The 57,671-nt window shown below is 55.2% G+C and carries 47 protein-coding genes (2 of these 47 cut by a window edge); 20 read left to right on the plus strand and 27 right to left on the minus strand.

Annotated features, from left to right (window positions below; translation table 11 throughout):
* Positions 1-580 carry the 3' portion of a DUF938 domain-containing protein gene (locus PHACT_RS03075; protein WP_070115862.1) on the plus strand. 119 nt of this gene lie to the left of the window's left edge, so the window shows 580 of its 699 coding nt (coding positions 120-699); its start codon lies off the left edge, out of view; its stop codon occupies positions 578-580.
* Positions 573-1,805 carry an Nramp family divalent metal transporter gene (locus tag PHACT_RS03080; RefSeq protein ID WP_070115863.1) on the plus strand — a complete coding sequence of 411 codons (1,233 nt, stop codon included), beginning with the start codon at positions 573-575 and terminating at the stop codon, positions 1,803-1,805. Before PHACT_RS03075 ends, PHACT_RS03080 begins: the two co-directional genes overlap by 8 nt.
* A 36-nt stretch (positions 1,806-1,841) precedes the next feature.
* Here PHACT_RS03080 and PHACT_RS03085 read toward each other — a convergent pair whose 3' ends face one another.
* Complete coding sequence (locus PHACT_RS03085) at positions 1,842-4,424, minus strand: M1 family metallopeptidase (protein WP_070115864.1); 2,583 nt, start codon at positions 4,422-4,424, stop codon at positions 1,842-1,844.
* A 178-nt stretch (positions 4,425-4,602) separates the two neighbouring features.
* Complete coding sequence (locus tag PHACT_RS03090; protein ID WP_070115865.1) at positions 4,603-7,047, minus strand: DUF305 domain-containing protein; 2,445 nt, start codon at positions 7,045-7,047, stop codon at positions 4,603-4,605.
* Between the two features lie 366 nt (positions 7,048-7,413).
* Here PHACT_RS03090 and PHACT_RS16585 point away from each other — a divergent pair, with 366 nt between their 5' ends.
* Together PHACT_RS16585 and leuB are read left to right on the plus strand one after the other, a co-directional pair.
* A complete protein-coding gene (locus PHACT_RS16585; protein WP_281201710.1) occupies positions 7,414-7,539 on the plus strand; it encodes a hypothetical protein in 126 nt (41 codons plus the stop codon).
* 237 nt (positions 7,540-7,776) lie between these two features.
* On the plus strand, positions 7,777-8,889 hold the full coding sequence (gene leuB, locus PHACT_RS03095) for a 3-isopropylmalate dehydrogenase (protein WP_070115866.1): 1,113 nt from the start codon (positions 7,777-7,779) through the stop codon (positions 8,887-8,889).
* A gap of 39 nt (positions 8,890-8,928) precedes the next feature.
* Here the strand turns inward: leuB and PHACT_RS03100 are convergent, their stop codons facing one another.
* Both PHACT_RS03100 and PHACT_RS03105 read right to left on the minus strand, forming a co-directional pair.
* Complete coding sequence (locus PHACT_RS03100) at positions 8,929-9,450, minus strand: RDD family protein (protein ID WP_070115867.1); 522 nt, start codon at positions 9,448-9,450, stop codon at positions 8,929-8,931.
* Between the two features lie 66 nt (positions 9,451-9,516).
* A complete protein-coding gene (locus PHACT_RS03105; protein WP_139141421.1) occupies positions 9,517-10,008 on the minus strand; it encodes a hypothetical protein in 492 nt (163 codons plus the stop codon).
* A gap of 115 nt (positions 10,009-10,123) precedes the next feature.
* Between PHACT_RS03105 and PHACT_RS03110 the strand changes: the two genes are divergently transcribed.
* On the plus strand, positions 10,124-11,665 hold the full coding sequence (locus PHACT_RS03110) for an alpha-isopropylmalate synthase regulatory domain-containing protein (RefSeq protein WP_070115869.1): 1,542 nt from the start codon (positions 10,124-10,126) through the stop codon (positions 11,663-11,665).
* A gap of 9 nt (positions 11,666-11,674) precedes the next feature.
* On the opposite strand, the gene lptG is transcribed toward PHACT_RS03110, so the two are convergent.
* Genes lptG through PHACT_RS03125 form a run of 3 tightly spaced genes read right to left on the minus strand, consistent with a single transcriptional unit; the run spans position 11,675 to position 14,306 of the window.
* A complete protein-coding gene (lptG, locus tag PHACT_RS03115; protein WP_070115870.1) occupies positions 11,675-12,748 on the minus strand; it encodes an LPS export ABC transporter permease LptG in 1,074 nt (357 codons plus the stop codon).
* Between the two features lies 1 nt (position 12,749).
* Positions 12,750-13,856 (minus strand): LPS export ABC transporter permease LptF, encoded by a 1,107-nt coding sequence (gene lptF / locus PHACT_RS03120; protein WP_070115871.1) that lies wholly within the window; start codon positions 13,854-13,856, stop codon positions 12,750-12,752.
* A 15-nt stretch (positions 13,857-13,871) separates the two neighbouring features.
* Positions 13,872-14,306, minus strand: coding sequence for an acyl-CoA thioesterase (locus PHACT_RS03125; protein ID WP_070115872.1), 435 nt, complete (start codon positions 14,304-14,306; stop codon positions 13,872-13,874).
* A 237-nt stretch (positions 14,307-14,543) separates the two neighbouring features.
* On the opposite strand from PHACT_RS03125, the gene PHACT_RS03130 reads away from it, so the two are divergent.
* The 8 genes from PHACT_RS03130 to PHACT_RS16300 all read left to right on the plus strand — a co-directional run bounded on the left by PHACT_RS03130 (position 14,544) and on the right by PHACT_RS16300 (position 24,800).
* Positions 14,544-16,034 carry a leucyl aminopeptidase gene (locus PHACT_RS03130; protein ID WP_070115873.1) on the plus strand — a complete coding sequence of 497 codons (1,491 nt, stop codon included), beginning with the start codon at positions 14,544-14,546 and terminating at the stop codon, positions 16,032-16,034.
* A gap of 146 nt (positions 16,035-16,180) precedes the next feature.
* The gene (locus tag PHACT_RS03135) at positions 16,181-17,266 is read left to right on the plus strand and encodes an SPASM domain-containing protein (protein WP_070115874.1); all 1,086 of its coding nucleotides are present in this window, start codon (positions 16,181-16,183) and stop codon (positions 17,264-17,266) included.
* Positions 17,263-18,537 carry an ABC transporter substrate-binding protein gene (locus PHACT_RS03140; protein WP_245730555.1) on the plus strand — a complete coding sequence of 425 codons (1,275 nt, stop codon included), beginning with the start codon at positions 17,263-17,265 and terminating at the stop codon, positions 18,535-18,537. Before PHACT_RS03135 ends, PHACT_RS03140 begins: the two co-directional genes overlap by 4 nt.
* 26 nt (positions 18,538-18,563) lie before the next feature.
* Positions 18,564-20,246: an ABC transporter permease gene (locus PHACT_RS03145; RefSeq protein WP_070115875.1), complete on the plus strand. Its 1,683-nt coding sequence runs from the start codon at positions 18,564-18,566 to the stop codon at positions 20,244-20,246.
* Entirely contained in the window at positions 20,243-20,872 is a 630-nt protein-coding gene (locus PHACT_RS03150) for an ATP-binding cassette domain-containing protein (RefSeq protein WP_070115876.1), read from the plus strand. The genes PHACT_RS03145 and PHACT_RS03150 overlap by 4 nt, the downstream gene beginning before the upstream one ends.
* Positions 20,873-20,990: 118 nt before the next feature.
* Positions 20,991-23,801, plus strand: a complete 2,811-nt coding sequence (locus PHACT_RS03155; RefSeq protein ID WP_070115877.1) for a valine--tRNA ligase — start codon at positions 20,991-20,993, stop codon at positions 23,799-23,801.
* An 80-nt stretch (positions 23,802-23,881) separates the two neighbouring features.
* A complete protein-coding gene (locus PHACT_RS03160; RefSeq protein ID WP_070115878.1) occupies positions 23,882-24,484 on the plus strand; it encodes a YqaA family protein in 603 nt (200 codons plus the stop codon).
* Positions 24,485-24,623: 139 nt separating this feature from the next.
* Positions 24,624-24,800 (plus strand): hypothetical protein, encoded by a 177-nt coding sequence (locus PHACT_RS16300; protein ID WP_169819373.1) that lies wholly within the window; start codon positions 24,624-24,626, stop codon positions 24,798-24,800.
* A gap of 33 nt (positions 24,801-24,833) precedes the next feature.
* On the opposite strand, the gene PHACT_RS03165 is transcribed toward PHACT_RS16300, so the two are convergent.
* Positions 24,834-25,976: a peptidyl-alpha-hydroxyglycine alpha-amidating lyase family protein gene (locus PHACT_RS03165; protein ID WP_083264298.1), complete on the minus strand. Its 1,143-nt coding sequence runs from the start codon at positions 25,974-25,976 to the stop codon at positions 24,834-24,836.
* Between the two features lie 92 nt (positions 25,977-26,068).
* Here PHACT_RS03165 and PHACT_RS03170 point away from each other — a divergent pair, with 92 nt between their 5' ends.
* Positions 26,069-27,409 (plus strand): DASH family cryptochrome, encoded by a 1,341-nt coding sequence (locus tag PHACT_RS03170; protein WP_083264299.1) that lies wholly within the window; start codon positions 26,069-26,071, stop codon positions 27,407-27,409.
* Positions 27,410-27,416: 7 nt separating this feature from the next.
* Here the strand turns inward: PHACT_RS03170 and PHACT_RS03175 are convergent, their stop codons facing one another.
* From PHACT_RS03175 to PHACT_RS03190, 4 genes are all read right to left on the minus strand, one after another.
* Entirely contained in the window at positions 27,417-29,075 is a 1,659-nt protein-coding gene (locus tag PHACT_RS03175; protein WP_070115879.1) for a tetratricopeptide repeat protein, read from the minus strand.
* Between the two features lie 171 nt (positions 29,076-29,246).
* Positions 29,247-30,281, minus strand: a complete 1,035-nt coding sequence (locus PHACT_RS03180) for a patatin-like phospholipase family protein (protein ID WP_070115880.1) — start codon at positions 30,279-30,281, stop codon at positions 29,247-29,249.
* 95 nt (positions 30,282-30,376) lie between these two features.
* The gene (locus tag PHACT_RS03185; RefSeq protein ID WP_070115881.1) at positions 30,377-31,321 is read right to left on the minus strand and encodes an HAAS signaling domain-containing protein; all 945 of its coding nucleotides are present in this window, start codon (positions 31,319-31,321) and stop codon (positions 30,377-30,379) included.
* Positions 31,321-31,668 carry a PadR family transcriptional regulator gene (locus PHACT_RS03190; RefSeq protein ID WP_070115882.1) on the minus strand — a complete coding sequence of 116 codons (348 nt, stop codon included), beginning with the start codon at positions 31,666-31,668 and terminating at the stop codon, positions 31,321-31,323. Before PHACT_RS03190 ends, PHACT_RS03185 begins: the two co-directional genes overlap by 1 nt.
* A gap of 250 nt (positions 31,669-31,918) precedes the next feature.
* On the opposite strand from PHACT_RS03190, the gene PHACT_RS03195 reads away from it, so the two are divergent.
* Complete coding sequence (locus PHACT_RS03195) at positions 31,919-32,350, plus strand: DUF4920 domain-containing protein (RefSeq protein WP_070115883.1); 432 nt, start codon at positions 31,919-31,921, stop codon at positions 32,348-32,350.
* Between the two features lie 229 nt (positions 32,351-32,579).
* On the opposite strand, the gene PHACT_RS03200 is transcribed toward PHACT_RS03195, so the two are convergent.
* On the minus strand, positions 32,580-33,254 hold the full coding sequence (locus PHACT_RS03200) for a lysoplasmalogenase (RefSeq protein ID WP_070115884.1): 675 nt from the start codon (positions 33,252-33,254) through the stop codon (positions 32,580-32,582).
* A gap of 148 nt (positions 33,255-33,402) precedes the next feature.
* Between PHACT_RS03200 and PHACT_RS03205 the strand changes: the two genes are divergently transcribed.
* Positions 33,403-34,128, plus strand: a complete 726-nt coding sequence (locus PHACT_RS03205) for a hypothetical protein (protein ID WP_070115885.1) — start codon at positions 33,403-33,405, stop codon at positions 34,126-34,128.
* A gap of 16 nt (positions 34,129-34,144) precedes the next feature.
* Here the strand turns inward: PHACT_RS03205 and PHACT_RS03210 are convergent, their stop codons facing one another.
* From PHACT_RS03210 to PHACT_RS03225, 4 genes are all read right to left on the minus strand, one after another.
* Positions 34,145-36,082, minus strand: a complete 1,938-nt coding sequence (locus tag PHACT_RS03210) for a transglutaminase TgpA family protein (RefSeq protein WP_070115886.1) — start codon at positions 36,080-36,082, stop codon at positions 34,145-34,147.
* On the minus strand, positions 36,079-37,137 hold the full coding sequence (locus PHACT_RS03215; RefSeq protein WP_070115887.1) for a DUF58 domain-containing protein: 1,059 nt from the start codon (positions 37,135-37,137) through the stop codon (positions 36,079-36,081). The genes PHACT_RS03210 and PHACT_RS03215 overlap by 4 nt, the downstream gene beginning before the upstream one ends.
* Positions 37,101-38,060, minus strand: coding sequence for an AAA family ATPase (locus PHACT_RS03220; protein WP_070115888.1), 960 nt, complete (start codon positions 38,058-38,060; stop codon positions 37,101-37,103). The genes PHACT_RS03215 and PHACT_RS03220 overlap by 37 nt, the downstream gene beginning before the upstream one ends.
* A 114-nt stretch (positions 38,061-38,174) precedes the next feature.
* Positions 38,175-39,248: a helix-turn-helix domain-containing protein gene (locus PHACT_RS03225; RefSeq protein ID WP_169819374.1), complete on the minus strand. Its 1,074-nt coding sequence runs from the start codon at positions 39,246-39,248 to the stop codon at positions 38,175-38,177.
* 306 nt (positions 39,249-39,554) lie between these two features.
* Between PHACT_RS03225 and PHACT_RS03230 the strand changes: the two genes are divergently transcribed.
* Positions 39,555-41,543: a redoxin domain-containing protein gene (locus PHACT_RS03230; protein WP_169819375.1), complete on the plus strand. Its 1,989-nt coding sequence runs from the start codon at positions 39,555-39,557 to the stop codon at positions 41,541-41,543.
* Positions 41,544-41,556: 13 nt separating this feature from the next.
* On the opposite strand, the gene mobA is transcribed toward PHACT_RS03230, so the two are convergent.
* The 7 genes from mobA to nirB form a co-directional block, all read right to left on the minus strand.
* Positions 41,557-42,183, minus strand: coding sequence for a molybdenum cofactor guanylyltransferase (gene mobA / locus PHACT_RS03235; RefSeq protein ID WP_070115891.1), 627 nt, complete (start codon positions 42,181-42,183; stop codon positions 41,557-41,559).
* Complete coding sequence (locus PHACT_RS03240) at positions 42,184-43,419, minus strand: alginate export family protein (RefSeq protein ID WP_083264301.1); 1,236 nt, start codon at positions 43,417-43,419, stop codon at positions 42,184-42,186.
* Positions 43,420-43,483: 64 nt separating this feature from the next.
* A complete protein-coding gene (gene cobA / locus PHACT_RS03245) occupies positions 43,484-44,284 on the minus strand; it encodes a uroporphyrinogen-III C-methyltransferase (protein WP_070115892.1) in 801 nt (266 codons plus the stop codon).
* Complete coding sequence (locus PHACT_RS03250) at positions 44,278-46,986, minus strand: nitrate reductase (protein WP_070115893.1); 2,709 nt, start codon at positions 46,984-46,986, stop codon at positions 44,278-44,280. The genes cobA and PHACT_RS03250 overlap by 7 nt, the downstream gene beginning before the upstream one ends.
* Positions 46,983-48,272 (minus strand): NAD(P)/FAD-dependent oxidoreductase, encoded by a 1,290-nt coding sequence (locus PHACT_RS03255; RefSeq protein ID WP_070115894.1) that lies wholly within the window; start codon positions 48,270-48,272, stop codon positions 46,983-46,985. The genes PHACT_RS03250 and PHACT_RS03255 overlap by 4 nt, the downstream gene beginning before the upstream one ends.
* The gene (gene nirD / locus PHACT_RS03260; protein WP_070115895.1) at positions 48,272-48,613 is read right to left on the minus strand and encodes a nitrite reductase small subunit NirD; all 342 of its coding nucleotides are present in this window, start codon (positions 48,611-48,613) and stop codon (positions 48,272-48,274) included. The genes PHACT_RS03255 and nirD overlap by 1 nt, the downstream gene beginning before the upstream one ends.
* Positions 48,613-51,138 carry a nitrite reductase large subunit NirB gene (nirB, locus tag PHACT_RS03265; protein ID WP_070115896.1) on the minus strand — a complete coding sequence of 842 codons (2,526 nt, stop codon included), beginning with the start codon at positions 51,136-51,138 and terminating at the stop codon, positions 48,613-48,615. The genes nirD and nirB overlap by 1 nt, the downstream gene beginning before the upstream one ends.
* A gap of 663 nt (positions 51,139-51,801) precedes the next feature.
* Here nirB and PHACT_RS03270 point away from each other — a divergent pair.
* From PHACT_RS03270 to PHACT_RS03280, 3 genes are read left to right on the plus strand one after another with little or no spacing between them, the layout of a single operon-like run.
* A complete protein-coding gene (locus PHACT_RS03270) occupies positions 51,802-53,178 on the plus strand; it encodes a CmpA/NrtA family ABC transporter substrate-binding protein (RefSeq protein ID WP_070115897.1) in 1,377 nt (458 codons plus the stop codon).
* Between the two features lie 47 nt (positions 53,179-53,225).
* On the plus strand, positions 53,226-54,227 hold the full coding sequence (locus tag PHACT_RS03275; protein WP_169819376.1) for an ABC transporter permease: 1,002 nt from the start codon (positions 53,226-53,228) through the stop codon (positions 54,225-54,227).
* Positions 54,228-54,255: 28 nt separating this feature from the next.
* Positions 54,256-55,044, plus strand: coding sequence for an ABC transporter ATP-binding protein (locus tag PHACT_RS03280; protein ID WP_070115898.1), 789 nt, complete (start codon positions 54,256-54,258; stop codon positions 55,042-55,044).
* On the opposite strand, the gene PHACT_RS03285 is transcribed toward PHACT_RS03280, so the two are convergent.
* The 3 genes from PHACT_RS03285 to PHACT_RS03295 all read right to left on the minus strand — a co-directional run.
* Complete coding sequence (locus tag PHACT_RS03285; RefSeq protein WP_070115899.1) at positions 55,038-56,324, minus strand: nitrate regulatory protein; 1,287 nt, start codon at positions 56,322-56,324, stop codon at positions 55,038-55,040. The two genes, PHACT_RS03280 and PHACT_RS03285, sit on opposite strands and share 7 nt — an antisense overlap.
* A 196-nt stretch (positions 56,325-56,520) precedes the next feature.
* Positions 56,521-57,114, minus strand: coding sequence for a class I SAM-dependent methyltransferase (locus PHACT_RS03290; protein ID WP_070115900.1), 594 nt, complete (start codon positions 57,112-57,114; stop codon positions 56,521-56,523).
* Positions 57,104-57,671, minus strand: partial view of a TetR/AcrR family transcriptional regulator gene (locus PHACT_RS03295; protein ID WP_070115901.1) — the 3' portion only. Its footprint extends 107 nt past the window's final position; the window shows 568 of its 675 coding nt (coding positions 108-675); the start codon falls outside the window, past its right edge; it ends in the stop codon at positions 57,104-57,106. The genes PHACT_RS03290 and PHACT_RS03295 overlap by 11 nt, the downstream gene beginning before the upstream one ends.

Consider the following 57,671-nt stretch of genomic DNA (forward strand, 5'->3'; position numbering starts at 1 on the left):
TGGCACAGGCGAACACGCGGTGTATCTGAGCCAACAGCTGAGCTCGGCGCACTGGTGGCCAAGCGACATCAATACCGACGCCATCAGCAGCATCAATGCCTGGCGTGACAACGCTGACGCCGACGCCGTGCAACCCGCTCTGGTCCTCGATGTCAGTCGCCCGCCCGCTGAGACCCTGCGAGACCTGCACAATGCGGGCGCCAACCCGCCAGTATTTGATGCCATCATCTGCATCAACATGATTCACATCAGCCCCTGGCAAGCAACGCAGGGGCTGATGCAGACTGCCAGGGCATTGCTACGTGAAGGCGGCATACTGTACCTGTACGGGCCATACAGACGCCATGGCGAACACACTGCCGACAGCAACGCCCTGTTTGATGCTGATCTGCGCTCACGAGATCCGCGATGGGGTATCCGCGCGCTCGAAGAGGTCTGTGAGCTGGCAGCCACACAGGACCTGATAGTGGCAGAGATCGTCGACATGCCAGCCAATAATCTGAGTGTTGTTCTGCAAAAACACACTTCGTCAGATACACAAACCCGTCACCTTGCCAGCACCACCCGCAGCGATGACTGACGCTACCGGCAAGCGCCGCTGGTACACACAAAATGGACCGGGCGCATTGGTCGCGGCTGCCTTCATCGGACCCGGCACAGTGACCGTGTGTACCCTGGCCGGTGTCAACTTTGGCTACGATCTATTGTGGGTGATGCTGCTGTCGGTGTTTGCCACCATGGTGTTGCAGGAAATGTCCGCTCGCATTGGCATCGTCACCGGACGCGGCCTCACCGACGTTATCCGCACGCAGTTAAAAAATCTGTCGCTGACCCGGTATATCGTCTTACTGGTGATCCTGAGCGCAATTGTCATCGGCAATGCGGCCTACGAGGCAGGCAATATCAGCGGCGGACGCCTGGGCCTGGAAACACTGCTTGGTATCACCTCAGCGGCCGGATCTCGCTGGCTCAGTCTTGTCATCGGGACCCTTGCCTTTGCCTTACTGTTTATCGGCAGCTACAGATTGTTGGAGCGTGCCCTGATCGGCATGGTTATAATGATGAGTCTGGCGTTTGTGATGGCAGCAGTTTTGACCAGACCCGATCTGACGGCATTACTGCAGGGACTTTTGCGTCCTTCCCTCAATGACGCCAGCATATTGACCATTCTGGGTTTGATCGGCACCACCGTGGTTCCCTACAACCTGTTTCTACATGCATCCCTGGTCAGTGAAAAGTGGCGCAGTGCGGATGACCTGCCGCATGCACGGCGCGATACATTTATTGCCATCGCCATCGGTGGACTGGTCTCCATGGCAATCATCATCTGCGCTGCTGCGGTCAATGCTGCCGACATATCCAATGCGGCCGACCTGGCACGGGGACTGGAACCGTTATTTGGCAGTTTCGCCAGATATTTCCTCAGCCTGGGCCTGTTTGCTGCGGGCATCACATCGGCCATCACGGCGCCGCTGGCAGCCGCCTACGTTGTACGCGGATGTATGGGGTGGCCCAAAGATCTGAAACACACCGGGTTTCGTCTGGTATGGATGTTTATTCTCGGCATCGGCATTACCTTCTCATCGCTGGGTATCAACCCGATCGACATTATTCGGTTTGCGCAGGTCGCCAATGGCCTGGCACTGCCTCTGGTGGTTGCCATCCTGCTATGGATCATGAACCAGACCGCGGTACTGGGTGAGCACAAAAACACAAGGCTGAACAATGTCCTGGGTAGTCTCATACTGCTGGTGACGGTTGCGCTGGGTACACGCACCATCATTCAGGTTATGGCCAGCCTGTAACAAAAGCCAGCACCCGGCCTGATCCCGGGCATTGTTCTAACGCGCAGCCCGCTGCAAACCGTCAGCTGCCTGCAGAAGTTTTGCGCGCAGCTTGGGCTGCATATCTCTGCGCTCCTCCAGAAACTGCTCAACGATTGTCCAGGCTGCCACGGAGCTGTGGCCATCAAGCGTGGCGTTAAGCCAGCGCAGCGGAAAGAATATGTCGCCGGTCTGTTGAATTTCTTCCAGCAATGTAAGCGCCGGTCGAATCAGGGCAACGGCACTGCCTGCCCGCAACGGATGGTGGATCAACCGTGTAGCATCCAACACCCAGGACTCCTGACGGCGATTCTCCAGATTCGCAAATGACAGAAACCGTGCATTGCGCTGGTCCGCATCCTGACTCAGGGCTGGACGTACAAAACGGAATCGATTCAGGCGATCAGGGTTGCTGATACGTGCCTGTTGCCTGTCCAGTATTTCCTCAGCGCCAGCCACGCCTCTCAGCGCCAGCGCTTCCGCCAGGTTGATATACTGCTGCTCCTGCAGGGGCAGTCCGTCAACGTCCCGCGTCATTCGCCAGATCGCCTCAAGCTCTGCCAGTCCCGATGCTGTGCCGGTGATATCAACCAGGGTGTTAAAATAAGCGCCTTTTTGCCCTGCGCTGCTGGCGCGGGCAAGTGCCTGCCACAATGTCTGTTCCAGTTCTGCGACGTGATCAGCTCTGTCTTCCGCAGGCAGGTACCGCCACCACACGCCACGCAGCAGCCCCAGTACCTGCTGGGTAAGCAATGGCTCCTGCTCGACACGCACCGCGGTCAGCAAGGTTTGATAGAAGGCCATCGGCGACAGCGTGTTCTCCAGAACATCCTCCCACAAGTGCTGCCATACAACCGCTCGTTGTAAAGCCGACTCCAGTTCATGGACATGCCCCAGCAGAAATTGTCGGCTGCTGTTATCCAGCTCAAAGCGGGCATAGCCCACACCATCGGCGCCGGCAAGGACAAAGTCCGGCGGGCCATTCCCTTCCACATCCTTCAGATTCAGTGTCGCTGTGCGATCACGAAGCTGTACAGTGTATTCTTTTACCTGCCCTTCCCAACCTAGGGCCAACGCTACCGGCTGTTGCCACAGTAAACTCCGATCACTCTCATCATCACGCTGAGTCACCGTGATGGCATCGTTACGCCAGCGCGCCTGTATCCTTGGCCGGCCCGGCTCATTAACCCAGACCTGACTCCAGGTCGTCAGGTCCTCGTTGCTCATGGAATCCAGCACACTGATCAGATCGGGCCAGCCGGCATTGGCAAACGCATATTGCGCCAGGTACTGACGCAGTCCATTACGCAGGGTGTCTTCGCCCAGCAATGTTTCCAGCTGTTGCATGACCACCGGCGCTTTCTGATAAATGATGGCGCCGTACAGCGAACCGGCGTCACGCAGATTGTCGAGCTGCTGACGAACAGGATTGGCGCCGTCGGTTCTGTCGACAGCGTAGGCTGCCGGATGATGGGCCTGAAAAAAACGTAAATCCAGATCCAGTTCGGGAAACGCAGGCCCGGCTATTTTTGCTGCCATAAAGTTGGCAAATACTTCTTTCATCCAGACATCATTAAACCAGCGCATGGTCACCAGATCACCAAACCACATGTGCGCGGTTTCGTGTGCAATCAGACTGGCACGGCTCAGCTCCTGCGTCCGCGACGCACTCGGATCAAGGAACAGTGTTTCCGCCCGATACCAGATGGCACCGGGGTGTTCCATGCCGCCGAACTGGAAGGCCGGTACGGCAAAGAAATCAAACTTGCCAAACGGATAATCAATGTCGGTGTATTCCTCCAGCCAGCGAATGGCCGTGGCATGCAGATCAAAGATGGCATCGCGATTACGCGCCAGGCGCTCGGGGTCGGTCTCGCGATGATAGAGGGTCAGCGTTCTGCCGTCGCGAACAGCCGTTTCCGTTTGCAGATCACCCGCAGCAAAAGCAAACAGGTAAGAACTGATGGGTAATGTTTCAGCGAATTGCAGACGATCCATCGTTGCTCGATCAGGGTCGGCGTGACGTGATACTTCAGCGCCATTGGACAGCGCCTGCCAATGCTCGGGAATACTTAATTGCAATCGATAGCGCGCCTTTATGTCCGGCTGCTCAAAAACCGGAAACGCTGTTGAAGCGCGATCCGGTACAAACAACGCATACATAAAGTCATCGCGACGATTGAGGGCTGTATCTGCGCTTTTGAACTCAACACCCAGGGTATGCGACCCGGGAACAAGGGCTGTTGCGGGAATCACGACATGATCATTAACAACATCGTGCGTCACCGGCGCGCCATTCAACGTTACCGCCAGGACATGGTCGGCCGGCACACGAAAATCCAGGACCAGTGGCTGCGAGTCATCACTGAGCTCAAAGGTGGCAGCCAGGGTACCGGTAACCGCTTCGGTGTTATCAGCGGGAATATGGAAAAAGAGGTCATAAACCACATCACTGATAGCTGTCACACGTTGTTCAGCCAGTGTCCGGGCAACACCGGGAGCGGGCGGAGAGTCGGTAGTAGTAGTAACACTGGACCCGACGCAGGACATCAAAAACAGCACTGACATCAAGTTCAACAGTTTTTTGCCGGCACTGATCATGCGTTCTCCGCTTGTTAGTTCTTCGTTCTTCGATTTTAGCTCTTAACTCTTAACTCTTAACTCTTAACTCTTAACTCTTAACTCTTAACTCATCACGCTCAATTGCGGTGCCAGAAACAAACAGGGCTGTGTCAATCCGTGATCGACACAGCCCTGCTTGTTTCTGGCACCAGACTGGCTAGCGCAGGCGTGCAGCCACACCTTCTACTGTCGCCAGCAGAGCCTGATAACGCGCCTGGGTTGCACCCGTGCGGCTCATCGCCTCACTTTCCAGGGAAGTTGCCAGCGACGCCAGTTGTGTTGCTACGGCGGCATCGCTGCTGCCATTTGCCAGAGCAGCCGAGGCTTCATCCAGCGCCACATTCAGACTCTGGTCCTGAGCCGCATCCAGTGCCCCCATCCGGCGCAGCTGATCCATATAGGCTTTTGCCACCACCGGGTCGGCCGGCCAGTCCAGTTGCCGTTGCTGCTGCGGATTGTGCAGGTTCTCGGATGCCGTCAAAGCTGCCGCTGCCAATTCGTTTTCACTGAGGTAGTCACTGGGGGTCAGTTCAAACACATCCAGACCGCGTGCAATTTCGGTGCCGTAGATGACACCGTTATACCAGTATGCGGACCAGTAGCCGCCCATGACAAGCTCTTCAGAGTCGACCGGTCCCCGGTCAAAAAACGCGATTTCCACCGGGTTGTCGGAATCCGTGAAATCCATGACGGAAATGCCACCCTGGTACCATGACTGGACAAAAATATCGCGGCCGGGTACAGGCACCAGTGACCCATTATGGGCGACACAGTTTTCCTGCTCGGATTGAGGCGCAGGCATCTTATAGTGGCTGCGGAATTCCAGCTGGCCGTCAACAATATCGTAGATCGCATTGGCACCCCAGTTCTTGGGGTCAAATGACCGACAACGCGCTCGCGAACCACCGCCCCATTCGTCAGTAAACAGAACTTTGGTGCCGTCATTGTTGAATGTGGCAGAGTGCCAGTAGGCAAACCCGGAATCAACGACCTGATCTAGACGGGTTGGATTCATCGGATCACTGATATCAAACAGGATGCCATTACCTGAACAGGCACCTGCTGCAATGCCCAGTGACGGAAATGCAGTAATATCGTGACAATGGTTGGTTTCATTGGTGTCCTGAGTGCCGGCACCATGGTCACCGCCTTCCCACAACCCGGCTACCACACCCGAATCAGGATCGGCAAAGACCTGTGGGCGATTGACAATGCGGGAATTCTCCGGATTGTCCAGCGGGATCTCCACAACCTCTATACGGAAACGCGCAGACTCGGCATCCTCGTAGGGCGACTCATTAACGCAACCTTCCAGCTCCTCACCCGGACGTACATAGCTGGTACCGGAGATATAAACCAGAATATTGTTATTGTCATCGGGATCAGCGACGACCGTGTGTGTGTGCGAACCACGACAGGTCTGCACTGCGGCCACCTGCGTCGGCATGGCAAAATTGCTGACATCAAAAATGCGTATACCGCGGAAGCGTTCTTCGCTGACACGCTCGGCAACGCCGGTCAGGCCGCAGTCAAGACGTCCCCGATTCTGCTCAACCGACATGATCAAGAGATCACCGATAACCGACACATCACCCTGTCCACCCGGGCACACAACAGAACTCATCAGTTGCGGGCTGGTCGGGTTGTTGATGTCATAGACGTTGAAACCATGGTAATTACCCGCGATCAGAACATCTTCACCAAAGGCCAGGTCCGTATTGGCAAAATCCAGCAGACTGGGACGGGGCTCGGCATCTTCCTCATCGGACTCTTCCCCGCTGTCATTGATCCGGCTCATTGGCAGACCCTGCGGATTGGCCGGGTCGTAGAAACCTTCCGGTTTAGGCATGGCAGCAAGCAGCTGCATGTTGAGCGAGGCCTGACCGGCCGCGTCATAACCGGCACTCAGATTAACGCGTGGATCAGGTGACAGGTTCGCCAGCATCAATGTCATGCGCTCGATTTCACTGGTCTGCTCGGTTGTGACTTCGGAGGTAAACTCAAACAAAACCGGGTCCTGGGCAGAGCCACCCTGTTCGAGCAGTGTCTCCACCATGGTGACAGCGCCCTGATGGTGTTTGATCATCAGTTCAAGATAAAGCGCGTCAAACTCAACACCTTCGGTCCCGGCCAGTTCTGACATTTCCTCTTCCGAGATCATGCCGGGCATCAGATCATTGTGCGAGCCGTGAGACCCGCCACGCATGACGTGGTCAGACATGGAACTGGTGGTTGGCTGACCGCGCTCACGCAACCAGTCCTGCATGAAACTCATTTCATCTTCCTGCGACATCGAGATGCGCTGTCCCAGCTGTTCCATTTCGTCACTTTGTGTGCGTTCTTCCAGCAAGGCACTCATTTCCACGGCCTGCGCATGGTGGGCAATCATGTCCTGCATAAATTTAACGTCAGCATCGCTGAAGCGCATACCCGCCAAATCTGACGCTTCCTCAGCGGTGATCTGACGACTGCTCTGACCGGGTGCCCCAGGCTGCACGATGGGCACCTGGGCATAACTTTCAGCGGCCACAAAAAGCGAAATGGCAGTTGCCAGTGAGACGCGCGAGGCCACGCGGAATAATTGAGCGGACGGTTTCGTCATTGAAGTGTCTCCGGCTTTTGTATTATAAGGTTTTGAATGCCCAAAGATTACAACGGTTGGCCGACGGATGCCACTGAATACTCAGGGTTATAAGTCAATTAACCAATGTCGGACCGACGCGGGGAACATCGCCGACAGCCGTCAATAGCGGTACTGCATTCTCTGGATTTGCGGTGACCTGAAAGGCACACATTCTGTTCGGTGTTGCCTTTTTGCCACCTCGATGCACAAATTTGACAGAAATTTGGCTGAAATGGCATCAAAATCAGTCAATTCCCCCGTTTAGAGGGTGGTAAGCAAGATTTGACTGTGACAAAATAGCCTCGCTAAGTCGCTGATTTTTTAAACATTGGAGTGATTATCTCAATGGCCGGAAACAAGGAAGAAAAACCCAAGAAATTTTTTGGTTTTGAAGTGAGTGACACTCTCAGCTATGTGGTTGTCGTGATACTCGCCATTATCTTCGTTCGACAGGTACTGGTTCTTTTTTGAAAGCCAGTTTCAAGCGAGCCGTTTAGTTAGCCCCCCCACCTGCCCAGCGCATACATCCGGCACTGGTCGCAGCATCGCTGTCGCAAAGCCGTTCTGTTGTTCCCACCTCCCCTGCTATGCTAAATTACGTCCCCTTTTGAGCGACCACATCTGTCCGGCACGGGCAATAGCCCCTGTGCCCTGACATGGTCAAGCGTGATCACATCCGACCCGGGCAACCCATACACAGGAATTCTTATGAGCAACTACAAAATCGCATTGCTGGACGGCGACGGCATCGGCCCTGAAATCATGACAGAAGCCGTCAAAGTGCTGGAACTGGTTGCCGAGCGCAACAACATCACGTTTGATCTGATCCATGCCCCCTTCGGCGCCAGTGCGTATTTTGAATGTGGCCACCCGTTTCCGGAAGATACCAAGAAGGTGTGCGATGAAGCGCATGCCATCCTGAAAGGCCCGATTGGTCTGAGCCATGAGGAATCACAAAAAATTCCGGTAGACATGCAACCTGAACGAGGTGCATTGCTGCCACTGCGACGCCGCTACAATACCTATGCCAATTTCCGTCCGGTATTCCTGCCTCAGGGCCTGGCGCATTTCTCACCGCTGAAGCCTGAAATAATTGGTGATGGCATTGATATCATGATTATCCGCGAGCTGGTCGGCGGGCTTTACTTTGGTGACAAGGAAACCGGCACCACGCCTGAAGGCGTGCGTTATGTCCGGGAGACACTGGAATACGACGAAAACCAGATCCGGCGTATTGCCATCGTGGCTTTTGACACCGCCATGAAACGCAAAAAAGTACTGCACAACATTCACAAGAGTAATGTGCTGAAGTCCAGCGTGCTGTGGAATGAAATCATGGCTGAAGTAGGCAAGGACTATCCGGAAGTACGGGTTGAAAACATACTGGTGGACGCCGCAGCGACCTATCTGTGCCTGAACCCGGGCCGGTTTGATGTCATGGTCATGGAGAACATGTTTGGTGACATTCTCAGCGACCAGGGCGGCGGTATTCTCGGATCTCTGGGACTGATGCCGTCAGCCTGTCTGGGCGATGACAAGGCCTACTACGAGCCTTCCCATGGTTCTGCACCGGATATCGCGGGCAAAAACATCGCCAACCCTTATTCCATGATCGGCTCAGTTGCGATGATGCTGGAAATGAGTTTTGGCATGGACCAGGAATCGAAGAACGTATGGCATGCGATGCAGAGTGTATTCGCCGATGGTTATTCAACTGCCGACCTGTCCAAACCCGGCAGCGGTGTCAACATGATAGACACGCAGGCCTTCGGTGACCGCGTTGTCGAAGCGCTGCGCAAACTGCCTGTGGTCAGTAAATAAGCCAGCGTCAATCAACAAACGCCTGTCAACAAGCGATCGTCAGAAAGGGCGCGCGTCCTTGGGAAGAAGCACGGTTTTGGTACCGGACAGTTTCTCATGGACGGCGTCGTGTTCCGCGTCGATATACAGCCACAGGTATCCCAGTCCGCCCAGCCAGAATGATGGCCAGGCGGCGACAAACCGAATCAGGCCCTGTCGCAAGGCAATTGGATTGTTATCAAGGCGCAACGCTTTGATGCGCCAGGCGATCATGCCCAGGGTCTGCCCTGTGCGCTGCCAGAACCACAGGTAAAATCCGGCGGAACTGGCCACCATCATTGCCAGAAACAGCATTGACGACAATGTACTGGTTTGCGCGCGCCCGTCTACGAGCTCGTTGGTACTTAGCCCCAATAACCAGAGTATGGCCTGAATCATAAAGCCCAGACACATCCACATCGCAAACACCAGAAACATGTCATACAACAGGGCTGCCAGACGGCGTAAAAGCCCGGCGCGTGGCAGCAGGGCAATTTCGTCGGCGGACAACAGACGTCGCTGGATCTTTTTCTTTGAACTCATTGGGGAACGCTACAACCGGTCATCAGTGAAGCGGAGAGTATACCGTATTTGCCGGGGTGATGCCGCTCAGAACACCACGGGAGGCGAGGTATCCACGGGCTCCTGTTCGGCATCTGCCGCTGCCTCACCTGAACGCACAGATGCAGGAATATCGCCCAGCAACTGGCGCAATCTCTGCAAGTCTGCGGAGTTTGACACCCTTTCCTCTGCGATCGTTGCAGGTTCCAGTTCATCTGCCGGAAATATCATGTTAAAGGTATAACGTGGATCGCGCATACAGAGAATGGTAAACGCAGTTTGGCCATTTTCCGTGCGGTACTCATTCAGACGACCGTACAGGACCTCACTGCAATCCGGATCTTCGAGTGCCTTGTACGCCGCCGCTACCAGCAGTCCGCGCAGTTCCTCCTGTGTCTCAGGCAACCATAGACGACTGGGCTTGATTGTTTGCATCTGCGCGGACAGGTCGCTTTCGGGGGCTTCAGCAGCAAGCAGCGCGCCTCCGGCAAAGGCAGACAGGACTAGCCCGGTGACCACACATGTGATTAATCGTTTCATACTCATCCTATCGTCAAATTCCAGCCAAACTTGAATCTGGCAGCAGCCTTATGATGCCTGAAAGGATCTGATAGAATCCAGCCCTTGATTCAATAGGTTCAGGATACTTTCCGGCATGAGTGCACAAACAAGCGGCAGACGCGTCCAGTTGCTGGACACCACCCTTCGTGATGGAGAGCAGACGCAAGGCGTTTCTTTCGCCGCCAAAGAGAAACTGCAGATCGCTCGCGCCCTGTTGCAGTCGCTTAAAGTTGATCGCATCGAAATTGCTTCTGCCCGCGTTTCCGACGGTGAAAAAAAAGCGGTTGCCGATATCAATGCCTGGGCTGCACAGGAAGGCTTACTGGAAAAAGTCGAGGTACTCGGGTTTGTAGACCACACGCTGAGCGTGAACTGGATTCGCGATGCCGGCGGCAAGGTCATCAATCTGCTCGCCAAAGGCAGTGAAAAACACTGCCGCGAACAACTGGGGCGCACACTGGACGAGCACATCAGTGACATCAAACGGACTGCCGCCTATGCCCAGGAAAACGGAATAAGCGTCAATATGTATCTGGAGGACTGGTCCAATGGTTTTAAGGACAGTCCGCAATATGTCTTTGATCTGGTGACCGGGGTCAGCGAGTGTGGCATCGGCAATTTTATGCTGCCCGACACCCTTGGCGTGATGACACCCGATGAAGTGTTTGATGCACTGACCGAGATGACTGGCCGCTTCCCGGGGCTGAAGTTTGATTTTCACCCGCACAATGACTACGGGCTGGCCACCGCCAATGTCATGGCTGCGGTCAAAGCCGGCATCGATACCATTCACTGCACCATCAACTGCCTCGGTGAACGTGCAGGCAATGCGTCACTGGCAGAAGTCGCCGTGGTGTTAAAAGACAAGCTCGATGTGCAACTGTCCATCGATGAATCCCGTATTGCCATGCTCAGCCGTATGGTAGAGAACTTTTCGGGCAAATGGATTGCCGCCAATACCCCTATCGTCGGCGCCGATGTATTCACACAGACCGCCGGCATACACGCTGATGGCGATCAGAAAGGCGGCCTTTACATCACTGCCTTGCGCCCTGAACGCTTCGCCCGCAAACGCACCTATGCCCTGGGCAAGATGAGCGGCAAAGCTTCGCTGGCCAATAACCTGGAAGAGATGGGCCTGGAACTGACTGATGAAGATCAGCGTAAAGTATTGCAGGAAATCGTCAAACTAGGTGATTCCAAAGCATTGATCACTGCAGATGACTTGCCATTCATCATTGCAGACGTGCTGGAGAGTCGCGAGTTTCGTTATGTCGAGCTGCTCAACTGTTATATCAGCAGCGGCCTTGATGTCGACAGCACTGCCAGTATTCGCATCAACTTCCAGGATAAAGCCTATAACGCGTCAGGTTCAGGCAACGGTGGTTTTGCTGCGTTCATTGACGCCATCAGCAAGATCCTGAAGAAGCGTGATTTTGTCATGCCGGCGTTGCTGGACTATGAGGTGCACATTCCACGTGGTGGCAATACCAACGCGCTGACAGAATGTATCATCACCTGGAAGATTGAGGATCGTGAGCTAAAAACCCGGGGCGTGGATGCCAACCAGGTGCTGGCAGCGGTCAAGGCGACACTGCGCATGATCAATATGCGCATGCACAGCCTGACCCCGTGACAAGCGTGGCTAGACGCGTCGTAGCAGAATCACGCCCAGCAGCGCACACAGTACTATAGGTGCCAGGACAGCCAGAAAAGGGCTAATGCCATACAGAATGGTTGCCGGCCCGAGTGTGCGCTGAACAATGGTAAAACTCAGCCCGATCGCGATCGCCACAAACACACGGAAGCCCATGGTTGCTTCGCGCAACGGCCCAAACACAAAAGACACGGCAAGCAATACCAGGCTCAATGTCGCCAGTGGTTGCAGCAGCTTTTTCCAGAACGCCAGATAATAGCTGCTGCTGTCCAACCCTTCACTGTCAAAGTAACGGGCGAACTGAAACAGCCCGCTGATCGACTGCCGATCCGGCCGCACCAGCAGCACACTCAGCAGTGACGGTGACATATCAACAGACCACTGCCATTCATCATGATAGGCCGCCTGCAGGCGATCGCCGATGAAGCGCGTTTCGCGGACGCCAGTCAACCGCCAGTACGGCTCAGCGGTATCGTCTACATAATGGCCCTGTTCGGCAAAGCTGCTTCGCAGCAGCTCACGCCGGTTATTCAGTTCGTACACTGTCACGCCAAACAGTTCACGCCCTCCCGGCGCAATCGCATTGATATGGATGTACTCATTACCTATTTTACGCCAGTCACCCTGCGAACTGCTGATCGCCTGGCCACCGCTTTGAATCAGCGCCCGCTGGCTCTGCGCTGTCTGTTGCAAGGTGGGTGCAATCCATTCGCCCAGTATGAGGCTGAACACCATGACACCCAGCACCGGGATCATCACCCAGCCCACCAGCACGGACGTCTTCACCCCCGATGATTGCATGACCAGCAGCTCCTGGCTGGACGCCAGAATACCAAGTCCAATCAATGCCCCGCCCAGAGCAACGAAGGGTAACAGTTCGTAAATACTGGTCGGCAGGGTCCGCAGCACATATACAATCGCGTCCCATGCCGTGTAATAACGATTGGTGTCAGCCAGTTCTTCCGCCACTGTGAACACCAGGTCGATCATGGTGATCAGACCCAGCACAACCAGCATCGACAGCAATACTGTTTTGGCCATATAACGGGCTAGCATCGGCATATCAGACCATCCTCGCCAGTGCAGGTTTCTTGGCACGGTCACGCCACATCAGGCCCAGGCCGGCCCCGGCAAACACCAGGTGCACCCACCACATACCAATCAGCGGCGACAGGCTACCGTCTTCAACCGCATCACGCGAGACCTGCAGCAACATGAAATACAGGCCATACAACAGGGCCGCGGGCACCAGACGGGCAAAGCGCCCCTGGCGTGGATCGACCTTGCTCAGTGGAACCGCCAACAGCGTCAACACAGGAATGAGCAGGATCACTGAAATACGCCATTGCAGCTCCGCCACCAACCCCGGGTCGGAAGAGCCCAACAACGCCATCGTTGGCAACTCGGTCCCTCTGAGGACCGGCGCAATGGTGCTCTGCTCGGGCAACAGTACGCCCTGCTGCTGAAACTCGGTCACGCTGTAATCGGCAGCACCCGGAGTACCATCGTAAAAATAACCGTTCTCCAGCAACATGAATCGACGACCACTGGCCTCATCCACAATGGGACGCGCGGATTCAGCCACCATAATACGCAGCCCGGAATCTCCCTGCGCTGGATTGGGATCACGCAGCACCACAAACGGGTTATTCAATTGACGTCCGACATCAGTCTGCGACAGTGACTCCGCGTAGGTCACGCGTTGCCCGCGATTAAAAGACTGAAACTGGCCCGACACAATCAGATCAATCTCGGTCAGCTCATCCTGGGACTGGCGCAGCGCTTCCGTCTGCTGCAGACCAGCCGGGGCTGCGTACAGGCTCAGCGCCGCCATGGCAACAGCCAACAATAATCCAATACCCATGGTCATATTGAGCAGTCTGGAGCGGCTGAAACCACAGGCATGCAGCACAACCATTTCGTTTTCCGCATACATGCGACCGTAGGCCAGCAATACCGCCAGAAAAAAAGCAAACGGCACAATAATCAACAGAAACTCAGGCAGGCGATAGAGCATCAACATCAGCAGGATGTCGGTGGTCATCTTGCCGGCGACGGCATCGGCCAGGTACTGCAGAAATCGCGATGTAAACGATACAACCAGCAATATCAACGACACCGCCAGGGTGACCTGAAGAATTTGCTGAGTGAAGTACCGAAACAGAATCAATGGATAGTAGCCTGCTTATTCATCAGACTCGCCAACCAGACTCTTGAAGGCCAGTGGCACAGCCGCGATTTTATGTTTGTCGAAATCAAAAAACACAACGCCCTGCTTGGCATTGCACACGACCCGGTCCAGGGCCGAGTTGGTAATCTGAAAACAGATATCGCAACCATACTTGTTGAACCGGCTGACGCCAACCTCTATCACCAGTACATCCTTGGCAAAGGATTGTGATCGGTAATCCACTGCCATGTCCGTCACAACCATGCCCAGACCGAAGATATTGGCTTCAGTCAGCCCCAGGCTGGCCAGAAACTGCAATCTCGCCTCATGCAGAATATGCACCATGGCTACGCTGTTCAGGTGCTTGGCGTAGTCCAGATCGCTGAACCGCACCGGGTGCTCCATCGTAAACAGGAACTCTTCCGGCATGTTAATTTTGACGCGAGGCATATCAACTCCGTAAACAACGCTTGAATATTGGGCAGGGCAAATAAATTGGCGGCAATTTTAATCGTCCGGCGCACGAAAGTACACTTAACCCGGAGCAAATCGGACATGGCCGGAAAAAGCCACAACCTGCCATGTTATAGTCAGTAATGGCGCAGGTTGCCTTGGTTTGGCTTATTCTCTACGATGGTGTGCCTGCGCAATCGCATCGATATCATGGAATCGTCATAAGGATCCCCTATGAAATACCAACTGCTCGCGAGCAAAACACTGGACAAAAAAACTGACTGCCTGGTACTGGGCGTCTGGGACAGGACAGGGCTTGATGCACCGTTGGAAATGCTTTCCGCCCTCGTTGTTCAGCAGTGCACCGACATCATCAAAAACGGTGATATCAAAGGTAAAGCCGGCGAAACCCTGCTGGTGCACGCACCCGCCAACGCCGCAACCAGCCGCATATTGCTGGTTGGCCTGGGTGACAAAAACAAATTCGATGCCAAGGTGTATCGAAAAATCGTTCGTGCAACCGCTCAGGCCTTGAACAAAACTCCGGCCAAAACCGCGTTGGTCAGCCTGGTGCAACTCCCCATTAGCAACCGCGACAGCGCCTGGGCGACAGCACAACTGGTCACTGAAATTGGCAATGCGCAGTATCGTTATGATCAGACCAAGAGTACAAAGGCCGAAAAACCCGCGCTCAGCAGTATTGTTATTGCAGCGGCTGCGGATACCAACCGCAAGGCAATGAACGCCGCCATCACCGCTGGCGAGGCCATCAGTCTGGGCATGAGTGTGGCCCGTGAACTGGGCAATCTGCCCGGTAATATCTGCACGCCTTCGTATCTGGCCGAACGTGCAATCGACCTGGGCAAGCGTAACAAAGCCGTCAAGACCAAAGTGCTGTCAGAAAAACAGATGGAGAACCTAAAAATGGGATCCCTGCTGTCAGTTGGCCGCGGCTCCAAAGAAGAATCGCGACTAATCGTGATTGAATACAAAGGCAGCCGCAAAGCCCATGCGGCGCCTTACTGCCTGGTCGGCAAAGGTATTACCTTCGACACCGGCGGCATCAGTATTAAACCCGGCGCGGGCATGGATGAAATGAAGTTTGACATGTGTGGCGCCGCCAGTGTCATGGGCACCATGACAGCTATTGCCAAACTGGGCCTGCCGATCAATGTGACGGCTGTTATTGCCGCCGCCGAAAACATGCCCGGCAGTCAGGCAACCAAGCCCGGCGACATTGTCACCAGCATGTCCGGCAAAACCATCGAAATTCTTAATACAGACGCCGAAGGCCGGCTGGTACTGTGTGATGCGTTGACCTATGCCGAACGTTTCAAGCCCAGAACCGTTATCGATATCGCCACCCTTACCGGCGCCGCTGTTGCTACCTTTGGCGACGTCAACACAGCCATGCTGAGCAACAACGAGGCACTTGCACAGGAACTGTTCGCGCTGGGGCAGGACACGCTTGATACGGTCTGGCAGTTGCCGCTGGACGACGAATATCAGTCCTTGCTGGACAGCAATTTTGCTGACATCGCTAACATCGGTGGGCCCAGGGCGGGCACAATCACTGCTGCCTGTTTCCTGTCTCGTTTCACCCAGAAATTTCAATGGGCGCATCTCGACATTGCCGGCACCGCCTGGCTGGGCGGTGGGCAGAAAGGCGCAACCGGGCGGCCGGTGCCCTTGCTGGTTGAGTATCTGCGCAAGCAAAAGGACTGACAGCTGAGCTGAATGCGTTGCTGCCGGATAAACAATAGAAATCCAGTGGTAACGCTTCAGTCGTAACATCCAGTGTACTCGTGGGTCCCACTTGTGCCTTACACGTAAGCACCAACGTTTCTTAAAAGACCAGGTCCGAACTGCCCATGGAATCGATTTATTATGTGCTTTGCTGGCACTGCCACCGACGCTGCAAACATTGCTACGACGAGCGCTTTCGTCCCTACGTTCGGGACGAACTCGACTCTGTTGTCACCGAAGCTGCCAACAGTGCGCCCGCCATCATCAGCAACCTGCCAGTTTCCATGCAGTACCTCGACCGCAACTCCCCGGACCCAGACAGTCCGGGCGGCTTCAGGAAACGCACAGGCCGCATCATCATTTCCGGCGGCGATGTGTTGACCGAGCCGGTGCGTGAACGGGTTTTGTATCCCGCACTGGAGGCAATCCGTGATAAATACCGCGACCAGGGGGGCGTCAAGGTCATCGTGCAGACCACCGGCGACCTGCTGACCGAAAAAATACTCGATGAATTATTGAGCCGTGGTGTCTGGTCGGTGTCGGCTGCTGGTATCGACGACTACCACGTCGGCATGCAGGGTGAAAAAAAATACGAACTGGCGGCGCGCCTCAAGACGATGTTTGAGGCCGCTGGCATGATAAGTGTTGCCGACCATGACAAACGTCGCGATCTCGACCAGACCGGGCCACCAGTATACAGTCTGTTTGGTGCCACAGACGATGCCTGGATAGGCAAAATCTGGCCCCGCGGCCGGGCCTGGCGCAACAGTCTGTCAAAGGCGACCATGGCAGATAATTTCTGTAATGCATGGTCGGGTGGACTCGGATTTCTGGAGCATGGATTCAGTGGCTCGGAAGTGTCCATCGATCCCGATGGCAATGTCTTTCCCTGCTGTCTGAAAACCGCACGTCCGCTGGGCAACCTGACAGAAGAGCCCTTACTCGACATTCTCGACAGTCTGGCAGGTCACCCTGTCTTTGAGGCAATCAATGCCGGCAAACCCGAACGAATGGGCCTGAGTCTGGACTTGCCTGTTCAGCAGTTTCTGGAAGCCAGCCACACTCAAACACCCGACGGCAGCGACTACAGCAACATCTGTATCGGCTGTGATGCCTTTTTCCGCGACCACCTTGAGGGTGTGCTGCACGACCTGCACCGACAACGGCTGAATCGTCGACTTAACATGATACCCATACATCAGACATCATGAGCGTGACGTCAGTACCGGCCTGGTATCTCAATTGTTTGCTGCGCATTGTGTGGCTGCGATACGGAATGTTGTCTGCGCAGCTTATAATGACAGTGGTGACCGCTGGTGAACTCAATGCCCAGACACCGAACCCGGCTGATTGGTCATCGGTTGTGCAGCAGGCAGACAATCAGGACCTGTATTTTTATACCTGGGGCGGCGATCAACAGACCAATGCCTACCTGGCCTGGACCCGGCAACAGCTTGAGATTAACTACAACATCCGTATGACCCATGTTCGCCTGAGCGATACGGCAGATGCAGTCTCCCGTATTCTGGCCGAGCGCCAGGCCGGTAATCTGGATCGCGGGGCTGTCGATCTGTTATGGCTGAACGGTGAAAACTTCGCAAGCCTGAAAAACAATGATTTGTTATTTGGACCCTGGGCCGAGCAGCTTCCAAACTTTGGCTTGGTCAATGCGGAAGACAATCCTGATGTCCGCACCGATTTTACCCTACCGGTAGAAGGATATGAGTCGCCATGGCTCAGAGCGCATCTGGTGTTTTATTACGACACTGCCTATATCGATGCACCACCGGCAAATATAACTGAACTGCTGGCCTGGGCGCAGCGCCATCCGGGCGAGTTCACCTATCCCCGCCCACCCGATTTTTTGGCAACCACGTTCCTGAAACAGGCGCTGCTGGAACTGGCCGACGATACTACTCCGCTCTACGGGCCTGTTGAGGACAGCGATTTCGACGCCATCACGGCTCCGCTCTGGCAGTTTCTGGATGCACTGCACCCCTTGCTGCTACGCCAGGGTCGCAATTTTCCAGCCAACGGTTCGGCCGTGCGACAGTTGATGGCGGACGGTGAAATCGCGCTGGCACTGTCGTTTAACCCCACCGACGCGGTAAACAGTGTTCTTCGCGGAGAATTGCCGGAGAGCATTCGCACCTACGTTTCCAATCGCGGCACATTGGCCAATGTCAGTTTCGTGGCTATCCCGTTCAATGCCAGCCACAAGGCGGCTGCTATGGTTGCTGCCAATTTCCTGTTATCCGTACCCGCCCAGCTGCGCGCGCAGGATCCTGACCATATGGGCGGCACTGCGGCAATAGACGTGGACGTATTGCCGCCCTCCGAGCAGAGGCTGTTTGCCGCTACCCGCCAGTCCCACCCGGCAGCACCAGCACTGATGACCGACAACCAGCAATTACAGGAACCCCACCCAAGCTGGATGGATGCCCTTGAACAAGCCTGGATGGCACGCTATGGCAGTCGCTGATTTAACACACCGGACGGAAACCTGACATGTTACGAGCGGCCCCGGTGCTGATGATCGGCCTGTTGATTCTGCCTGTGCTGGCAGGGCTGAGCGTTATTGTACTGCCGTCTTTTGGTTATCTGCCTGCTCTGCAACAGACTGATCCCGGCCTGTCCGTTTGGCGAGAGCTGCTACACACCCCTGGTATTGGCCACAGCGTCACGCTCAGCTTGGGCGCCGCGATAGTGACGCCCTTGCTATCGCTGTTTTTGGTGATGCTGTTTCTGGCCAGCGTCAGCGGTACCCGCTGGGCACATGCCATGCGACGTCTGGTGGCGCCCCTGCTGGCGGTGCCTCATGCTGCTGCCGCCTTCGGCCTGGCTTTTCTGATTGCGCCGTCTGGCTTTGCACTTCGGCTCATCTCACCCGAACCAAGCGGATGGCAACGGCCACCGGATCTGTTAATCCTGAATGACCCTTTGGGGCTTTCCATGATGCTCGGCCTTGTTCTCAAGGAAATTCCGTTTCTACTGTTGATGGCGTTGGCGGCGTTACCTCAGATAAACCCGGAACAGCGCGTCACCATGGCCCGAACGCTGGGATACCGACCAGTACTGGCCTGGCTGTGGACTGTCGCGCCGGCACTCTATCCGCTATTGCGACTGCCCCTGTTTGCCGTTATCGCCTTTGCATCGGCCACCGTTGACGTTGCCCTGATTCTGGGTCCTTCATTACCCCCGACCCTCAGCGTTCGTATCATCGGCTGGTTCAGTGACCCTGATCTGAATCAGCGCTTGCTGGCCTCAGCCGCCGCGCTGTTGCAACTCATCGTGACGTTGTCGGCCATCGGACTGTGGATTGCCACTGAAAAACTTGTCGCTCGCCTGTATCGCAGGCTTCTGCTCAGTGGTATCCGGGGCACAGGTCATGCGTTGCTGGCGGCAACAGGCAAAGTCCTGATGATGCTGACACTGGGTGCGCTATTGATCAGCGTGCTGCTGTTACTGGTACACGCATTTGCCGGCATCTGGCGCTTTCCGGCGAACCTGCCGGCCTCCTGGACCCTTCAACACTGGCATTCGGTGGGGCCGACACTGCTCGGCCCACTGGCCAACACAATGGTGCTGGGACTGGTGTCGACCGTGCTGGCAACAGTGCTGGTGGTAGCAACGCTGGAGCATGAAAGCCGACAGTCCCGCGCACCGACGCGGCTCATGTGGGCCGTCTATGTTCCATTGCTGGTCCCTCAGGTGGCCTTTCTCTATGGACTGACCTTGTTGCTGGAACAATTGCGCTGGCAGCCGGGGTTGCTTGTCGTCGGTCTGGCTCACAGCCTGTTTGTGGTGCCTTATGTTTATCTGTCTCTGGCTGAACCCTATCGCCGTCTGGACCCACGCTGGCAGCAACTGGCCGCTACGCTGGGCGCCAGTGCCAACCGTATCTGGTGGCGTATCAAACTGCCCATGTTAATGGCGCCCATTGCCACCGCGTGTGCAGTTGGCCTTGCGGTCAGTATCGGACAGTATCTGGCCACACTGTTGACGGGTGCTGGCCGAGTCAGCACGCTGACGACCGAAGCGGTTGCCCTGGCATCAGGTGGGACACGTGGCTCTGTCGCGGTATGGGCACTGGTCCAGACAACGGTGCCCATGTTTGGTTTCATTCTGGCCCTGACAATACCGCGCCTGTGGTGGCGAAACCGACGTGATATGAGAGGACAAATGACATGAGTGGTTTACGCCTGACCCTGAACAATATCTATATCAGTCTGCGTGGTCAGCGACTGCTGCAATTGAACACTGTGGTCGAATCGGGTGCCACTTTGACTGTCATGGGCCCGTCCGGTGTCGGCAAATCGTCGCTACTGGCCTATATCGCTGGCTTTCTGGCACCTGACTTTGAGGCCAGCGGAGAGATTTATCTGGGCGAACGCTGCCTGAACGCTCTCCCGGCCGAGCAGCGAAACGTCGGCCTGCTATTTCAGGACCCGCTGCTGTTTCCGCATTTATCAGTGGCCCAGAACCTGAGCTTTGCCCTGCCCCGTCACACGCAGAATCGTGCCGCTCAAGTTGAGCAGGCGCTGAAGGCAGTGGACATGGCCGGCTTTGCAGATCGGGACCCGGCAACACTGTCAGGTGGTCAGAAAGCGCGCATCGCATTACAGCGCCTGCTATTGTCGCAACCCAAAGCGGTGCTGCTGGATGAACCCTTTTCCAGACTGGACGCACATTTGCGTCAGGAAGTGCGCCAGTACGTATTCAGTTCCCTGCGGGACGCCGGGCTACCCACTATTCTGGTGACGCACGACGCTGATGATGCATCAGCCTCTGGCGGTCCCGTCATTGAATTGACCTGAACAACAGCCAGTCACACAGGTAAATGGCATTACGCAGCGAACGTGAACCTGTTGGCCGCATCAGGTATAATCGCACGCTTTCCGCCCTAAGATTCATTGCAGAGACAGCCAGACACCCATGGACAAGACCTACCAGCCCAAAGATATCGAACAGCAGTGGTACAGCACCTGGGAAGCGCGCAATTATTTTGCCCCCAGTGGCGAAGGCGAATCCTACAGCATTGTCATTCCGCCCCCCAATGTTACCGGCCGTCTGCACATGGGTCATGGTTTCCAGAATGCCATCATGGACGCATTGATACGTTATCAGCGCATGATGGGTAAAAACACGCTTTGGCAGGTCGGTACCGATCATGCCGGCATTGCCACCCAGATGGTCGTCGAGCGACGACTGGAGCGTGATGGCATCAAACGCACTGACCTGGGCCGCGACAAGTTCACTGACGAAATCTGGAAGTGGAAAGAAGAGTCCGGCGGCATTATCACCCAGCAGATTCGCCGATTGGGCGGCTCCATTGACTGGTCTCGCGAACGCTTCACCATGGATGAAGGGTTGTCGGCAGCCGTCGAGGAAGTCTTCGTCCGCCTGTTTGATGAGGGCCTGATCTACCGCGGCAACCGCCTGGTCAACTGGGATCCCAAGCTGCACACAGCGGTATCGGACCTGGAAGTGATCTCGGAAGAGGAAGATGGATTCTTCTGGTATTTCAAATACCCGCTGGCTGATGGCGCCACCACGGCAGATGGCGACACATTCATCAGCATTGCCACCACTCGCCCGGAAACCCTGTTGGGCGACACTGCTGTCGCTGTAAACGCCGAAGACCCTCGTTTCAAATCATTGATCGGCAAATGGGTAGACCTGCCTCTGTGTAATCGCCGCATCCAGATTATTGCGGATGACTATGTCGATCCCGAATTTGGTACCGGCTGCGTCAAAATCACCCCGGCACATGATTTTAATGACTATGAAGTCGGCAAACGACACGATCTGGAGATGATCAATATCTTCACCGTTGACGCAGCCATCAACGACAATGCGCCCGAGGCTTACCGCGGGCTCGACCGTTTCGATGCCCGCAAGCAGCTGGTCGCCGACATGGACGCACTGGGCCTGTTGGCGAAAGTTGAACCCCATAAACTGAAAGTGCCCCGCGGCGACCGCACCGGGGTTGTCATCGAACCCTACCTGACCAACCAATGGTATGTTGCAGTTAAATCTCTGGCCGAACCTGCCATCAAGGCTGTCGAAGACGGTGATATCGAGTTTGTACCCAAAAATTGGGAGAACACCTATTTCGCCTGGATGCGTGACCTTCAGGACTGGTGCATTTCACGCCAGCTGTGGTGGGGCCACCGCATTCCCGCCTGGTACGATGCCGACGGCAACATTTATGTTGGCCGAAGCGAAGCGCAGGTAAGGGAAAAGTACAAACTCGATGCCGCATTAAACCTGCGCCAGGACGAGGATGTGCTCGATACCTGGTTCTCCTCGGCTTTGTGGACATTCTCCACGCTGGGCTGGCCGGATGATCTGGAAACGCTAAAGACATTCCACCCGACCAATGTGCTGGTGACAGGGTTCGACATTATTTTCTTCTGGGTTGCCCGGATGATCATGATGACCATGAAATTTACCGGTCAGATCCCGTTCAAGAAAATTTACATTACCGGCCTGATCCGCGATGAGAATGGCCAGAAAATGTCCAAGTCCAAGGGCAATGTACTGGACCCGATCGATCTGATTGACGGCATCGATCTTGAAGCGCTGGTGACCAAACGCACTGAAGGTCTGATGCAGCCACAACTGGAAAAGAAAATCGAGAAATTCACTCGTGAGTCTTTCCCTGAGGGCATCACCGGATACGGAACCGACGCACTGCGTTATACCTATTACTCGCTGGCATCAACAGGTCGTGATATCAAGTTTGACCTGGGCCGCATGGAAGGTTTCCGGAACTTCTGTAACAAGATCTGGAACGCATCACGCTACGTGATCATGAACACGGAAGAAAAAGGCATCCAGTTTACGGCAGACGATGTTGTGACCTTGCGCGACGATGCCAATCTGAGCCTGGCTGATCGTTGGATTCTGTCAAGACTGCAGCAGACAGTGGCTCAGGTTCATGAACACATGGCCAGTTACCGCTTCGACCTGCTCTCCCAGGTCATTTACGACTTTTTCTGGAACGAATACTGTGACTGGTATGTTGAGCTGTCCAAACCCGTACTCTGGGACGCTGACAATCAACCCGAGAAAGCACGCACCGCGCGACTGACTCTGCTGACAGTTCTGGAAACCAGTCTGCGTATGCTGCACCCGCTGATGCCGTTTATTACTGAAGAAATCTGGCAGAAGATTGCCACCCTGACCGGCACCAGTACCGCCGACACCAGCATCATGCTGCAGGCTTATCCGCAGGCCGATGACGCACTCGTCAACACCAGCGCGGAAAGTGATATTGAATGGGTCAAAGGCGTCATTATTGGCGTGCGTAATATTCGTGGTGAAATGAATATCCCGCCAGGCAAAACGTTCCCGGCCCTGCTGCGTAAAACCGACGCTGACGACAACCGTCGCCTGGATGAGAACCTGCAGAATCTGCTGAAACTGGCCAAACTGTCAGATATTCGCTGTCTCGCAGATACTGAAGAGGCGCCCGTCAGTGCGACCCAGCTGTATCAGAACATGGAAATTCTGGTCCCGTTGTCAGACCTGATTGACAAGGATGCTGAAATTGCACGGCTGGACAAAGAGATTGGTAAACTGGAGAAAAATCTTCAGGGCATCAGCGGCAAACTGAACAACGAAAAATTCGTACAGAATGCACCGGCCGAGCTGGTTGAGACAGAACGCGAACGTCAGCGCACCGCACAGGCGGCAATCGTTGCCCTGCAGGACAAGCGGGAGGCCATCAAGGCACTTTAAGCAGTTTTTAAGCGCATAAAAAAGGAGTTTTTGTAGCAGCTGGCAATGGGGAATTGCGCTGCTACATCAAAGGATTAATCATGGCACTGCATTCCAGACGCGCAAAACGCTGGTTTGACCGTATCAGCAATTCCAGACACATGCTCTGGTTTCTGGGCACTCTCTCATTCCTGGAAACCATCATCATCCCGGTGCCCATCGAAGTCATTCTGATTCCGTTGATGGCTGCCGATAAAGCTCGCAGCTGGATTCTCGCCAGCGTTGTGTTGTCTGGTTGTCTGTTGGCCTCGCTGTTGGGTTACGGCATCGGTATGGTGTTGTTCCAGTCCGTCGGCAACTGGTTTATCGACACCATGAACATGCAGGACAGCTACGATAGTTTTCAGACATTCTTTGAAAACTACGGATTTATTGCCATTCTGACGCTGGGCATCCTGCCCATTCCATTCCAGATAGCCATGGTTACAGCGGGACTATCGGGCTATCCGATCTATCTGTTTGTGCTGGCAACAGTAATTTCACGCGGCATTCGTTACTTCGGCCTGGCCTGGCTGGTCAACCGTTTCGGCAGCCGTGTTGAAGACATGTGGCAACGTCATGCGCTACGCACCAGCCTCATCGGCGGCGCTATTGTACTGGTGTTTTCACTGGCCATGCAGGCGCTGGCTGGCATGGTGATGTAGTGCACATCGCAGGCATTATTTCCGGTTTTGATGCTTCTTCAGCAGTCAATTGGCAGAGGATCAAATTATTTATTGCAAATGATAATCTTTCTCATTAACATCGAAGTGTCCATCATACCTAACTGGAAGGAGACTCTCGATGCACAGCGATAACAGCATCTTACTGGAAATGGATGTCACCACCGTCAGGCGTCTGCTGCAGGCACGGATTGTCAGTCTGGAGGATATGCACAGCGTGGATAACCACGGCAAACAGTGCCTGCACCGGCTGTTGCTGGAAGTGTTAAAACGGGAGCTGGTGCATTTTCCGTCGTGACAGTCCATGCACCCGCAACCCTGTTGGTCGGAATCAATCCACCGAGTAACGGGTAAAGGCTCCACCAGCCTGACTCAGCGAATTGGGCCCTTCGGCCGCATATACGTTGCCGTGGGCATCGACGGCAACGCCTTCACCGGCTGTCCCCTGATAGACACGGTCTTCACGTTCAAATGGGGGAATAAAACCCGTCACATGATCGTGATCGATATGCCCGATCCGTACACCGTTGCGCCAGCCCACATGATTAGTGGGACTGGACTCGGAGTCGATGGCATAAAGCATGTCATCCTCAGTAATAAAGATGCCACTGACACGACTGAACATGTAGCGCGACTCCAGATAATTACCGTCCTGATCAAATATCTCCAGTCGGTGATTGCCCCTGTCCGCGACCCAGAGTCGTCCTTGCGAATCAAAGTCCACCGCATGCGGCGTGCGGAATTCACCGTGGCGTACGCCAATCTGTCCCCACTGTTTGATAAACGTGCCGTCCGGCGCGAATTTCATGATACGTGCAGTCAGGCCATTGGCGCGACCCTCAGCCATGGCGTCGTTAGTGGTCATACCTTGGCCACTGTGGCCATCGGATACATATATGCTGCCGTCCGGGCCCACCACAACATCATTGGGCTGATTAAAATGTCGGCTGTCGTTACCGGTTTGTCCGGGCGTACCCAGACTCAGCAACAGCTCACCGGTCGGGCTGAATTTGTGTACTTGCTGACCTTTGGTGGCGTCGTCATTGGTGGCAAAATCGGTCACCCACACATTGCCTTCATCGTCCACATGAATGCCGTGCGGGGTTACCATGATGCCGGCACCAAAATTGGCCAGCACCTCACCCGTATTCCGGTCAAACTTGAAGATCGGCGCGACTGGGTTGGTGTGACAGTTTATCGGTACACCAGAGCCGAAACTGCCGGCACCACAGCGCTCGTAGGCCCACACATGGCCATCAAAGGGGTCTATGTCAACACCGGCGGTCGAACCCCACTCGCGCCCCTCTGGCAGCTCCCCCCAGTTTCGGGTAACCACCGGGTTCGGATTGGGCATCCCGTCACCGCTGATGCTGTTGCCACCGGTGTCGGAAATACCAGCACAACCGGTCATCAGGGATACGGCAACAGCCGCAGAGACTAAAATCAGTTTTGGAGAATCCATTGTCTTTGTCATCAGGCTTCATAGCTCCTTATTGTTGTAATGCCATGCCCTGTTAAGCATACTCTGTAGAACCTTCAGGTCAACCGAGAGCGCAGGATAACGCAATGCTGACGACGCTGTACTGGTTCACACAGGACCTCCGGCTGGATGACAACCCCGCCCTTATTCGCGCAGCGCAAAGTGACGCTTTGCTGTGTGTCTTTTGTGTTGATCAGCGCTGGTTTAATCCACACCGCTACCACATCAGCTCCATGGGAAGCCACCGATGGCACTTTCTGCAACAGGCACTGGAAGATCTGACATCTGCCCTGTCTGCGCTCAACCAGCACCTGTACATAGAGTACGGTTTTCCCGAGCAGCAACTGATCAGTCTGATCGCCCGGCATAAAATCAGCCGACTGATCTGCAGTCGGCAGGTCGGCAGCGACGAACGCAAAGTGCTGCGAATCCTGAAGGAGCGCTTTCCGAAGCTTGATATCGTCGAGGTCGACAACTACACGCTGTTTGATCAGGCTCAGATGCAGACGATGTCACTGGAGTTAGAGAACGGGTTCACGCCATTTCGCAAACAGGTCGAGAATCTGAGTGTGCCTGCGACTGCACAGGCGCCAATGTCTTTACCGAGGCCGATTCTCAGATCCGTCCCTGATCCTGCCCAGCCCCAATGGATACCCGTCAGCTACCGGCGGCCACCAGCATCACAGACACTACACAGCATTGCAGCGACGGGCGGTGGTGAACAGGCTGGTAAACGTCATCTGCACACTTACTTCAACAGCGATCTGCCGTCGGGTTACAAAGAAGTTCGCGATCAGCTCGACGGATGGGAAAACTCCTCCAAATTATCACCCTGGCTGAACCAGGGTTGCCTGTCTGCCAGACGCGTTGCGCAGACATTGCGTGACTATGAAGCCCGGCATGACAGCAACGAGTCAACCCGGTGGTTGCTTTTTGAACTGTTCTGGCGCGAGTACTTTCAATGGCTGGCATTGATCATCGGCGACAAACTCTATGTGCAGAAAGGGCTTAAGCAAAAGCCACAACACGGCTGTCTGCATCCGGAGCGCTATCAGAAATGGTGCCACGGCAATACGCCCTGGCCGCTGATCAATGCGTGTATGCGCCAGCTCAGGGAAACCGGTTACCTGTCAAACCGGGGCCGGCAGATTGCTGCCAGTTGTTTTGTTAACGAACTGGGCATGGACTGGCGTTACGGCGCTGCCTGGTTTGAACACCAGTTGATTGACTACGACGTCGCCGTAAACTGGGGCAACTGGCAATACATCGCCGGTGTCGGCGTCGATCCGCGCGGCGGCAGGCATTTCGATATCGAGAAACAAACGGCCCTGTACGATCCGCACAGGGCCTATGTTCACCGTTGGGCGCCGGATGCACCCGAGGCCGCGCTGGACTCGGTTGATGCCGCAGACTGGCCGATTGGCTGATCAGCCCTCAGAGGTGCGACCGGGTCAACTCCACGTCCGCATTACGCCACTGATCCTGAAATTGACGATAAACGATGGCCGCTTCTGCCGACTTACCCTGCGCGGAAAGCGCCTGGTACAACCCGAAGTTGGCCCAGCCATTTTGCTGATTCCATTCCAGGTCTTGGCGATAAACTGCTTCAGCCTCTTCCGGACGACCCGCTTCCAGCAATGCAGCCCCCAGGTACAGGCGCACTGACTGTGACCAGTCCGGCGGCTCAGTGTAGTTCAGATTATCGTGATATTGTACCGCCTGTTCATAATGCGCAATGGCAGCATCAATATTACCCTGCGCCTCTTCCATCTCCCCCATCAGGGCATGCATCGCCAGAGTCAGCACATGTGAAGCCGGCGTCGGGCCAACACCCTGATCGACGTCATCCGCCTGTATCTGCGTCCTGATATTGTCCAGCTCCTGCTGGGCGGCCGCCGTGTGACCTTTGGCGACATGCGCACTGCCCATGACATAACTCAGCATGCCCCGCAGATACGGCGTGGTCGCTTTCTCCAGATTGGCCGTATGGTCGGCATGAATCTTGTCCCACTGCGCAAACACCTTGTCGATCACCCATTCGTGGGCGATATTCTTTTGCCCGCGACCGCTGGCGGCCGAGGCATTGGCGGCATTGCGAGCCGCTGCTTCAGCAGCCTGTGCGTAGTTGCCCTGCAGCATATTGGCATATCGCACAAAATCAAGCGCGTGCGCAGAATGCGAACGATGCGACAGTGAATAGGTACCAATGGTCGGGAAATTGGTGTCTCCCCAGAGTTCGGCGAATTGTTGATCCACGATCTGCGAACGCTCGTTTGTGCTGACAGCTTTCTCGTATTCACCAACGCGCAGGTAAATATGTCCCGGCATATGCACCATGTGCCCGGAAATCGGCACAATCGACTCCAGCTTTTGCGCCGCTGGCATGGCCAGTTCTGGCTGCGACGAAGCTTCCATCAAGTGGATATACAGATGGTTGGCGCCCGGATGGTCATGTTCTGACGCCATTGCCGATTCCAGTGCTGCCTGAGCCACTGCGGTGCCCGCTTTGGCTGAGCCGTCGGCGCCCCAGTAATCCCAGCGGGTCGTATTCATGTAGGCTTCGGCAAACACGGTCGCTATATCAGGATCATCGGGATATTGCTGATGCAATTCGCCCATGGCATTAAGATAGGCGGCATCACGCTCACGATCATCCGGGATAGCATCTTTGTTATACAGAATAAAAAGTGCGTTGATCATGCCCTGCTCTTTGGCAGTGCCATTATTGGAAAGCTCCAGTGCACGGCGTATTGCCGCCAGCCCCGCGCCCTGTGGGTCATCAGGCAAGTTGGCATAACGGCTATTCGGGTTGGGCCCTGCCGCATGCGCCAGCCCCCAGTGTGGCATCGGACTGTCCGGCGCCAGACGTGCGGCCTCCTGATACGAGGCAATGGACTCCGGGAAATAGAAGCTCCAGGCCATTCTCAGGCCCTGGTCAAAAAAAGCCTGCGCCTCAGCGTTGTCGATGGATGTGGGTCGGCTGTAGCTGCCACCCCCGGGTACCAGAATCGCCAGGGCCTGGTCCTGGCCAAACACGGGCGTGGTAGACAGAAACCCGGATAACAGGAAAATGATGGACAGCATTCGCTTCATGACGTGCTCCGTTCTTATTGTCATTCATTAGATTAGGTGCAACCGAGTATAACGCGAACGGCGCCAATGGACAGGCCGGAAATCGTCAGCCCGGGCATTTTCTGGCCGGGCTGATGTGCAGGTTGATACGCGCGAGGTTAATTCAGGCTGGCCCGCCTGTCGTACTGTTGTCTATTCAAGCCGGTTTACGGGAGTCTCCGCCGGGTCTTCAAACCAGTCAAAATAGCGTTCAGTGCCGCTGATACCTTCTTCGATCAGTGCCCGCTTTTTGTCGTCGGACAGATCAAAGTCCACCGTGCCTACATCCAGCGTGTTGATATAGACCGTGCGTTGCCAGTCATCACTGTGCAAGTGACTGTTCTCCTGAGCGTTCATCAAGGCACCCAGCAAAGCGCGGGCGTAGTCACTGAATGACTTGATAGGTTTGCCCGACAAAGGTTCATCGTACCGGTACAACGCTACTTCCTCGGCGCTATCCAGGCGCATCCCCAGTGTCTGGCGATTGTAGACATACGGACTTCGACCTGGCTGCTTTAACTGGAAGCGGGCATTTTCACGATTATAGTAAGCCGTCGCTCGCACGGCTTCTGCTTCGTTCTCCAGGTCGATATAACGCTCACGATCGAAGAGTTTGACCGGGTAATTAAGCTGTACGCCGCCATCAACGTACACATCTTCGCGTTCGCCATGGCGCATGGCAGAAAAAAACAGCGGAATCGACATGGAAATACGCACGGCCGTCGCCAACTCCAGGTCTGGATGGCGCTCCGCTGAAAACACTTCGGCAAAACCGGACGATAAATTTGTACCGATGACGTAGAGTTCGGGCAGGCCCGCTGCACTCAAATCAGCAAACGTCGCGTGTCGGCTGCCCAGACGCTTTTCAATCAACGCTCCGATCCATGATTCAAAGAAATCGCCCTTGTGCCAGCCAAATTGCCGGGACAGACGTCTTACGTCCCGAATCAAGCCAAACGAGTCATCCATGAATTTGTGAAAATCTGTTGAACGCAGAATTTCCTGTTGCTCGGCTATGCTGTAGCCCAGCGCAAATATCAGCGCATTGATGGCACCTGCGCTGGTGCCACCAACGCGACGAATCCCCGGCAAAACGCCGCGCCCTTCCAGAATCTGCATGGCACCAATGTAGGCGATGCCCTTGACACCTCCACCTTCGAAAGTCAGGTTTCTGAATTGAGTCGTCATACAGATATCCTCCTGATTATTACCCCCACCGAACTCAAGACTCGGAAGTGAGATTTTAGACTGGACAATCTACATAACGTTTTATCACATATTTGTCAAAACCTGCGCAACCTGAACAGGTCACGCCCAATCTCCCACGCAGGGTAGAGTGCAATAATCACCAGAGCGATTCTGGCATTACGCTCAAGCTGCTCCAGACTAAACACACCTTGCCATTGGGCTACGTCACTGTGCAACAACGGACTGCTTGCTGCCAGCGCCAATGTCGCAGTGACCAACGCCAGGTTGAGAGCGATATTGGTCATCAGCATGGGCCGAGTCCAGAATCGCTGCTTGAGCTGCCATAGTCCTGCTGCTAGACCAAACATCGCCAGAGGGCTGACCCATTTCAGAAAAAGGTGTGACTGGTCACTGATAAAAAACCGTACGTTATCCAGTTGCTCGGGCGGCATCCACACCGTGTACCAGATCAGGATCAGAAGAAACAGGTAGGTGGCCAGATCGGTAAAGATGTCCTCCATGGAAATATGCTGCCAGCCGGGCCCCGCATCAGGCAGTTGCTCGGGATGCCAGTCTGTTTCCTGGCAGGGTTTGCTACCATCGGTCTGACGCGACAGCAACCAGAACACCAGAGTAACACTGGCAAAACCGAAAACCGCTTCATCCAGAAAACCGACTGTCAGCGTCAGCACATACCGGATCAACCCCATACTTTCGCTGGCCAGCCATGTAACTGTCGTCTCTGCCACCTGCAGCAAAAACAGGAGGCCGAGCACCAGAAAAAGGGTGTATTGATAAATCGGCATATAGGACAACCGGATCAACGGCTGTGGCGGAACAAACTGTTGTGCCACTGTGCGCGGTCGCCCCATGCGTTTAAGCGCCACGGCAATGTCAGCATCACTTATCTCGCCGTGCTCCTCGGCCAGAGCGTCAAGTTGATCCATGATATTGGCCTTCAGTTCGCGACCAATTTCCTCCCGTTTGTTCTCGGGCAGCTCACGCTGCACAGCAGCGATATAACGCGTCACCAGATCCATCACTCTGTCTCCTCCTCTGCACCACCCAGAATGCTGGCCAGCGCACCGTTTAATTGTTGCCATTCTTCACTCAATTGCCCCAACAGCTCCCTGCCAGATACCGACAATTGGTAATAGCGACGTTCCCGACCTTCACCCTGACGCCATTCACTGTCCAGCAGCTCCTGCTCCGCCAGGCGACGAATCAGGGGATACAAGGTGCCTTCATCTATTTCAATGCCGCGCTCCTGTAACTGCCTGCGCAGCGAATAGCCATAATGCGGCTGCCTGAGTGATGCCAGTACCGCCAGTACCAGCACCCCCCTGCGAAGTTCGAGGCGCATTTTGTCGAGTTTTGCAGTGGTCATTGTTCTCACCCTGTTTTCTGCGGCGTATACTGTGCGCCACATACTGTGTACCACACAGCATAATACTAGGCGCCACACAGTATTATTGCAAGGGAAATGTCGGGAATCAGTTGATAAAGATATTCAGGCAGACACAACAGCTCAGATTAATGCGCCAGCAGGAGCAGGCAAACATCAGGGACAGCGGCTTGAATTATCGCGCCTGTATGCGGCATAGTAGCGTCATCCCCAAACAACGGACGACACACTCATGAACAGACTGATCACCTTGGCGCTTCTACTCCTGTGCACAACGGCCACGCAGGCAGAGCAATACGGCGCCCCAGTCACAGACGGGCGATCGAGCACGGTGCCGGAAGCAATCGCCTCGGTAGACGCCGGCCATCAGGGTACGCTGCTGGTAGAAGCCGAAGTCACTTCAGTATGCCAGGCCAAAGGCTGCTGGCTGGGATTTTCCAGTGACGCAGGCGATGTCCGTGTCACCTTCAAGGATTATGGGTTCTTCGTGCCCTTCTCGGTTCGTGGCAAAATTGTTCGTGCCGAAGGCACCATGGAAAAAGTAGAACTGAGTCTGGAAGACAGTAAACACCTGATAGAGGATGCCGGTGGCGATCCCACAACGGTGACTCAGCCCATCATTGAATACCAGTTTGTCGCCACCGGCGTAGACGTACTGTCCTGAAAGGCTGGCTATAAACTGCTGTCAGACGCTGCCGGCAGCGTCTGGCGCACCTCGTGATGCCACCCTCTGTGAGACCAGCGCGGCAACAAACACCCACTCAGCGATGACCAGATTCGGTACCCAGCGTCAGCGCGTAACTTCGAATCATCCAGCGTTGGTGCTGAGTGATGTTGCCGGATACTCTGGCCAACCTCGACACGATTGATATCCAGGGTCAAGGCAAACCGACTCACGCTGTTGTATTATGCCTGACGATGCCTGTACAGATCAGCAGTTGAGCCAGGTAGTAAGTCAGCATGACAGCTATCCCTGAGTATGCAAAAGGCGACACGAAGCGATCGACAGCAATCAGAGTATCGCTCACCATAAACAGCAGCGCACCCATAGCCACCCAAAGAAACTGCGGCTCACGCCTGAAACCTGCCGCCATGGCCATCGCACTGATTGCGACCATGTAAGCAATCACGGGCACTTTCATGTCGCCAGATGCAGGGACAATAAGCAGCGTACACACCACTGCATAGGTCACAATAAACATCGCCCAGAGCAGGCGACGCCGCTGCCAGCGACACTGCGTCAAAAACAGAACGGTATAGATGACCTGAGCCAGCAAAAAGGCCACAAGCCCGGGCACAAACTTGTCCTCCAGCGCCAGCAGAACATCGCCCGTAGCCGATAACACCAGGCCAAGCCCCAGTAGCAGACGGACCGCGCCGTGCGTCCTGCCCAGCGCCATCAGTAACAACAAGGCAATTGGAATGATCTTCAGCAACCAGCGCCAGTCCGGCGCGATGGATTCCGGTAAAAAGATGTAGAACAGGCTGAACAACAGAAAGACCACCAGCCATATAGGTGAGAAGAGCGAAAGCGCTGACAATCTTGATGCGTGTGACAAATCCGGCATTTCTGATATTCTCTATTTGATCAGATACCGAGCATACCCTTAACTGACGGCAAGATCATCAGTGCTTTTTTGACATTGGCTCCTGAAACTCTGTTGATATTGGAACGCTGAAAAGTGACCAGTGTCTTATTGCACGGAGATTGTTACATTGCCAGCAACCAATACTGACGCCAATCGCAAACGCTCATCAGGGCGGTCGGCTGCAGGCAATTCAACACTGTTAATGCTCGAGGGGGATGTCAGCATGCGCGAACGTGCCAAGAATCAGATGCCCATGGTGTTACTGACACTGCTCAGTATCATTCAGGCGCTGGCGCTTGAGTTGCTCTGGGTGCACATCACTGGTGATAACACCTTATTGCAACTATCCTGGCTGTCGATACTAAGCTGGCTGCAAATTGCTGTTACGCTGCTCGGCATCATGCTCATCTGGCTATTGTATAGCAGCATGACAATGCGCTTCAGTTGGGTACCCTCCCCGGGAGATTCACTGGTACCGATCGGCATTGGTGTTCTGGAATTCACCCTGATCGCATGTCTGGGCATGGACTACCTGATGCCCTGGTTTCTCATTCTGGCAATAATATTCGGTGCCATGACAGCCGCCCTGCACTCCATCTTTCGCAGAGCCAGGCAGGATCCGGACAACCGTGCTTTTTTCTCGATCACAGCACCGGCCACTCGTCGAGACTTCTACTCGACGTTCGCCGTTGTCGGTGCCCTTGCGTTGTTTGGAATCACCTTGGGGGTCACGGGCGACCAACGTTATCTGGCCCTGGTCGCGCTGATTGTTGCCGCCGCTATCCATCTTTACCAGATCTACCTGAACCATTCGCGCTGGCGAACCGCAATGTCACTCAAGACCGAAGACTGATCGTCGTCTACCGGGATTAACGTCGCGCAGACCGGACGAAGCGAATCAACTGATGCATGCGCGCAGACACGTCTCGCTGTTCATTGCTGTCGTTACTGTACTCAGCTACCGTCATCAATTGACCCAGCTCATGCAGAGCGCCTGCCTGTTCCGGAAGCCACTCCGAAATTCGAGTCAGGTGCGCCCTGATGGTTTCTGACGGCATTCGTCCCAGCCCCTGCTTTTGTAATCGCGCATCCAGGCGCATGTAAGCCTGAATGACAGGTGATCGTTGCCGTCGTCCATGCGTACGCTCACCAAACATTGCACGCAGTCCAACCGCCAACAACAGCAAGGCCAGCAACCAGACAGGCAGATTGCCAAGACCACGGGATTCTAGCCAGGTTGCCAACTCTTCAGTACGCAGGTCGCCATCGGCATCGTACACGCTGAGATTCCAGCCATGCTGTAGCGCATCGAGACCATGTCGGGCGCTGTCAAAACCCGGGATGTCGCCGAGCAGCATTCGCAACCGGGTGCCACCATCCAGGTTAGCACGAGCCTCATCGTTGCCCAGTGCCGCCAGCCATGCGTCGATTCCCTGAATGATGCGCTCGGGAGCAACCGACAGCGTCGGGTCAAGTCGCTGCCAGCCAGTATCGGGGTACCACGCTTCCACCCAGGCGTGGGCATTGAATTGGTAAACACTCCAGTGACCGGTGATGGGGTTCTGCTCCCCCCCCTGGTAACCCGCCACCACACGTGCCGGAATACCGGCCGCACGCAAGGTAAACGTTAGAGCACTGGCATAGTGTTCGCAATAACCTTCGCGGCTGTTGAACAGGAAATCGTCGACGCTGTTGCTCAGGGTTTGGGTCTGCGCCTGCACTCGTGCCACCGCTGGCGTGAGCGTATAAAAAAACGGCTGCTGGTTAAAATACTGCAGCACCGTCCGGCTGAAGTCGTGATCATCAGGATGCGTGCGTCGCAATCCGGCGACCCACTGCCGGGTTTGCGGATTGCTGCCAGCGGGCAGTGCCAGATTCCGCTCGCGCATGCTGCCGTGCAGATCCAGTTCCCGCTGCGGCGTTACAGAGGTGACTGGATAACGGATGCGCTGGCGTATGATATCTGCGCTGATCAGCATGCCCCGGCTATCGCGGTACGTATCTGCGCGCGTGGTATGCGCCTGATGCAGACCATAAAGCCAGGCCTGCCGGGTGGGTTCCAGGGTGACCTGATACAGCAGCCTTGACTGCTGTCCAGTAATAACGGGTGGAGGATCCAGGTCAAACATCAATTGATTCTCGCGGGTCCAGCTGCGCCCATCAAAATGTTCCAGTACCAGGCCGCGCCAGTACAGATCCTGGGGCAATAAAACCGGGCCGCTGCCACCGTCGTTATCGACGTCTGCATCGCTCTCAGTAACGTCGTTAAAACCGACGCGCATCGCCAGATTACCGTCGTTGACCAGTTCGCTGACACTGCCTGGCGTCATGCGGTCACTGACACCTGTGCGCGCGCTGTTGTCCGGTGTACGCTCTGACCAGCCCGCACCTGCCACCAGCATGACAGCCGCCAACAGCATCAGTACAGGCAAAGCCAGCAACACCTGACGCCCGGCTTTGCCCAGCTGACTCAGCGCCGTGTCTGCGGGACCAGTACTCATACGCATCAACAACAACAGTACCAGGCTCAGAAAATACAACCCGGCAGGCCAACCGTCAGCTTCCGGTACGGCGGCAAACAGAAGCACAAAGGCAATGGTATGCCAGCGCAGTATTAGACACACCAGACACGGCAAAATCAGCCACCAGGCCTGTGCCTGTAGTGGCGGCAGCACCAACGCAACCGCCGCCAGGAGTGCTGTTGGCACGCTAACGGCATTGTCATTACGGACGTCCGCTGCTTTATCATTGTACTGATGCCTGTTGGCAGCATTTAGATCACGAACTGTGGTATTGACGTCGGTCATACTGGCGGCTCCCACAGCGCCAGCGCCTGCAATAGTTGATGCTTATGCGCCTCGCCCTGACCTGCAGCAACCTTCACGTTCGCTGGCAAACGCAGCTCAATGCTGTGTTGACGACGACTCAGGTGCAGCACTTGATAACTTAAAAACGCCAGAATGGTCTCTGGGTCATGGCCCTGAAACATCGACCAACGCAATGAGATTGTCTGATCGCCTTCGCTGACAAATTGTTTGGTACGCAGGCCCTGCCCTTTGGCCATGGCCTGCCAGGCGATGTGCCGTCGTGAATCCCCAGCCTGATAGCTGCGAAGCCCAAGAAAATCGTCCATTCCAGAGCGGCATGACGCCTGCTGCTCACCGGGCTGTCGAGACACCGTGCGGCTGGCAATTGCGGGCAGCGTACAGGTAAATGGTTGCGGGTATACCAACACTCGCATCGCCAGGTCCGGTCGACTCCATGCTCGCCACAAACCAACCGGGTACTGGGTACGCAACATCAACCGCGGCGCCGATAACACCCCACGCTGCGCTGCTTGTGTGCTCAGCGTGATGGTTGTGGAAGCACCTGCCCCAATCGACAACCGCATCATCGAGTCGTCACCGAAACCCAACCATAGATCCTGATGGGAGCGACGCCCACCGGCAGCCGTCAGTGCGATGCGAAAATCAGCCACGTCACCCTTAAAAACGCGCTGTCGGGGCGGAAACAATTGTAGATCAGCAGCGCTCAGAAGGAGACCACTCAGGTTGCGATAGCAGAGGATCAGACTGAGCAGGAACAGACTCAGAAACAGGGTGCCCAGCAGCAAAGCCACCAGGTTGCGCTCGGCAACGGCAATGATCATCACAATAATCGCACCGAAACCAAACATTACCCCGCGCATCGTCGGCAGGATAAAAATGATTCGTTGACTCAGTCGCAACTTATTGCCTGGTGGCACCCGGCGCGCCAGCCAGCGTGCCTGCCGCTTCCTGAAGGCCTGCACCGGAAGCCTGTGAAGCAACCACTGCCAGGCAGCAATCACTCGCTCAGTACGTTGACCGATGCCAGCACCCATTGCGCCAGGTTCTCCTGCAATTGATCACGATCTGAAGGCTGGTCTGTTACCGCCAGTGCATCGACCATGGCATCACTGCCGCTCAACCGGTGATTCGCCACTGCCGAAAACACGGCTTGAACGTCATCCGGTGTCACATATTTGCGTCCGTCCATCAGTGCGTAACATCGCGCTGCGCGTACAATAGCCAGCCCACCGCGCGGCGACAGCCCCAACTGAATACGTGGAGATTGCCGTGTGAATTGAATCAGCCGTTGGATGTAATCGAGTACCGCGTCAGATAATTGCACGTCGATCAGCGACTGCTGCCAGCTCTGCAGATCTGCGGGTGTCAGGCAAACCTGCAGAGTGGGTAACTGCAACCGTCGATCCGGATCTGCCAGCAATTGTCTTTCTGAAGCACGATCCGGGTAACCCAATGACAGGCACATCAGAAAGCGGTCAGTCTGGGATTCAGGCAATGGGTAGGTACCTGCCAGCTCTGACGGGTTCTGCGTCGCAATAACAAAAAACGGCTCCGGCAACGGACGGGTTTCGCCATCCAGTGACACTTGCCCTTCTTCCATGGCCTCCAGCAGCGCGCTTTGGGTGCGTGGTGTGGCACGGTTAATCTCATCAGCCATCAAAACCTGGCAAAATACCGGCCCTTCATGAAAGTGAAACTGTCCCGATGACGGGTCAAATACGGAACCTCCCAGAATATCTGCCGGCAACAGGTCACTGGTGAACTGGATGCGGCGAAAAGCCAGTCCCATCACGCCGGCGAGCGTGTGAGCCAGCGTTGTCTTGCCCATGCCGGGAAGGTCTTCCAGCAACAGGTGTCCGCCACCCAACAGGCAGCACAGCGCCAGCCGGATCTGCTCATCCTTGCCCAACACTGTTCGATTGATCTGTTCAAGTGCATTGTGAATCTTGTTTTGCATCAGGTGTCATACTCCCAGGCTAAACCGAGTGTATCCCGAATCACGACACCAGTGCCATCTGTGGCGAGGGGCGCTGTCCGGCAGATTGATTGAGGTTATCCTGTCGTCGAACCGTCAATGGCCCTGTTGCTTGCGGTACTCAGAAGGCGTCGCCCCTGTCCGCTCTTTAAATGCCCGGTTGAACACTGACAGAGACGAATACCCGACATCCATGGCGATTCGCGAAACAGGGTATTTTGTACTATTGATCAACTGACACGCCTCACTGATCCGATAGTTGTTGAGAAATTGGTTAAAGTTCTTGTATTGCATTGACTTGTTTATAAGCTGCCTGGCTTTGTACTCCAACACACCAATATGCGTGGCGAGTTCAGCAATGGTAAGCCCCGGCTCCTGATACAGTTTATCTTCCTCCATCGCACGCTCGATAGCCCGCACAAGACTCTGGTCCTGACCGGCTGCCGGATTGACGATGGACTCTGTCGTCGCGTCCACTGCTGCGTTGTCGGAGACAATTTTTAGTGTACTGTTCGACGACTGAATTGAGCCAAGATTAAATATCAGCGCAACCAGAAACAGACACAGCGACGCCAGAATAACATAAGGATCACCCCCGCCCGCGAGACCGCCCTGGAGGACATCATTCAGAATGTCGCAGGTCACAATAAAAACCACCACAACCCCCAACCCGGTAATAAAGGCGATGCGGAACTTCCTGCGCTCTTCAAGCAAATCGGATTCATAGCCGCGAATGGCCAGATAAATGGCGTGCAATGGGAAACCAAGAAGGATCAACTGAGGGACAAAGTAGGCAGCAAGTTCGAGTATTGTTGACTCTGCGCTGTTTTCATTTCCGGCAAAGCCGACAGCGCGATAGACATCGAGCACGTAACACAACGCTAGCGCCAGCCAGGCAAACGTGTGTTTCTCACGCTCATCAACAAAAAGCCGTGATGCGATCAACCACAACAAAAATGGCGCCGCAGTAGCCATTATTCCCAGACCCAGATTGACCAGGCTACCGTCAGCAAGATCAAGTGATTCATTCAGCAGGTAGGCGATTGTGCACAGGCATAGCCCTGCCACCATTTTACCTGTTGTATTTTGATAACGGATCAAAAAATGAGCCGCCAGAAAGACGAACTGGGAAATGGCCATCGAAGAAATTATTATTGTTGCTGTGTTCATGAACCCCATCTTTTGCAACAGGACTTGTTGATACATTTCGCTAACCGCAGCAGTCAGCCCGAACCCATGATTCTGACCGATGGCTGCCAGCGTTTAAACAGAAATCTGGCAAAAAAGCTGACCAATTCTGAAGGCCTCGTTTACAGTCAGGCTAAGGAACTGAAATAAAAGAAAATACCGACAATTCTGAGCAAATCCGAAATAAACAGATTTATTGGCAATTGTCAGATATCAGGCAGCCATGAGTTGCCGCATTCCATTAGCATGATCCACGAACACATATACTACAGGGTCTGGAGATCAACGATGACGCTACTCAACTACACACGCTGGATACCTCGCATGATTTGCGCTCTGACATCATTCTGGTTGGCTGCCGGCACTGCATGGGCGGACGATCGCATCACCAACTTTATGCTGATTGATCAGCATGGCGAAGCCACAGAGCTGTATTACCACGACGATGCCAGTGCCGTGGTACTGATGGCACATCGTATCGAATCGCCGCTGGTAGCAGAATCGGCACGCACGCTGGCCGCCGTTCAACAGCAGTTCAGTAATGTTCGGATCTTCCTGATCAACGCGATTGAAGATGAGGATCGCGAGGCCATCCGAACGGACATGAAAGACATCGATGTCAATATGTCCGTGCTGGATGACCGTGCCCAACTGGTGACCCGAGCCTTGGGACTGACACATGCCGGTCAGGCACTGGTTGTCGACACCAAAACCTGGCAGGTCCTGTATCGGGGCCCGGTCGTGGATTCCGTAGCCGGCTCCGCCAATCCGGTCCGCGATGTGCTTGCACAGCACACGTCCGGCGATCCGGCGACGCTGACTGTCACCGCCATGCCGGCAAGCCATGGTAGCGAGGAGCTGCCGTTGCCCGATGCGGCGGAGCGCGATGCTTATCAACACATTTCCTATACCGACAGCGTAGCGCCGATACTGATGCGGAAGTGCGTCGATTGCCATCGACCAGGCGGCATTGGACCCTGGGCGATGACCAGTCATGCCATGATACAGGGCTTCTCACCGATGATTCGTGAGACAATTCTTACCAAACGCATGCCGCCCTGGCACGCGGACCCTGCAGTCGGTAACTTCGCGCACGATATCAGCCTGACTATCGAAGAGGAACAGACATTGGTCAACTGGATTGAGGCAGGAGCTCGCCGCGGTGATGGTCCGGATCCACTGGAATCAGTCGCCGCCGTGGAGAGCACCTGGGCGCTCGGGGAACCCGACCTGATCATCGACCTGCCCGGCTTTACGGTGCCTGCCACCGGCGTTCTGGATTATGAGAATTTTGCTGTCGCCAATCCGCTGGCAACGCCTGTATGGGTGCGTGCCGTGCAGATCATTCCCGGCGACCGACAGGCGGTACACCATGTCATTGCCACCGTCGGCCCACACTCGCCAGCCAATGATGCCGACGACGGTGATGCGTTGACCGATCCGCAACTGATGACATTTGTACCAGGCAATGAAGTCTATCAGTATCCTGAGGGCACCGGCCTCTATGTGCCCGCCAACAGCTCGTTCTACGCGCAGATGCATTACACGACTTATGGCCGGGAAGCATCCGACAACACGCGTATCGGTCTGTATTTTGCTGAGCAGGCACCGGAACACGTCCTGCAACACTACGCCATCATTAATCCGCAACTGCAAATTCCAGCTGGTGCCCGAGAGCACGAAGAAACTGCCTATTATCAATTCCAGCGCGACGCCATCATTTATGCCCTGTTTCCTCACGCGCATTACCGTGGCAAAGCATCGCGTTTCAGCCTGCGTTATCCCGATGGCTCTGAAGAACTGGTGCTGAGTTCGCCCAACTACGATTTTAATTGGCAACGCTACTTTAAATTCGAACAACCCCGTCATGTGCCAGCCGGCACCATGGTCGTGCACCGGACAGTATATGACAATTCGGCCAACAACCTGAGCAATCCGGATCCGGACCGTACTGTAAGCTGGGGTGAACAGACGTCGGAAGAAATGTTGTACGGCGGTATTTCGTATCGCTATGCTGACGCCGGCAACACTGACCCCGATGCTAACTCCAGGGTAGACGCGGAGGCACATTTTGTAACCAGTGTCGCGCTGGGTTTTCTTGATACCAGCCTGGATGGCCGGGTGTCATTGGACGAAATGCCTGGCAATATGCGGGGCCAACTGGCGGCAGCATTTGAGTCACTGGATTACAACCAATCAGGCGGCCTGGAATACGATCAATTGTACGTTCTGATGACCCAGACACCGGTGGGAGAGGCACTGATGGATGCATTCTGAGACTATCAACATATCAGCCTGGCAGTTGGGCCAGATCACTGGTTCTATTTATATTGCAGGCGAACGGCAGAGCACCAACGCTTTCCTCGCTGAACGTCACGTCAGCAACCAGCTGTCCGGCCAGCCAGCCTGCCACTGAACGCTGATTTTCATCGAGTCGTTGACGGATGGAAAACAATGCAGACTGAGGCCACAACGCCAGGCACAGATGCTGGCGTCGATGGCCGTCGTGCAACACAGCTACTGAACGCTGGTCCGCCATAACCGAACGCAGCAATCCGGCCGGCAGATTATCCGGCAACAATGGCATGTCACACGGTACGATCACGGCCGGCAGGTCTGGGGACGCCCGGGACAGAGCAGCCTCCAGCCCGGCCAAAGGCCCCTGAAAGTCAGGGCGCAGGTCTGCACACACCTGTGCCCCGATCCGGCCATAATCCTGTTGATTGCGATTGGCACTGATCAGCACAGGCCCATACCCCGGATTGAAAGCCGCAGCGGAACAACGCAACCTGTGTACAAGTAATTCGGCGAAAGTCTGCTGACCCAGCGTCAGCATGCCCTTGTCACAACCACCCATACGGCTGCCCTGACCGCCGGCCAGTACAATCAATGTATAACAGGGATCGAAGGCCGGCACTCAGAATCGAGCCTCAGCACTCAACCAGAACTTCTGCGCATCAGTGCTATAGCGGTCAGCCTGATAGCTGGCAAACTTCGCCGCCAGCGTGTAGCGCGAGGCAAAGGTTTTTGCCACCTGAATATTCACCTCCTGTCCCAACGACAGGCTACCCGCATCCGCCTGGTAGTCATGCCAGGCCAGGGTCAGGTTGGAGCCGGCAATATTGCCGGCCAGGCTGACGGCGGTATCACGCACACCGAAAGCAGGTGTGTTGAGGAATTTATCGGCCCAACCCTGAAACGCGTGCAAAGTCGCCAGTGGCGTCTGCACAGCCATGCCAGCGCTGCTGTCGGCCCCCAGGATCTCATGGGACAGGGCCGCTCGAACGCCACTGATTTTGATACCGGCCGACACCATCACATAGTCAGCGCTATAGTCGTTGGGGTTATTACGATAATCCGACTGTCGGGCATACTCGATGCGATAGTCGACCTGCGTGTCCGTGCCAAGCTCGCGCTCACCGGTTACAGCCAGCCCGTGTGTAGCGGACGACAAAGCGGGCGCTTCGCTAAAGGCCAGCGAGTAACTGTAGAAATCAAGGTTGAGTTCGGCGCTGACGCGCCAGCGCGCATTCAATAGATGATGATCACTGTCTAGCGCCGCCGGCGGGTTACCATTCTCCGGGCCAAAGATGCGACGGGTATCATTCACCCAGGCATAATCCAGCTCCAGCGTCGATGTTGGCGTCAGGTTCAGTGCGATGGCGTCAAACGTCTGTTCATTCTGGCGCCAGCCAACACTGCCAACAAAACGCTGATTGCCACGCAGCAGACGCTGGCGCCCGGCAGTCACACTGCCGCCATCGAGTCGATACTGCAATGCCGCCTGATTCAGGTCGACCCCATCGGGATCAGCCACTACTGGATAGCGCGTATTGGAATTGCGTGTATTGTTGAAGCGATCGTCACCCAGATAGGTCACACTATCCATTTCCAACAACAGGTTCATGTTCTCCCAGTTTCCGCTACGCCAGCTCAACCGGGTTCGCAGTGTGTTGGCGGCGGCATCACCGATAAAACCGGCGTCATCAACATGTTCGCTTCGCAGCCTGAAGCTCAGGTTGGTGCTGCCTGATGTCAAAGCCGTGCCCAGCGCCGGCTCTGTCTGAGCCAGGGTCGACGTAGCCGTTGTCAATAACATCACCGCAGTGGCAGCCAGAACAGTCGGTACAACGGTCGAAGAATGTGGTTTCATTTTCAGTCCTTTTTGCGTTTGGTCTCTTGGTTCAAGTTGTGACCCTCCCACTTTCTTATGATGCTCAGGCACTCAGCACGTCGGCTGCCTGCTCGACTTTATTGTTTTGTTCCGCCAGCGCCACGACGTCGCCAATAACCAGCAGACATGGGCTTTGTAATTTATGATTGCGGGCAACGCGGTCGATCTCTGCCACACTGCAATAACAGGTTCGCTGATCGTTGCGACTGCCATTTTCAATGAGCGCCGCTGGCGTCGAACCAGACAGTCCGTGCTTGATCAGGTTGCTACGGATTGTTGCCAGACTGGCGAGTCCCATATAGAAAACCAATGTTCGCGAACGGTCCGCCGCCAGTGACTGCCAGTGAGTATGATCCTGTTCATCAGCGTAGTGAGCCGTGGTCAGACAGACACCCGAGGCCATGCCGCGCTGGGTCAATGGGAATCCGGCTGTAGCAGCGCAGGCTGAAGCAGCAGTGATACCTGGCACCACACTGACAATGATACCCGCCGCCTGCAGACTCACCATTTCTTCCCCTCCCCGACCAAAAACAAAGGGATCACCGCCTTTTAGCCTGACCACCGATTTCCCGGCGCGTGCATGCATCAACAATATGTTTTCAATCTGGTGTTGCGGGACCGGGTGATGTCCCGGACGTTTGCCAACGTCGACCATTACCGCGTCGGCACGCGCCTCTGACAAAAGTTCACTGGCCACCAGGCGATCATAAACAAGCACATCGGCCTGTCGAATCAGACGCAGCCCCTTGACGCTGATCAATTCCGGGTCTCCTGGCCCGGCACCCACCAGCCAGACCTGTCCGGCAGGTAATGCTTTGCTATGTGGTTTAATCACGGTCAGCATAGTGACTCCTCAATTTTTGATGATGTGTCGCACTGCACGGCCGGCGCCGCTGCCGTGGACACCAGTAGCCGGTTCAACTCCGGTATGCATGATCCACAATTGGTTCCTGCACGTGTTTTTCTGCCTATCTTCGCAGTATCCGTGCAACCTGACGCAATGGCCTGTTGAATAGTTTTTTCGTAAACCTGCATACAGGTACACACCAATGTGCCCTTCGCCTCACTCTGATTACCGGCATCGCAACCCAGCACAAGATCACGCATGGATATATTTTCCTGCTGCCAGCTTGCTGACAACCAGTCTTCATCTACCTCGGGAACGGTTGTGGTCTGCAATGCGAACCAGATCTGCAGTCCGGCGTTGTTGCGACCGATCAGGCGCAGGGAGTCCTGATGGCTGTCCTCAATCTCGGCCCAGCTTGTCGCTACCTCAGCCCATAATTTCTTCAGTAAGCCAGCGTCGATGTTCTTCTCACCTGCCAGTGTCGTGAAATACAAGCCGTCCAGGTTTCGTGTGCTCCAATAACTGGCAGACGGCAATGTCAATCGACGGGAGGAGACCAGCACGGCCTGCCACTTCACGGACAGCCGCGATACCGTCACGGGTGTTTGTTTGAAGGCTGGCTGGCCGGAGATCGGGTCGCAGATTGCTGATACCAGTTTATCCACACGCGCATTGGAGGCGACAGTGTCATTCCAGTGAATCGGCATAAAAACGCTGCCCGGTGATTGTCCGGCCTGATCTCGCACGCGCATCACACACTGGCCATGACGGCTGCTGATAAGCGCCAGGTCACCAGCATGAAGCCCACGTAGCTGCAGATCCATGGGATGCAGTTCAACAAAGGGTTCACTGATATGTTTCTGCAGCTTGCCGCTGAGCCCGGTCCGCGTCATGGTGTGCCACTGATCGCGTATACGACCGGTGTTCAGCCACAAAGGGAATTCGGCGTCAGTGGTCTGTGGCAATGATCCGGGCGCAACCGACAAAAAGCGGGCGCGCCCGGAAGGCGTATAAAATCGCCCGTCAGCGAACATCCGCGCCTTGCCAGCCAGACCGCTGGACACTGTCGATGCAGGGGTCAAAGGCCACTGCACAGGCGGCAGCGCATCGTATTGGGCATTGTCCAGCTGCATCAGGGCGCCAATATCAAAATCGCGGGTACCACCATTTTTGTACGTCGACAACGCGGCATGTTCACGGAATATGTCAGCTGCACATTGGTAATCAAATGCGTGTTCGAAACCCAGGTGCTTGGCGACCTGACTTATGATCCACCAATCCGGCCTGGACGAACCCGGCAATGGCAAAAATCCGCGTTGACGAGAAATACATCGTTCCGAGTTGGTAACTGTGCCGGATTTTTCGCCCCAGGCAGCGGCGGGCAGAAGTATATCTGCCATCCGCGTGGTGTCCGTGTCCGCGATGCAGTCTGACACGACAACGTGGTCGCAGCCCGCCAGCGCATTACGCACCAGCTCGGCTTCAGGCATTGACACCACAGGATTGGTCGCCATGATCCAGATAAAACGAATTTTGCCGTCTGCCACGGCTCTGAACATATCCACGGCTTTGAGGCCTGGCGTCGTTGCCAGTTTTTGTGTCTGCCAGAACTCACTGACCAGGGCGTGATGGGCCGGGTTGTCAATGTCCATGTGCGCGGCCAACTGATTGGCGAGGCCGCCGACTTCACGTCCACCCATGGCATTTGGTTGACCGGTAATGGAAAACGGACTTGCGCCAGGCTTGCCAACCCGACCGGTCACCAGATGGCAGTAGAGTATCAGACTGGCCTGATCAACGCCGTGTGCAGACTGATTGATGCCCTGCGAAAAGACAGTGACTGTTCTGGCTGTGCGTACAAACCATTGGTAGAAGGTGCGTAGTTCGTCTTCGTCGACCTGACAGCGCTGGGCAATGCTGCTGATGTCATTGTCACGCTGTCGGCACTGTTTCACCAGCTCGGAATAATTTTCCGTATGATCGTTCAGATACCTTGCATCAATGGCGGTTGAGTCCAGCAGCCACGCCAGCAAACCATCGAACAACCAGATATCGGATCCCGGAGCCAGCTGCAGATGCAGGTCGGCCAGTTCGCTGGTTGCTGTTTTCCGGGGATCAATGACCACAATCTTCATATGCGGTCTGGCCTGTTTGGCGGCAACAATGCGTTGATAAACCACTGGATGTGTCCACGCCATGTTGGAGCCGGTAATGATCAGCAGGTCCGCCAGTTCCAGATCCTCATAACAACCTGGCACGGTGTCGCTGCCCAGCACACGTTTATGTGCAGCCACGGCTGTCGACATACACAGGCGACTGTTGGTATCGATGTTGGCGGTGCCAATGAAACCCTTCAGCAGTTTATTGGCGACATAGTAGTCTTCTGTCAACAACTGCCCAGACACATAGAATGCTACCGACTCGGAACCGTACCTTGCCACTGTGTCCGACAGACGTTTACTCACGGCACTCAGCGCGTGATCCCAGCTTGCCTGCAGACCATCAACTCTGGGTTTCAGCAGGCGTGACTGCAAGCCCAGAGTATCCGCCAGCGCACTGCCTTTGACACAGAGGCGACCAGCATTCGCTGGATGGGTTTTGTCCCCTTTGACTGACACCTGAGTGGCATCGTCGCTAACGTCGACGGAGACGCCGCAGCCAACACCACAATAGGGGCAGGTTGACTCAACGGCGCTCATGGCTGCACCAGAGCGTTCGGTGTTAGCAGGGCTCGCACCGTCGCCTGCACCGGCACCTGTTGCTCGATCAGCTGTTCGTATATTGCGCTGTCACCAATCTCGCCAAACATGACCGCAGCCTGCAGTCGGCCTTCCTGCCACCACAAACGACGGTATTCCAGATTGTCGCGATCGCGCCAGGCAAGACTTCGTTGCGCGTGCGCCGGCGGTTCTACAACGTCATCCAGGCATCCGGCAGAAAAAACGTGAACGCCACTGACTTTCAGACGGGTTGGTAGTGCCTGCCGGGTATAGGGTGCAATATCTGACACATCGGCCTTGGCGCCAGAAGTAGCGCAACGCTGCAGCACCTCGGCCAATACCTGAGCCTGCCGATAAATGGGTGCAACCAGACCAAACTGTTCGCCATCAATTTCACAGCACTCGCCTAATGCAAAAACCCCCGTTACGTCGCTACGCAACCAGCCATCGACATTGATAGCACGGGCAACTGAAAGCTTTGTCTGTCGCGCCAGTGACACTTCCGGGATAATGCCGACCGCCATAATCACCAGATCGCAGGCCAGCGTCTCACCGTCGCCCATCTGCAAAGCGGCGACACGGGCGCCATCGGCCGTGGCAACAAAATGATCGCATTGGGCGTCACTGATAAAACGGATATTGCGTGCCGCCAGCGTGGCGGCAAGATACTCACCTGCCTCGCAATCCAGCTGCCGATTCATCGGCCAACTGGCGTTGTGGACAACGGTAGTGGCAACGCCTCTGTTCTGTAACGCACAGGCAGCTTCAAGGCCAAGCACACCACCGCCGACAACAACTGCGCGACGGTCAGAGGCAGTTTCATTGTTCAGACGAGCCATAACCTCGTTGGCTTCGTCCAGGGTTCGTAAGCTTACAATACCTGACAATTCCGCCCCCGGCAGTGGCAGTCGGGCAGCACGTGACCCAGTGGCCAGCACCAGCAGGTCCCAGGGGTACTGCTTGCCGGATGCCGTATGCGCCACTCGCTGTTCAACATCCAGGTCGGTTACCGGGTCCCCTGTCTGCACATCAATGCCGTTGGACTGGTACCAGGAGGATGTCTGCAAAGGCAAGATGGACGCCTCCGATTCACCAGCCAGCAGGGGTGACAACAGAATACGGTTGTAGGCAGCCTGCGGCTCTTCGCCGATGACGGTGATATCAAAAAGACCTGGCGCCAGCAGCTGAACCTCCTGCAACAGGCGGCCTGCCGCCATGCCAAAACCTACTATCAATAGTTTAGGCTTGTGCTCCTGCCCCGGCATTACACCGCCTCCATTGCCGATATAAAAACCCGACCGTCTCTCACGCTCACCGGGTAAGCCTGGATATTCTTTTCCTCATCCTCAAGACAGGTTCCGGTCTGTAAACAGAAGTGTTGTTTGTACACGGGTGAGGCCACCACTGATCGTCCCGCGATATCGCCTGTCAAACCGCGACTCAATACGTTTGCATCGCTGAACGGGTCACGGTTGTCCAGTGCGAACACACCTTCTCCGGTCCTGAACACAGCTATCTGCTTACCCTCTATCCGCACTGCCGCCCCTGTTCCCGGGATCAGGTCATCCAGTGCGCCCACCTCTACCCATTGACTTGTGTCATTCATTACGCAGTCTCCAGAACATCATCGCTTGTTTTTTCATCGGCACGTGCCGGTCGTTTCTGCCCTCGTTCGCGTACATAGATAATCTGCTCATCCGGCTGATCATCATTGAGGAAAGGTCGGAAGCGTTTCAAAGCAACGGGGTCTTCGATGGTGCGCTTCCACTCACAGACATAGGTATCGATGACCGACTGCATCTGGGTTTCAAGTTCGTCAGCGATACCCAGTGAATCATTGATAATGACGTCCTGCAGGTAACCCAGGCCACCTTCCATGTTATCGCGCCATACCGACGTACGCTGCAGACGATCGGCGGTCTGGATGTAAAACATCAGAAAGCGATCAATGGTTTGAATCAGGGTCTTGTCATCAAGGTCGCTGGCAAACAGTTCGGCATGACGTGGACGCATACCGCCATTGCCACAGACATAAAGATTCCAGCCCTGCTCTGTGGCAATAACACCCACATCCTTGCTTTGCGCTTCAGCACATTCCCGCGTACAGCCTGACACCGCCATTTTTAATTTGTGTGGCGAGCGCAGGCCGCGGTATCGCTCCTCGATATATATCGCCATGCTGACCGAGTCCTGTACGCCATACCGGCACCAGCTTGAACCCACGCAGGATTTGACGGTCCGCAGGGATTTGCCATATGCGTGACCGGATTCAAAACCTGCGTCCACCAGATCACGCCAGATTGATGGAAGCTGGTCTACACGCGCACCAAACAGGTCGATACGCTGGCCGCCGGTAATCTTGGTATAAAGATCGTATTTTTCGGCCACCTGGGCCAGCACAAGCAGTTTAGCCGGGGTGATCTCACCGCCGGGCACACGAGGAACGACTGAATAGCTGCCGTCTTTCTGCAAATTGGCAAGAAAGTTGTCATTGGTATCCTGCAGTCCGACATGACGCGGATCCAGTACATAATCATTCCAGCATGACGCCAGAATGGAGCCGATCGCCGGTTTACATATGTCGCAACCCTGACCACGGCCGTGCTGTGCCAGCAACTCATCAAACGAGCGGATGCCGTTTACCCGAACCAGGTGATACAGCCCCTGGCGGGTGTAGGCAAAGTGTTCACACAGGTCATTATTGATTTCTATACCCTGGCTCTTGAGTTCTGCATCCAGCACCTGCTTAACCAACGTCGTGCAACCACCGCAGGTTGACGACGCCCGGGTTTCCTTCTTCAGCGCACCAATAGTGGTACAGCCGGCACTTATGGCGCTGCAAATGTCACCCTTACTGACATTGTTACAGGAACATATCTGCGCCGTTGCCGGCAATGCATCAACGCCCAGCATCGGTTTTTCACCTGCTGACGGGGCAATAAGGCTGATCGGGGAATCAGGTAGATCGAGTGCATTCAGGCTGTACTGCAGCAGTGCGTCATAGTCACTGGTGTCACCCACAAGGACTGCGCCCAGCAGGCGTTTGCCGTCTTCGCTTATTACCAGCTTTTTGTATACACCTGCGCTGGCATCTTCTATCGAACACACGCGGTATTCAGGTGCCCCACCCTGTGCCAGACCAATTGAGCCCACTTCAACCCCCAGCAGTTTCAGTTTGGTGCTCATATCGGCGCCGCTGAACATGGCGCTGTCATCGCCGCACAGCAGTGATGCGAGTTTGCGTGCCATATCGTAGCCCGGTGCCACCAGACCAAATATTCGTTGCTGCCACAGCGCCACTTCGCCTATTGCAAAAATATCGGGATCTGATGTACGGCACTGGTCATCGATGACAACACCACCGCGTTCGCCGATACTCAGACCGCAATCACGTGCCAGCTGATCACGTGGCCGGATGCCGGCTGAGAACAGCACCAGATCAGTCTCTAGCGCGTCCTCAGCAAAAACCAGACGGTGTCGGTGCTGTTCACCATCTTCAATACGCTGTGTCGCCTTTCCGGTATGCACCGAAACCCCAAGTGCAGTGATCTTGCTGCGTAACATCTCGCCACCGCTGGCATCAAGCTGGACCGCCATCAGGCGTGGCGCAAATTCGACGACATGGGTTTCCAGACCCAGATCCTTTAAGGCTTTGGCGGCCTCCAGACCCAGCAGCCCACCGCCAATCACGACACCACGACGGCTGGTAGCGGCCGACGCATTGATCGCCTCCAGATCGTCTATTGTGCGGTAGACATGACAGGCATCGCGATCGCTGCCGGCAATCGGTGGCACAAAAGGATAGGAGCCGGTCGCCAGTACCAGCACATCATAGGGATAGTCGTTGCCTTTGCTGCCAGTGACCTGACGGGCGTCACGATCAATGCAGACGACGGCCTCATCGCACAGAAACCTGATCCCATGCTCTTCAAAGAAGGGAAGGGTTCCCAATGCCAGGTCTTCTGCGGTGGCACCACTGAACCAGGCGCTTAGCTGCACGCGGTCGTAAGCCGGACGACTCTCTTCGCAGAATACCGTCACCTCAAACTCATGTTGCAGCGCGACCAGCTCTTCAAGGAATCGCTGACCTACCATGCCATTGCCAATCACCAACAACTGACGCTTCTTCATGCACCTTCTCCTTCATTCTCCGAGGCAAAAAAAAAGCGCCCATCACACGACTATTGTCGTGTCATGAGCGCCATTGCCCTGAAATCTTTATGTCACTGCAAATGATCTCGAAATCGCCTTTGATTCCAGTCAGGCAGGTGACCTGTGTCATAGGTTGAGCAAAAGCTATGCCAGCCGCCCAAAATTATTTTAATTATTACTTAGGAACCCGTGTTCTCTGGCCTACAGCGCAATCAAGCATAGTCTGGCGGCTGCCTGTCGATGATGACCTCGGTCCATTGTTGTGCATCGTTTTTGCGCGCCCTGCACTGAAATAAGGCAAACCCCGGTGCCTGACCGCCCCTTGGCATTGGCGGCGCATTACTGACTCATCCCCCCATTTTCCCTGGCTTATAAAGACGCTCCTGACCGTATTCCACCAGCAGGCAGGCTTTGGCACAGTAAATGCATTATCGGGGTAGACCGACTGTGACAGCGCCCAAAGATGGGTTACCTGTCACGTTTTAAGGGCAATGGCGTCCGCACGTGATCTGCAGAGTTTTCTGCTATCGCGGGTGGGCGCTTTTTTTTTGGTTGACTATTGGATTGTTTAGCGAACTTTTGTTGAGCTTTCTCTTTGGTTTTCTAACAGATCTATTTTGAACACAGCAAGGGAGTTTCATCATGCGTAGCATACAAAGGACGATTCAGCGTTCTGCCACTGCACTTTTCCTTACCAGCAACCTTTGGGCCATATCAGCCGGCGTTGCTGCCGATGTCGGTTGGCCGGAAAAAGAAGACCTGACGCTGGGGTTCATCAAACTCACCGACATGGCGCCGCTGGCAATTGCCTATGAAAAACGGTTTTTCGAAGACGAAGGTCTGTATGTAACTCTGGAGCCGCAGGCGAACTGGCGGGTACTGCTGGACGGCGTTATCGACGGCCGGCTCGACGGCGCTCACATGCTCGCCGGCCAGCCGTTGGCGGCCACCATTGGTTACGGCACCAGCGCTCACATCGTCACGCCACTGAGCCTTGACCTGAATGGCAACGCCATCACTGTCTCCAATGACGTCTGGGAGATGATGCGTCCGCACATACCACAGCAGGACGGCCGCGTGCTAAGACCCGTCAGCGCCCAGGCCCTGAAGCCTGTTATCGAGAGCTATCATGCCCAGGGCAACCCATTCAACATGGGCATGGTGTTCCCGGTATCGACGCACAATTACGAACTGCGCTACTGGCTGGCAGCAGGTGGTATTCATCCTGGCTACTACGCGCCACAACGGGGTGATACATCGGGCACGCTGGAAGCGGATGTCATGATTTCTGTGACACCGCCTCCACAAATGCCAGCCACCATGGACGCTGGCACAATCAAGGGATACAGCGTCGGCGAGCCATGGAATCAACAGGCGATCTATCGCGACATCGGTGTGCCTGTCATCACTGACTATGAAATCTGGCAGAATAACCCGGAGAAAGTACTGGGCATGACCCAGGCCTTCATCGAGGAAAACCCCAATACGTCGATTCGGTTGGTCAAGGCGTTGTTACGGGCCGGCAAATGGCTGGACGAAAACAACAATGCCAACCGCGAAGAGGCAGCAAGAATTCTGTCACGTAGTCACTATGTAGGGGCAGATTACGACGTTATCGCCAATTCCATGACCGGTACCTTCGAATATGAAAAAGGTGAAGTGCTGCCAGTCCCCGACTTCAACGTGTTCTTCCGCAATCATGCCACGTTTCCCTACTATTCCGATGCCGTCTGGTTTCTGACACAGATGCGTCGCTGGGGTCAGATTGCCGAACCCAAAAACGACGACTGGTATCACCAGACAGCCGCCAGCGTCTACCGGCCTGATATTTATCAGCTGGCGGCCGAAGAGCTGATTGCCGAAGGTAAAATGACGGCAGCGGACTTCCCGGACTTCGCCAGTGAAGATGGTTATCGTCCCGTACAGACCGAGTTCCTTGACGGCATCCCGTATGACGGTCGCCAGCCCAATGCTTACCTGCAATCACTGACAATTGGATTGAAGGACAAGAACCCTTGAAGGAATTGAAGATGCCGGAAAGGAATACACAAACTGGATCCAACATTATGGCTACACTTTTGCACAAATTTCGCAACGTTATGCCCCAGTTGTCAGGCATGAGCCTGGCACCGGGGTCGCAGTTGACCACGCTCATGAGGTCATGGCTTCTGTCTTTTATTGGCATAACCGTGTTTGTTCTGCTGTGGCAGGGCGCTGCCAACAACATAGACACCTCACTGGGAAAATTCCCGGGACCACAGGAGGTAATCGAACAAAGCGGAAATTTATATGCCGAATATCAGCGGGAGCAACAGAACGAACGCGACTTCTATGTACGGCAGGAAGCACGTAACGCGGAGCGACTGGCGAGCAATCCCGATGCAGATGTGTCTATCCGCCCTTACACCGGGCGACCCACGTTTATCGATCAGATAGGCACCAGTCTGTTAACCGTTGCCTTTGGTTTTGCCATTGCCATGGCCGTCGCCATTCCACTGGGCATTTTTTGTGGACTCAGCGAAGCCGTGTACAGTGCCGTCAACCCTGTGGTGCAGATTTTTAAACCGGTATCACCGCTGGCCTGGTTGCCACTGGTGACCATGGTTGTCAGCGCCCTGTATGTTAGCGAGAGCGAACTGTTCAGCAAAGCCTTTGTCACATCGGCGGTCACGGTTGCGCTATGTTGTCTCTGGCCCACCGTCATTAACACAACGGTGGGTGTCGCCAGCGTCGACAAAGACCTGATCAACGTTAGTCGGGTAATACGGCTCCCGCCATTACAGCACATCAGAAAAATCGTTCTACCCTCTGCCATACCGATGATATTCACTGGCATGCGCCTGTCGCTTGCTACCGGCTGGATGGTTCTGATTGCTGCCGAAATGCTGGCACAAAGCCCGGGGCTGGGTAAATTCATCTGGGATGAATTCCAGAATGGCAGTTCCGATTCAATGGGAAGAATCATGGTTGCCGTTCTGGTCATCGGCATTATTGGCTTCATTCTGGACAAGCTTATGTTGACGATACAGCGCTACGTCAGCTGGGACAAAACCAGCACACTGCGCTGATCAACGCCCCGAACAAGGAGAAATATACATGCAAACCTATCTGGAACTCAGTAATGTCGGCATTGAATTCAATACCAACAATGTTCCATTCAAAGCCCTGGATCAAGTCAATCTGAAGGTAGCCAAAGGCGAATACATTTCACTCATCGGTCATTCCGGTTGTGGCAAGTCCACCATCTTGAACATTGTCGCCGGTCTCTACCAGGCGACCGAAGGAGGCGTCATTCTTGAAGGCCGCCAGGTCGACTCACCCAGTCCGGACCGCGCCGTGGTGTTTCAGAACCATGCCCTGCTGCCCTGGCTGACGGTATACGAAAATGTTGCTCTGGCGGTAAAGCAGGTTTTCAAAGGCAAAAAGAGTCGCGCTGAAATGCATGACTGGATTACGCACAACCTCGAACTGGTGCACATGACGGAAGCAAAAGACAAAAGGCCACATGAAATATCCGGTGGCATGAAGCAGCGTGTGGGCATTGCCCGGGGGTTGGCGATGGAGCCCAAGGTGCTGTTGATGGATGAACCTTTTGGTGCGCTGGATGCGTTAACACGTGCCCACCTGCAGGAAGAGGTTATGCGTATTCACTCCGCGCTCAACAACACAGTCATCATGATCACGCATGATGTAGATGAAGCGGTACTGTTGTCAGATAAAATCGTGATGTTGACTGTCGGACCACTGGCGACCGTGGGCGAAGTCCTGCATGTCGAATTGCCCAGGCCACGTGATCGTCTGGCACTGGCCAATGACGCCGACTACAATAATTACCGGCAGGCTGTCTTGCGCTTTCTGTATGATGGCCATCAGGCTACTCACTGATTGTGCCAGACTGCCGCCATGTCGATAACCGAGCGGGCGACGTCAACAAGGCGCCTGCTCTGGTTCATTGCCATGTTCCTGAGCAATTTGTGCGCCTCATCTTCGCTTATGCCTCGATGCTTCATCAGCAAGGCCTTGGCGCGCTCCAGTAACTTGCGTTCTTCCAGGGCCGCGCGCGCCTCGGTAAGCTCGCTGTTCATCTGCTGTAAACGCTGGGATTGATACTGCAGCAGTTCCATCATGGATTTTCCATAACCCTTGGTATCGGATCGCTCATCAAGCGGGTGGCTGGCCCTGACCAGGACAAACGGTTCCGTACTGAACTCATTTGTACTGCCCAGATTTCCCAGCGCCAGCTGACTCTTTTTCAGGCTTGCTTCTGCCTGCGCCAGGCGGTCAACACACAACCGGGTCAAAAAATTCTCCAGTGAGTTTTCAACCTGCTTCATGCCATCAATATGAACCGTCATCAGGCTGAACCATCGATCTGCCAGTTCCAGTTCACGCGCCACCGGACTGGTGGACGCCGCCGCATACCGTCGCATGCGTTCTATCTCCAGCAGTTCCGGAGTCCGTTGCAGTGAGGACCAGCGTGAAACCGAGTCCGCATCAGCGAATTGCAGGAATATTTCGAAACAGCGCTCCTGCGTGGCAATCAGGTGTGCCAGCAATGCGTTGCGGTCATCATCAAAATGCAGACTGGCAAATCCGGCAGAACCGGCTGCTCGCTCCTGACCCGCCAGTTCTTTACCCTGCATCAGGTTGAACATGGCCACCAGTGCCCTGGCTATTTCCGGGTCAGCCGCGATATCTGCGGTTTCAAACACAATCAGCAACAGGCCCTGCACAACAGCACTATACGCTTCAGTGACAACGCCAGCGTCCAGCTGTTGCGCCGATACTTTGCCGCGCAGCAGGTGCAATTCCGACAACGCATGCACCGCATACGCCAGGCCACTGAACATTCGCGTCCCATCGGCCAGACGATCCAGATGCGCATTAGCAGCGCTGAGCGTGCTTCGAAAATCAGTGACTTCGGCATCGGTGCGCTGGCGAATCTGAGTCAGTTCGGACTCAAACCGCTGGCCACCGGAGCCAAGGAAGAGATTGGATGCACCGCGTTCGCGCTGCAGCGCGTGCACCAGATTGCCGCACGCCACCACCAGTTCGCACAGGGACAGCAGTGACTTGAGGTTTCTGATTTCACATTGTTTTGATGCCGTCAGGTAGTCGGCGGCCGTTCTGAAGCCGCGATCCTTGGCGGTTTTTTCCTTTTTCATCAATCGGTTGACTCTTTGTTCTGTCACAATAAGCAGTCAGTATCAGTGGCAGCGAGTCTGCTTTGTTGCCACCCAATGGACTGATCGGTACGGGAGGGCAAGCAATATACAGGCCAGAGGGGCTTTCATCCAGTACGCATCCAGTACGCATCCAGTACACACCCAGCACGCATACAGATTCAGCCCATCCAGCCTTTCAGGCAACCGGCAGGCGAGCCAGCAAACGCGCCAGAGCCACATCTTTGCCATCAGGATCGGCGGTAATGCCCTCCCAACAATCGATGATATCAAGGTCGGCGGCGACATCCGCCAATGCGCCCGGAGCAGCGCGGAAGTCATTGCTGGAGGGTCCGGCCACGGGACTGTCAGACTGCAAATGTACCTCTGCCAGTATATAACCGCCCGGCTGCAACCGCCGACAGACAGCCCGCAACAGATCGATATCAAGATAACGAATCATCAGTATCAGGCCGTAACCGGTCAACGCGGCTGGCAGGCCGTCATCCAGATCCTGTTCATGCCATTGAATACCAGCAAGAGTGTCTTCCATTGCCGCTGCCCTGCCACGCTGCAGGCCCTCGCGGGCGATGTCGACAGCATCGACATGATAACCCTGCCCGGCCAGGTAGAGCGCATTGCGACCGGCACCACAAGCAAGGTCCAGCGCCCGCTTGCAGGGTGGAGTCAAGGCAGGCAATTGCTGTTGCAGATAGCTGGCGGGATGTCGCCGGCCGGCATAAGCCCCCCGCCTGTACTTGTGCTGCCACTTCTCGCGATCGTCATGACTCACAGACATCACCTTGGTCAGGTTTGAGGTCCAGCAAGTTAAGTACCAGTATTTTGAGTGCGCAGGCCAGCGCATCGAGATGTGCCCGACTGGTTGCCTGGTGTTTTAGTGTGAGCGTGGATCGTTGAATAAAATCGGCCAGCTGCATCACGCTCATGCCACGTGCCCGGATATCCACCGCATAAGGCTGCAAGAGGTCTGCTATCAACTCACAATAACGCCCGGCGGCCTCGGTCAGCTCTTCCCGGCAGGCGGCATCGAAGCCACTGACAATATCATGGGCATCCGGCGAGGCATGCAGCAAATCGTAACTGCGTATCGCCGTATGCAGCATCACCGCATCAAGTTGCGCCCCCAGATCCCGTGTGCTGGCGCAGGCACGTGTAATCTCGTCTACGTTACGATCCGCCAGATAGCGAATGGTAGCGCGCAACAACTCCTCTTTACTGGCAAAACTGGCATACAATGTCTGTCTTGAAACGCCCGCTTCGCCCGCGATGTCGCTCATGGTGGTACGGCCCATGCCGTAGCGCAGGAATTTGCGTAGCGCAGCTTCAATG

It is taken from the genome of Pseudohongiella acticola (assembly GCF_001758195.1).
Lineage (GTDB): Bacteria > Pseudomonadota > Gammaproteobacteria > Pseudomonadales > Pseudohongiellaceae > Pseudohongiella > Pseudohongiella acticola.

What these genes read in the sequence shown, in the direction of transcription:
- PHACT_RS03135 (WP_070115874.1), top strand. Translation starts at nt 16,181, where the DNA reads ATGGAATCGATTTATTATGTGCTTTGCTGGCACTGCCACCGACGCTGC.
- PHACT_RS03110 (WP_070115869.1), top strand. Translation starts at nt 10,124, where the DNA reads ATGAGTGCACAAACAAGCGGCAGACGCGTCCAGTTGCTGGACACCACC.
- PHACT_RS03210 (WP_070115886.1), bottom strand. Translation starts at nt 36,082, where the DNA reads ATGACCGACGTCAATACCACAGTTCGTGATCTAAATGCTGCCAACAGG.
- PHACT_RS03240 (WP_083264301.1), bottom strand. Translation starts at nt 43,419, where the DNA reads ATGAAACCACATTCTTCGACCGTTGTACCGACTGTTCTGGCTGCCACT.
- PHACT_RS03285 (WP_070115899.1), bottom strand. Translation starts at nt 56,324, where the DNA reads ATGAAAAAGGAAAAAACCGCCAAGGATCGCGGCTTCAGAACGGCCGCC.
- PHACT_RS03145 (WP_070115875.1), top strand. Translation starts at nt 18,564, where the DNA reads ATGTTACGAGCGGCCCCGGTGCTGATGATCGGCCTGTTGATTCTGCCT.
- PHACT_RS03270 (WP_070115897.1), top strand. Translation starts at nt 51,802, where the DNA reads ATGCGTAGCATACAAAGGACGATTCAGCGTTCTGCCACTGCACTTTTC.
- PHACT_RS03180 (WP_070115880.1), bottom strand. Translation starts at nt 30,281, where the DNA reads ATGACGACTCAATTCAGAAACCTGACTTTCGAAGGTGGAGGTGTCAAG.
- PHACT_RS03155 (WP_070115877.1), top strand. Translation starts at nt 20,991, where the DNA reads ATGGACAAGACCTACCAGCCCAAAGATATCGAACAGCAGTGGTACAGC.
- PHACT_RS03250 (WP_070115893.1), bottom strand. Translation starts at nt 46,986, where the DNA reads ATGAGCGCCGTTGAGTCAACCTGCCCCTATTGTGGTGTTGGCTGCGGC.
- PHACT_RS03275 (WP_169819376.1), top strand. Translation starts at nt 53,226, where the DNA reads ATGGCTACACTTTTGCACAAATTTCGCAACGTTATGCCCCAGTTGTCA.
- nirB (WP_070115896.1), bottom strand. Translation starts at nt 51,138, where the DNA reads ATGAAGAAGCGTCAGTTGTTGGTGATTGGCAATGGCATGGTAGGTCAG.
- PHACT_RS03225 (WP_169819374.1), bottom strand. Translation starts at nt 39,248, where the DNA reads ATGAACACAGCAACAATAATAATTTCTTCGATGGCCATTTCCCAGTTC.
- PHACT_RS03105 (WP_139141421.1), bottom strand. Translation starts at nt 10,008, where the DNA reads ATGAAACGATTAATCACATGTGTGGTCACCGGGCTAGTCCTGTCTGCC.
- cobA (WP_070115892.1), bottom strand. Translation starts at nt 44,284, where the DNA reads ATGCTGACCGTGATTAAACCACATAGCAAAGCATTACCTGCCGGACAG.
- lptG (WP_070115870.1), bottom strand. Translation starts at nt 12,748, where the DNA reads ATGCCGATGCTAGCCCGTTATATGGCCAAAACAGTATTGCTGTCGATG.
- PHACT_RS03255 (WP_070115894.1), bottom strand. Translation starts at nt 48,272, where the DNA reads ATGCCGGGGCAGGAGCACAAGCCTAAACTATTGATAGTAGGTTTTGGC.
- PHACT_RS03220 (WP_070115888.1), bottom strand. Translation starts at nt 38,060, where the DNA reads ATGCAAAACAAGATTCACAATGCACTTGAACAGATCAATCGAACAGTG.
- PHACT_RS03080 (WP_070115863.1), top strand. Translation starts at nt 573, where the DNA reads ATGACTGACGCTACCGGCAAGCGCCGCTGGTACACACAAAATGGACCG.
- PHACT_RS03085 (WP_070115864.1), bottom strand. Translation starts at nt 4,424, where the DNA reads ATGATCAGTGCCGGCAAAAAACTGTTGAACTTGATGTCAGTGCTGTTT.
- PHACT_RS03185 (WP_070115881.1), bottom strand. Translation starts at nt 31,321, where the DNA reads ATGGATCTGGTGACGCGTTATATCGCTGCTGTGCAGCGTGAGCTGCCC.
- PHACT_RS16300 (WP_169819373.1), top strand. Translation starts at nt 24,624, where the DNA reads ATGCACAGCGATAACAGCATCTTACTGGAAATGGATGTCACCACCGTC.
- PHACT_RS03195 (WP_070115883.1), top strand. Translation starts at nt 31,919, where the DNA reads ATGAACAGACTGATCACCTTGGCGCTTCTACTCCTGTGCACAACGGCC.
- PHACT_RS03215 (WP_070115887.1), bottom strand. Translation starts at nt 37,137, where the DNA reads ATGGGTGCTGGCATCGGTCAACGTACTGAGCGAGTGATTGCTGCCTGG.
- PHACT_RS03175 (WP_070115879.1), bottom strand. Translation starts at nt 29,075, where the DNA reads ATGAAGCGAATGCTGTCCATCATTTTCCTGTTATCCGGGTTTCTGTCT.
- PHACT_RS03190 (WP_070115882.1), bottom strand. Translation starts at nt 31,668, where the DNA reads ATGACCACTGCAAAACTCGACAAAATGCGCCTCGAACTTCGCAGGGGG.
- PHACT_RS03130 (WP_070115873.1), top strand. Translation starts at nt 14,544, where the DNA reads ATGAAATACCAACTGCTCGCGAGCAAAACACTGGACAAAAAAACTGAC.
- leuB (WP_070115866.1), top strand. Translation starts at nt 7,777, where the DNA reads ATGAGCAACTACAAAATCGCATTGCTGGACGGCGACGGCATCGGCCCT.
- PHACT_RS03160 (WP_070115878.1), top strand. Translation starts at nt 23,882, where the DNA reads ATGGCACTGCATTCCAGACGCGCAAAACGCTGGTTTGACCGTATCAGC.
- PHACT_RS03090 (WP_070115865.1), bottom strand. Translation starts at nt 7,047, where the DNA reads ATGACGAAACCGTCCGCTCAATTATTCCGCGTGGCCTCGCGCGTCTCA.
- PHACT_RS03280 (WP_070115898.1), top strand. Translation starts at nt 54,256, where the DNA reads ATGCAAACCTATCTGGAACTCAGTAATGTCGGCATTGAATTCAATACC.
- PHACT_RS16585 (WP_281201710.1), top strand. Translation starts at nt 7,414, where the DNA reads ATGGCCGGAAACAAGGAAGAAAAACCCAAGAAATTTTTTGGTTTTGAA.
- PHACT_RS03100 (WP_070115867.1), bottom strand. Translation starts at nt 9,450, where the DNA reads ATGAGTTCAAAGAAAAAGATCCAGCGACGTCTGTTGTCCGCCGACGAA.
- PHACT_RS03140 (WP_245730555.1), top strand. Translation starts at nt 17,263, where the DNA reads ATGAGCGTGACGTCAGTACCGGCCTGGTATCTCAATTGTTTGCTGCGC.
- PHACT_RS03170 (WP_083264299.1), top strand. Translation starts at nt 26,069, where the DNA reads ATGCTGACGACGCTGTACTGGTTCACACAGGACCTCCGGCTGGATGAC.
- PHACT_RS03165 (WP_083264298.1), bottom strand. Translation starts at nt 25,976, where the DNA reads ATGACAAAGACAATGGATTCTCCAAAACTGATTTTAGTCTCTGCGGCT.
- PHACT_RS03200 (WP_070115884.1), bottom strand. Translation starts at nt 33,254, where the DNA reads ATGCCGGATTTGTCACACGCATCAAGATTGTCAGCGCTTTCGCTCTTC.
- PHACT_RS03150 (WP_070115876.1), top strand. Translation starts at nt 20,243, where the DNA reads ATGAGTGGTTTACGCCTGACCCTGAACAATATCTATATCAGTCTGCGT.
- PHACT_RS03125 (WP_070115872.1), bottom strand. Translation starts at nt 14,306, where the DNA reads ATGCCTCGCGTCAAAATTAACATGCCGGAAGAGTTCCTGTTTACGATG.
- nirD (WP_070115895.1), bottom strand. Translation starts at nt 48,613, where the DNA reads ATGAATGACACAAGTCAATGGGTAGAGGTGGGCGCACTGGATGACCTG.
- PHACT_RS03230 (WP_169819375.1), top strand. Translation starts at nt 39,555, where the DNA reads ATGACGCTACTCAACTACACACGCTGGATACCTCGCATGATTTGCGCT.